Below are 57,136 nucleotides of genomic sequence, written 5' to 3' on the forward strand. Positions count from 1 at the left end.
TGGTGTTCACCGAACTGGCGATGCGCACCGCTCGCGAGGGGCGCTGGCGTGTGTGCCGACCGGACGTGTTCTCGGTGACGCGCGGCCTGCGGGCCGATCATCTCGCGCCCCGGGTCCACGAGATCAAGGTACGCCGCGCCGACTTGTTGAGCGAGCTGCGCGCCGACAAGACGGCCCGCTATCGAGAGCTGGCCGGTGAGTGCTATCTCGTGCTGGCCGAGGGCATCGCGGAACCGGAGGAGATTCCCACCGATTACGGCGTTGTCGTCTGGCGGGCGGAGCAGGGCTATACTCTGGCTCGGGCTGCACCGCGAACGCCGTGTCGCCTGGCCACCCGTCACTGGATGGCCATGGCACAGGCGACACCCGTCATCTGCGATGACGCCTCGCTACAGATGGACCTCTAAGGAGATACGCTTGATACGTCGCATGCGCCGGCCATGGTGACGCGCGCCTCGCGCTGGACACAGCGTCTGCTCGATTCCAACCACGGCCTCGCATGGCTCGGCGTGCTGTCGGCGATGGAGACGCTGATCCTGCCGGTTCCGATCGAACTGGTCATGGTGCCCTATATGCTCGCGCGTCCGGCACGGCTGTGGCTGATCGCGGCGGTCACCCTCGGCGGCTGCGTCGCCGGCTCGCTCATCGGTTACGGCATCGGTTTCTTCGTGTTCGATTCCATCGGCCAGTGGCTGCTGGACACGCTCGGCGCCGACGCCGCCTACGAGCGCTTCAGCCAGCGTTTCTCGAACAACGGTTTTCTGGCCATCGTCGCGATCGGTGTGACGCCGATTCCGTTTCAGGTCGCGCTGCTGGCCGCGGGGATCGCCGGCTATGCGCTACCGCTGTTTCTCGTCGCCGTGGGTCTGGCCCGTGGCCTGCGCTATTTCGGCCTGGCACTGCTGGTGTATCTGGTGGGCGAGCGCGCGCTCGCACTCTGGCGACGCCACGCCCTGCTGCTGGGCACGAGTCTGCTCCTGCTGATCGCGGGGGTGGTCGTCGGGATGCGGGTGCTGGGCGGTCCGTAAACCAGCCGATGCGCGGGCCGGGCGACTAGCGCTGCTCGGTCAGCAGTTCCTGGAGCACCACCGCGTTGTTGCAGTCGCGATCGCGTGCCGCGTACACGAGCGTCACCGGCGTTTCCAGCCGCTGCTCGTGCAGACGCTCGAGTTCGGCCCGCGCGGCGTCACTGCCCGCAAGCTCCTCGCGAAAACGGGCGCGAAAGGTATCGAAACGATCCGGATCATGGCCGAACCACTGGCGCAGCGACTTGCTCGGCGCGAGTTCGCGCGGCCACGCGTCGATCGCCGCGTCCGCCTTGCGCACACCGCGTGGCCACATGCCGTCCACGAGCACGCGGTGGCCGTCGCCATCGGCGGGCGGGTCGTAGGCACGCTTGATGTGAACGGGCGCGCGGCTCATGTCGGCATCCACGGGAAAAGGCCGGCTCGATCGATCACCGAGCCGGCCACTATCACGGCTAGTCAGCCTGCATCATCTTCTTCACGTTCTCCAGACCACCCGTGTAGACGCCGGTGATCACTTCCTGCGCCTTGGCGTCCTCGACGCCTTCGGCGGCATCGAAGTTGCCCGTCCAGACGATCCGCGAGGCGTTGCCGTGGGCCGCCTTCACGACGATCTCGGAGCGGTAGTTGCGCACGGGCAGCACGCCCTCGATGAGCCGATAGCTGTAGCTCATTCGGTCGTCGTCGCGGGCGACCAGTTCTTCGTCGATCGTGCCGCCGTCGCCGGCCAGCGTCAGATGCCGGCGGGCGCCCGGCTCGTTGTTCTCGCCCTCGACGATCTCCGCCGACTCGACGGCCGGGTGCCAGCGGTCGATGGCATCGAAGTCGCCGATGGCCTTCCATACCTTGGCCGGCGGCGCGTCGACGGTGATGCTTTCCTTGACGTCGATGCCGCCGGACGTCGCTTCGCTGCCGGTATCGTCCGCGGCGACCGCGGGGCCGCCGGCGAGCAGCAGGGCGGCGGCGAGTGTTGTAAGAAGACGATGGGTCATCATGGGTCCTCGTTATTATTGCTTGTGCCGTGGGCGCGTTCAGACCCCCGCCACGGCGGTACCGTCATGCCGTCGCCAACATCTCGGCGACATCGCGTATGGTACGCGGTATTCAAACGCTCAGCTTGTTCCGGCGAGGTTCGTCAAGTGCAGGAAAACCGCCTCATGTCGTCGCTTCATGCCGTGCGTGCCCGGCCCATGCTCGCCTGGCTGTCACTGGCGCTGCTGGTGCTGTCGGTTTCCGGCTGCGGCGTCAACAACATTCCCACCTACGACGAGCAGGTCAAGGCCGCGTGGGCGCAGGTGGAGAACCAGTATCAGCGCCGGGCGGACCTGGTGCCCAATCTGGTGGAGACGGTGAAGGGCTTCGCCGAGCAGGAGCGGGAGACGTTGACCGCGGTCACCGAGGCGCGCTCCAAGGCCACGTCCATTCAGGTCGACGAGAACGTGCTCGACAATCCCGAGCAGCTGCAGCGCTTCGAGCAGGCGCAGGGTGAACTCTCCAGCGCGCTCAGCCGGCTGATGGCCGTCTCGGAGCGCTACCCCGACCTCAAGTCCAACCAGAACTTTCTGGCGCTGCAGTCGCAGCTCGAGGGTACCGAGAACCGCATTTCGGTGGCGCGCCGCGATTTCATCCAGGCGGTGCAGAAATACAACACCGAACTGCGCACCTTCCCGGGCCGCCTCTGGCATACGCTGCTCTACAGCGACATGGAGCCGCACGCCACCTTCGAGGCCACCAGCGAGAACGCGGACCAGGCGCCCAGCGTCGACTTCTGATGCGCATGACGGCGACAACCCGATCCGGCGGGCGCATCGCGCTCCGGCCTCTGTGGGCGGCGATGCTCGTGCTGCTGTGTCTGAGCGCGACCGCCGCGGCGGCGCAGACCTTCCCCGAACTCACCGGGCGCGTGGTCGACAACGCCGACATGCTCGACGCGGCGACCGAGCGCGAGATCACCGACATGCTGGCCGCACACGAGCAGTCCAGCGGCGAGCAGGTGGTCGTAGCCACGCTGCCCGATCTGGGCGGCGAGACGATCGAGCAATACGGCTATCAGCTCGGCCGCGAATGGGGCATCGGCCAGGCCGACTCGGACAACGGCGCGCTGCTGCTCGTGGCGAAGGACGAACGCCGTGTGCGCATCGAGGTCGGCTACGGCCTGGAGGGGCGGCTCACCGATGCGCAGTCTTCGGTCATCATCGACCGCATCATCACGCCCGCGTTTCGCGAGGGCGACTTCGCTGGCGGCATCGAGCGCGGTACCGCGGCGATGGTGCAGGTGCTCGGCGGCGATCCGCTGGCCGAGGCGCAGCAGGGCGAATCCCGCGGCGAGGACGGCCCGTCGCTCGGCCGCGGCATCATGTTCTTCGTGCTCATGGTGATGATCATCGGCCTGTTCGGCGGCGGCGCCGGCGGTGGCCGCGGCCGTCGGCGGCGACGCGGCTTCGGCATTCTCCCGCTGCCCATCGGCGGCGGCTTCGGCGGCGGCGGTGGTTTTTCCGGTGGCGGCGGCTTCTCCGGCGGTGGCGGTGGTTTCGGTGGCGGCGGCGCCTCCGGCGGCTGGTAGGACGAGGACATGAGTCTGCTCAACGAGACCGAACGCAAACAGGTCGCCGACGCGATCACCGAAGTCGAGCGTCACACCGACGCGGAACTGGTCACGGTGCTCGCCGAACGTGCGGACGACTACCATTTCATCCCGCTGCTCTGGGCCGGCCTCGTGGCGCTGCTCGTACCCGGGGCGGCGCTGTTCTTCACCGGCGACCTGCACGCGCAAACGCTGCTGCTCATCCAGTGGGGCTGTTTCGTGATCCTGGGCGCCATCTTCCGCGTACCGCAGGTCGCCACGCGTCTGATCCCGCGCAGCATCCGTCACGGCCGTGCGGCCAACCTCGCGCGCCGGCAGTTTCTCGAACAGAACCTGCATCACACGGACGACGCCACGGGTATGCTGATCTTCGTCTCCGAAGCCGAGCGCTACGTGGAGATCATCGTCGACCGCGGCATATCCGAGCGCCTGGATGACGCCACCTGGTCGGCGATCGTCGACGACTTCACCGCCCATGTGAAGCGCGGCGAGACGCTGGCCGGCTTTCTCCACTGCATCGAGGCCTGCGGCACGCATCTGCAGGCGGCGGTACCGGCGACCCACGAACGTAACGAGCTGCCGAATCGGCTGATCATCCTCGATTAGGCTGGATCGGGTCGGCGGGGCGAGGCCGGAGCGGCGCCTGCCTCGATGGCGCCGAATCGCTGCAACCGCGGCGCGTGGGCTCGGCTCGCGTGTCGCGCGTCCTGATGGGGGCGGCCGCCCGCCGTCATCGAACGCGCGAACTTGGTACACTGCACGGCTTTTCTGTACCCGGGTGCAGGGGGCGATATGGCGGACGACAACCCGTTGGTGGGCGTGATCATGGGCAGCAAGTCCGACTGGGACACCATGTGCCATGCCCATGAAATGCTCGACACGTTCGGCGTGGCGCACGAATGCCGGGTGGTGTCGGCGCATCGCACGCCGGACGCCATGCGCGACTATGCGAACACGGCGGCCGATCGCGGCCTGGAGATCATCATCGCCGGCGCCGGCGGCGCGGCCCATCTGCCGGGCATGGTCGCCGCGCAGACGCTGCTGCCGGTGCTCGGTGTACCCGTGAAAAGCCGCGCCCTCAACGGCCTCGATTCGCTGCTGTCGATCGTGCAGATGCCGGGCGGCGTGCCCACGGCGACGTTCGCCATCGGCGACTCCGGCGCCCGCAATGCGGCGCTGTTCGCCGTGGCCATGCTGGCCGCGCACCGCAGCGAGCTGCGTGAATCGCTGGCGGACTTCCGGCAACGCCAGGCCGAGCAGGTCGGCGCGGACCGGCTGCCATGAGCCGGCCCATCCTCCCGGGCGCGACCGTCGGCGTGCTGGGCAGCGGCCAGCTGGGGCGGATGTTCGCGCTCGCCGCCCGCCGCATGGGCTATCGCGTGCACACCTTCTCGCCCGGCGACGACACGCCGATGGGGCAGGTCGCCGACCGCGAGGCGGTGGGCGACTACACCGACCTGGCGGCGGTCGCCGAGTTCGCCAGCCGCGTGGACGCGGTCACCTTCGAATTCGAGAACGTGCCGCACGAAGCCGCGGCCACGGCCGCCGAGCACGTCCCGGTGCGGCCCGCGGGACGCGTGCTGCACATCGCCCAGCACCGGCAGCGCGAGAAGGATTTTCTCGCCGGCGCCGGCTTTCCGACCGCGCCGTTCGAGCACGTCCCCGACCGCGCCACCCTCGACGGCGCGATCGCGCGGCTGGGCACGCCCTGCGTGCTCAAGACCGCGGGCTTCGGCTATGACGGCAAGGGTCAGGCGGTGATCGACACGCCGTCAGAGGCCGATGCGGCCTGGGCGGCCATCGGCGCCGGCGAAGCCGTGCTCGAGGGTTTCGTGGACTTCGAGCGCGAGATCTCCGTGGTCGCCGCGCGCGGCTGCGACGGCGCCTTCGCCCACTACGGGGTCACCGAAAACCGCCACCGCGATCATATTCTGGACGTCTCGATCCCGGATCCGGACATCGACCCGGCGATCGCCGACGAGGCCGTCGCCATCGCCCGCGGCGTGCTCGAGGCGCTGGACGTGGTCGGCGTGCTCTGCGTGGAATTCTTCCTCGGCCGGGACGGTACGCTGCGGGTCAACGAACTCGCACCGCGCCCGCACAATTCCGGCCATTTCAGTTTCGATGCCTGCGTGACCAGCCAGTTCGAACAGCAGCTGCGTGCGGTCTGTGCGTTGCCGCTGGGGGATCCGCGCCGACTGCGGCCCTCGGCCATGGTCAATCTGCTCGGCGATCTGTGGGCCGCCGGCACGCCGAAATGGTGGCATGCGCTCTCCGACCCCGCGGTCAAGCTGCACCTCTACGGCAAGGCCGAGCCCCGGCCCGGGCGCAAGATGGGTCATCTCGTGGCTTTCGGCGACAACGGCGAGGACGCCGCTCGTCGCGCGATCGCCGCCCGCGAGGCGCTCGCAGTCGACGCCGGAGACTGACCGTCCAGCCGCATGGCGGCCAGGCCTCCCGGTGGCGCGACACGGCCGAGCTCGCGGCCGCTCGGGTATGTCGCGGTGTCAGCGGCGACTTATGCCGCGCTCGCGCCGCGCTCTCCGGCGGTCCGAGCCGCCGGCCTCGATGAACGCCTCATCCGGCGGTTCGAGCACGTCGCGAGTCGCAGGCTTTGCGGGCCCCATGGGCCCGAATTCTGGACCGACGCACGAGGTCAATCGCACGTCCCAACCGAGAGTGACCGCGGGCCAAACGCCCAACCGAGCGGTCGCGAGATGCGCTGTCCTGTTTTCTAACCTTCACGGTCGGCGCGTTAGTTGGCGACGAGCGAACCTGCGCACAGGGCATTCCGCACTTACGAGGACGCCGCGACGCCCGCGAATGCCTGGCCTGGATACGTGCGCCGGTCGGGGCGCGACGGCCTCAGCCCGCAGGCCGCTAACGATACTCGGCGTTCAGAGCCCAGAGCCGTGCCAGGGTCTCCGGGTCCGGCCGGCCGTCATAGCGGGCCGGTCGGAAATGCATCTGGAAGGACGTGAGCACGGCGTGGGTACGCTGGTCGCGTTCGCCGGTCACCGGCAGATCGTAGCCGTAACGGGCCAGGGCGCGCTGGATGGTGCGCATGTCCGGCATACGCTGCCGAAAGCGGGCGCGGTAGGTCGCGACACGGCCCGGATCCGGCCAGGCGCCGATACCGGCCTCGTGCAGGCGTTGCCAGGGAAAGGCCGGACCGGGATCGATCTTGCGCCCCGGCGAGACATCGGCGTGACCGAGCACGTTCTGCGGCTGGATGTCGTAACGCGAGACGAGATCGCGCAGCAGCACGATCAGTGCATCGATCTGGGCCGCGCCGTAGCCGGCCCAGACCTGCCCGCGCGGGCTCTCGTAGCGTCCCCGGTTGACGATTTCGATGCCGATGGAGCTGTCGTTGATATGCGACCGGTCCGCCCAGCTGCTGGTGCCCGCGTGCCAAGCCCGCGCCCGCTCCGGCACCAGCTGCCGCACGATGGGGGCGCCGCCGCGCTCCGGCGGCGCGGGGGCCACCAGATAGTGGGAGCTGACCGCCGGCCCGGTCAGCACCTGCACCGCGCGGGCTTCGTCGCCGCCGGTATAGTGCAGCACGAGAAACCGCACGCGCTCGTTGTAAGCCCGGGCGGCGGTGCTCTGATCGGCCCAGTAGCCGGGGCGTTCGTGCAGCGTGTCCGGCGCCGCGCAGCCGGCGAGCACGAGTGCGGCGGCCAGCACGGCCCACCGGCAAAGGTGGCGTTGGATCATCATCGGCGGTCAGCGGTCCCCGGGCGAACGCCCGCATTCTGTCAGATCGCGACACGCCGCGCCGGTGCGCGGGACGCCCGGCAGCAGCCGGGCCGTAGGCTTTAAACTGGCGGCCGCAGTCCGGCACGCCACACGCCATGCCCCAAGGTGAACCGATCCCCGAATCCCGCCGCTCACACCCGACCGACGACGACGCCGCGACCGGCGCGAACCCGGAGACCCGGCTCGCCGGCGTGCGCACGCGCGACCGCCATCGTCTCGGGCGCCGACTCGCGCGCGCCCGGAGCGCAGAGGCCCGTGCCGCCGTGGCCGCGGAGATCGAGGCCAGCGCCGAGGCGGTTCGCACACGGCTCGATGCCCTGGGCACGATCACGCTGGCCGACGATCTGCCCGTCAGCGGCCGGGCCGAGGAGATCGCCGACGCCGTGGCCTCGCATCAGGTGGTCGTGGTCTGCGGCGAGACCGGCTCCGGCAAGACCACGCAGCTGCCCAAGATCCTGATGCAGGCCGGCATCGGCGCCCGCGGGCTGATCGGCCACACCCAGCCGCGGCGCCTGGCCGCGCGCAGCGTGGGCCAGCGCGTGGCCGAGGAGCTCGGCAGCGAGTTCGGCGGGCTCGTCGGCTTCCAGACGCGCTTCGAGAACCGCCTGTCGGATGCCACCCAGCTCAAGCTGATGACCGACGGCATCCTGCTCGCCGAGACCGCGCGCGACCGCTTCCTGAACGCCTACGAGGCGATCATCATCGACGAAGCGCACGAGCGCACGCTCAACGTCGATTTCCTGCTCGGCTATCTCAAGCGGCTGCTCGCACGACGCCCGGATCTCAAGCTCATCGTCACCTCGGCGACCATCGATCCCGAGCGCTTCGCCGCCTTCTTCGACGATGCCCCGATCATCAACGTGGCCGGTCGAGGCTATCCGGTCACGGTGCGCTATCGCCCGCCGGCCGAGGGTCAGGACATGCCGGAGGCGGTCGAGGCCGCGGCGCGCGAACTCTGGCGCGAAGGCCCCGGCGACATTCTCGTCTTCCTGCCGGGCGAGCGCGACATCCGCGACGCTGAACGCCATCTGACGCGCGCGCTCGCCGGGGAGAAATACAGTCCCGAGATCGTGCCGCTCTACGCCCGGTTGACGCGCTCGGCCCAGAACCGGATCTTCAGCGCCTCCAACGGCCGGCGCATCGTGCTGTCGACCAACGTCGCCGAGACCTCGCTGACCGTCCCGGGCATCCGCTACGTGATCGATACCGGGCTCGCGCGCATCAGCCGCTATTCCACCGCGGCGAAGGTCCAGCGGCTGCCCATCGAGCGCGTCTCCCAGGCCAGCTGCAATCAGCGCGCCGGCCGCTGTGGCCGCGTGGCACCGGGCATCTGCGTGCGGCTGTTCGACGAGGCCGATTATCACGACCGCCCCGAGTTCACCGATCCGGAGATCCGCCGCACGAACCTGGCCAACGTGCTGCTGACGATGGCCGACCTCAAACTCGGCGACATCGAGTCCTTTCCCTTCATCGATCCGCCCGAACGGCGCTACATCAACGACGGCCGCAATCTGCTGGTCCAGCTCGAAGCACTCGCCGACGAGCGCATCACGCCGCTCGGACGCAAGCTCGCGCGTCTGCCGCTGGACCCGCGCATCGGACGCATGCTCATCGCGGGAAGTCAGCACGGCGTGCCCGCGGCCCTGCGTGTGCTGGCCGCCGGTCTGACCATCCAGGATCCGCGCGAGCGCCCGCCGGAACAGCGTGAGGCCGCCGACAGCGCCCAGGCGGCGTTCGCGGACGTGCGCTCCGACTTCGTGGGGCTGCTCAAGCTCTGGGACGCCTTCGCCGCGGCCCGGCGCGAGCACTCGGGCAATCAGCTGCGGCGATGGTGCCGCGATCGCTTCATCAACTTCATGCGGATGCGGGAGTGGGAGGATCTGGCGCGCCAGCTGCGGCGCATCGGCGGCGATCTGGGCCTGGACAGCGGTCCCGCCCGCGGGCGTCTCGCCGAGGCCGACTTCGTGGCCCTGCACCGGGCGCTGCTCTCGGGGCTGCTCGATCACATCGGCATGCTGGAGGACAAGGGCGTCTATCAGGGCGCGCGCGGGCGCCGGTTCCATATCTTTCCCGGCTCGGTGCTTTCGAAGAAGGCGCCGAAATGGATCGTGGCCGGCGAGCTGATCGAGACCAGCCGCCTGTTCGGGCACACCGTCGCCGGCGTCGATCCGAAGTGGGTCGAGGACGCCGGCGCCCATCTGGTCACGCGCGAGCACTACGACCCGCACTGGGAGAAGCGCCGCGGCCAGGTGGCCGCACGCGAGCGCGTCAAGCTCTTCGGCCTGACCCTGTCGGACGGGCGCAAGGTCGACTTCGCCCGCATCGACGCGGCGATCGCCCGCGAGATCTTCATCCGCGACGGGCTGGTGGCCTTCGCCGTGGCCGACAAGCGCGGCCGTCTGCCGGCGTTTCTGGAACACAATCAGGCCATCGTGGCCGACATCGCCGCCCGCGAGGCCCGCTTTCGCCGGCGCGATCTGCTCGTCGACGAGTCGACCCAGGCGCGCTTCTACGACGAGCGCCTGCCCGAGAGTGTGCGCGACCGCAAGACGCTGCAGCAGTGGCTTGGCGATCACGACGACACGACGCTGCGCTTCGACGAGGAGACGCTGCTGCGTCATGCCGGCATCGAACTGCCCGAGGACGCCTATCCGGAGACGCTGCGTCTGGGGGATACGCCGATCGCGCTCGAATACGCCTTCGAGCCGGGCACGCTGGCTGACGGCGTGACCGCGCGGCTGCCGCTGGCCGCCCTCAACCAGATGTCGGCCGAGCGCGCGGCCTGGCTGGTGCCGGGGCTGCTCGAGGAGAAATATCGTGAATACCTCAAGGCGCTGCCCAAGAGTCTGCGGCGCGCGGTGGTGCCGGTCCCGGATTTCGCCCGCGCCGCCGCCGAGCGCGTGACCTTCGGCGAGGGCGACCCGATCGCCGCACTGCGCGAGGCCGTGCACGCGATGACCGGCACCGAGATCCCCGCCGAGGTCTGGGATGACTTCGAGCCCAGCACTCATCTGCGCATGCGCTTCGCCGTGATCGACGACGCCGGCGCCGAGATCGCCGCCGGGCGCGATCTCGCGGCCCTGCGCGGTGAACTCGGCGGCCGCGCCCGGGAGGCGGTCAGCCGCGCCTCCGACGACGACATCAGCGAGCAGGGGCTGACCGATTGGCCGGCCCGCGACCTGCCGGCACACGTGGATCTGTCGCACGCCGGCGTCAGACTGCAGGCACGGCCAGCGCTCATCGACCGCGGCACGCACGTCGATCTGGAACTCATCGACGACATGACACGCGCCGATGCACTCCACCGCCAGGGCGTGATCCGCCTGCTGCGGCTGGCGTGTGCGAAGCAGTGCCGGCTGGTCAAGCGCGATCTCGACGGCTTCAAGCAGGCCGCGGTGATGCCGCTGCCCGACGCGCCCGAGACGCTGGCGGTGGATCCGGTGGTCCATGCGGCGCTGGCGACCGACCCCGAGCCGGCGCTGCTCGCCGATCTGCTCAACGCGCTCACCGCGGCCCGCCTGGGCGAGGTCCCGCGCGAGCGCGCCGGCTTCGCGGCCGGCGTCGAGGCCGTGCGCACGCATCTCATGGCGGACGCGGTCGATCTCTGGGCACGGCTCAAGCCCGCGCTGTCGCGCGCCGCCGCACTGCGCAAGCGGCTGTCCAAGAACATCGGCCTGGACTGGATGCCCGCGGTCGACGACATCCGCGACCAGATGGCCCATCTGCTCTATGCCGGTTTCATCAGCGACTGCGCGCAGCCCGCCCGGATGGGCCGAGACCTTGAGCGTTATCTCGCGGCCATCGAGCAGCGCCTGGACAAGCTCGCGCGCGAGGGCGCCGACGCCGATCGCGCCCGCATGCACGAGGTCGCGCCGTTCTGGCAGGACTACAAGCAGCGTGCCGAGCGTGCGCTCGCCCGCGGCCGCTGGCCCGACGCCCTCACCACGCTGCGCTGGATGGTCGAGGAATATCGCGTCCAGGTCTTCGCCCAGCCGCTCGGCACGGCGATGAAGGTCTCGCGCAAGCGCCTGGCGGCGGTTCAGGCCGAATGCTGAGGCGTCCGCACTTGCGCCGGCTAGACGTGGTTGCGGGTAGGGCGAACACCGCGGCGACGATCGCCGCCGGCCGTGGATCTCCGGTCGTCACACCGCAGCGACCGGGAGACGCCTGAGCCCATGTGCGGGCGTTTCGGTCTGACCACCGACCCGGCCGTCTTCGCGCGGCTGCTCGGTATCGAGGCTCGGCCGCCGGACGACGTCACCGGCTACAACATCGCGCCGGGCGCGTCGATCGCCGCCATCCACCGGCCGCGACCGCAGGAGAGACCCTGTTACGACCGCCTGTTCTGGGGCTTCATTCCGAGCTGGGACAGCCGCGGCCGTGCGCGGATCAACGCGCGCCTGGACAAGCGCGCGACGCCGTTCTGGCGGCGAGCGTTCGGCCGGCGTCGCGGCGTGATCCCCGCGGACTGGTGGTACGAGTGGCAGCGTCTCGACACGCACCGGCAGCCGTTCGCGCTGCGCCCGGCCGACGGCCAGCCGTTCTTTCTGGCCGCCGTCTGGTCGCGACCGGCCGCGCTGGCCGCCGATCACCGGGCCGCCGGGCAACGCTGCGCGGCGATCGTCACGCGTCCGGCGGTGGGCGCGGCGGCCGAGATACACCACCGCATGCCTTTGGTACTGGACGCGGCCGGCGCTCGGGACTGGCTGGATGTCGACATCCCGGCGGCGGACGTCGCCACGGCGCAGGCGAACAGGGACCTCACCACGTGGGCGGTGGGCACGCGTCTCAACCGGGCCGGCGCGCACGACGACCCGGCGCTGATCGAACCGATCGATCCCGCCCGGTGAACCGGCGCCGGGCGAGCGCCGTGTCACGATCACGGCGTTGTCTAGTAAAGTAGTGGCGTCAACTACAGGGGATTCGAAACATGTCGCAGCGTCTTGTCCAGGGGTTCGCCGTCGCGATGCTCGCTTTCTCGGCAGCGTTCGCGCCGGGCGCCTTCGCCCAGCAGCAGCCGTCCAACGCCGAGAACGTGGATGTCGAGGAGTTCGAGGACTGGCAGGTCCGTTGCCCGGAGAACGGCGAGCAGCGCTGCGAGATGACCCAGCTCGTTAACAGCCCCGAGTCCGGCGAGCCCATTCTGCGTATCGTGATGGGCTATCCGCCCGAGATCGACAGTGCGGCGATGATCCTCATCCTGCCGCTGGGTACCCGCCTGTCGCCGGGTGTGCAGTTCTCGGTCGACGGTAGCGAGCCGGAGACGTTTCCCTTTCAGATATGCCTGCAGCAGGGCTGTCGTGCGGATTTTCCCGTGGACGATGCGCTGCGCAACCGCATGCGCAGCGGCAGCAACGCGAAAGTCAGTCTCATCGGCCCGCGCGGCGAGCAGATCGATCTGACGGTCTCGCTGCAGGGATTCACCGACGCCGACAACCGTATCCGTCGCTAACGCCATGGGCCTGATACGCGTGGACGGCCGCGGCGGCGGCCGACGATGAGTGCGGATGAGGCTGCTGCGCCGGAGGGCGACGAACGCGAGTTCTCCTACGAGACCTTCGGTCGGCGATTCTTCGAGTATGCGGTCACCACGGAACGCGTCGAGTCGGCGCTGGCGAGCATCGCCGGCGACCGCATCGACGTCGGCCCGCGCAGTATCGGCCCCGGCGGTGTGGCGAGCATTACCGCGAGCGGCCACGTGGTGGCGCCCAAGGTGACGCCGCGCGAGGGCGAGGTCATCGCCTTCGACGTGACCCTGCCGGTGCATCTCGCCCTTGAAGTGCGGCTGGCCGGCCAGTCGCATCGCTTCGACGCCGACCTGCACGCCGATCTGCGCCTGACCGCGCGGGCGCTCGCGCCGCTGCGGATATTCATCGACGTGGCCACGCCCGCGGAAGCGGACGTGCGCGTGGAGGTCGCGGCCCGCGGTTTCGGCGCCAACGTGCTCAACCGGCTGGCGGACGTCGAGGGCGAACTCCGTCGCCACGTCGCGCACTATATCGCCGAGCAGATCGACGCGCCGCGCATCCGCGCCCTGCGCGACATCGACGTCGCCGATCGTCTGGAGCGCAGCTGGGCCGGCTGACGACGGACGAGGCCTTCGGTTCGTTTCCTGTCTCGCGCTTTTCACGGCGCATGCCGCCGGCGTATCGCAACCGCACGGCCCGGCCGGCCCGAAATCGTATGCCGACCGCGTGCGGGCCCCCGCGTACCGGTAACGCTCGGCGACTGGAACCGCCCTCAGCGCTCGGCCGGGCGCGCCGGCCTCCAGACGCTCTCGTTCGCGCCGGCCGCCGCGAAGGCATCCAGGTCGGCCAGAATATCGGGCAGCCGCGCGTCGAAAGCCGGCCGCTCGGCCAGCATCGCGGGCAGGGCGTCGGCCACCGGGCTGGCCCGCGCCAGTCGTGAGGCGACGGAGTCCAGCGCCCGTTGAATGCCGCTCGGATCGGCATAGCCGGCCAGCGTGGCGGCCAGTCCCCGCATTCGTGAGGCGGGCAGGGGCGCGGTCTGCGGCCACTCGGCGATCACCCGGCGCTGCGCGCGCTGTGCAAAGGCCACGAGACTGCCGTGCATGGCGGCCGGCCAGGCCCGCGCCAGGCTGTAGTCGAAGCCGATGTCCACGAGTATGCCGGCATAGCGGCGCAGCGGCGGCGGGAAACGGCGACGCATCGCGCGGTGCGCCTCGTGATCGTCGCTCACCCGGTCGATGCCGCGGTGCAGACGGATGCCGCGCTCGACGGCCGCGCCGTGACGCCCGTCGAGCCGTCCCTTGACCATGTCGCCGAGAATCTGGCCGGCGGCGGACGTGCCCGTGCGTTCGGCCAGATACAGGTGCACGAGCAGATTCACGGACGACGCCGGCGGGTCGGGCCACAGGGCCGGGTTCGGGGCGCATTCGCTCGGGATTCGTTCATTCGGGTGCCGTCATCGGGGTCGGTACGTGGGCGTCGCGCCGCGACCCCCGGTGATTTTTGTGCGACAGTACCGAGCTGGCACGAACACCGGGAGATAGAAGAATATGTCAGAAAACTGGTCTCAGGTGGATCCGGACGGACTGCTCGAATACTCCGTGGTCTACACCGACCGCGCCCTCAATCACATGTCGGCGCGCTTCCAGGATGTGCTGACCGACGTCTCGACGCTGCTCAAGGAGGCCTACGCGGCCCACTCGGCCGTGGTCGTTCCGGGCAGCGGCACTTTCGGCATGGAGGCGGTCGCGCGTCAGTTCGCCGGCGATCGGCGATGCCTGGTCATCCGCAACGGCTGGTTCAGCTATCGCTGGACGCAGATCCTCGAGATGGGCGACATCCCCGCGTCCCACGATGCGATTCAGGCGCGGCGCACGCATGACGATCTGCAGGCGCCGTTCGCGCCCGCACCGATCGACGAGGTGGTCGAGCGTATCCGAGCCGAAACGCCGGACGTCGTGTTCGCGCCGCACGTGGAGACCTCGGCGGGCATGGTTCTGCCGGACGACTATCTCAGGGCGGTCGCGGACGCCGTGCACGAGGTCGGCGGGCTGTTCGTGCTCGACTGCATCGCCTCGGGCGTGCACTGGGTCGACATGGCCGACACCGGCGTGGACGTGCTCGTGAGCGCACCGCAGAAGGGCTGGAGTTCATCGCCCTGTGCCGGCCTGGTGATGCTCGGCGAACGCGCGCGCGAACGCATCGAGCACACCACCAGCACGAGCTACGCCTGCGATCTGCGCAAGTGGCTCGAGATCATGGAAACCTACGAGAAGGGCGGGCACGCCTATCACGCCACGATGCCCACCGACGGCCTGACGCGTCTGCGCGAGATGATGCACGAGACGCGCGATTTCGGCCTCGCCGAGGCCGAGGCACGCCAGAAGGAGCTGGGGCGCCGGGTTCGCGCACTGCTCGAGAGCAGCGGCTTTCCCAGCGTGGCGGCCGAGGGCTACCAGGCATCCGGCGTCGTGGTCAGCTATACCGACGACCCGGACATTCGCTCGGGCAAGCGGTTCAAGGACGTCGGCATGCAGGTCGCCGCCGGCGTACCGCTGATGTGCGATGAAGGCGACGGCTTCAGCACGTTTCGCATCGGCCTGTTCGGGCTGGACAAGCTGACCGACGTCGATCGCACCGTGGCGCGTCTGGAAGCCGTGGTCGAGCAGATCGCCGCGCCCGTCGGCTGACGGCCGCGCCGCATTACGCCGATGTACGGCCCGCCCTCGCTGAAGACGACGGCGGGCCGTTTTGATTCCGGCCACCGCATCCGTGATCGCGCGAACGCGGACGAGGTGGATCGCGTGTCGCGTCCAAAACGCGCTCCGCCCGTAGCGCGCCCGAGGAGCCGAAACCGCCGCGGTCGATTCCGAAACGACGCGACACGCGGCAGCGCCCATGGGGAGCGCCATGGCGCACCCCATTCGGTCGACGAGCCCGGCAGGCGTTTCGTATCACCCGCCGTACGGCGTTCAATCCGGAATGGCGTCGCCATCGGCCGCGACGACACCGAACAGGTCGGCGATGCCGGCGAGACTGGCCTCGTGCAGCGCCTGCGCCGGCACCGTATGGTCGCCCAGTGGCAGCGCCCGCGTGGCGGTCGCGGCGGCGACCACGGTCGGCGCATAGCCGAGGTTGAAGGCACCGCGGGCGGTGGAGTTGACGCACATATGGGTCATGAATCCGGCGATGATCAGGTCGCTCCGGCCGTAACGCTGGAGCACGTCTTGCAGATCGGTGTGCACGAACGCGTTCGGATGGGTCTTGGTGATGAGCGTCTCGCCCTCGGCCGGCGCCACCTCTTCGGCAATCCGGCCCGCGTGGGTATCCAGATCGTAGGGCGATCCCGCGCCGGCGTCGTGGCGCACATGCACGATCGGCGTACCGGCCGCGCGGGCGCGCTCGAGAAGCCGACGCGCCTCGACCAGTGCGGGCTCGACGCCCTCCAGCTGCATCACCCCCTCGCGATAGGTGTTCTGGCAGTCGATGAGAATCAGCACCGCATCGGACAGGGCGGCGGGCGTGTCCGGCAGTCCGGAGACGGCGCGGAGTGTGGGGTTCGCAGTCATGGCTCGTCGTTCTCCTCGTTGAAAGCTGGAACGGCTTCCGGACGGCCGTTCGCGCGGCGCGGCGCGCCGGGGCCACTATACCGGAATGATTCGATCGGGCCAGGACATCGCGGCGATGGACGCCGTCCGCCGATCGCGAACGGCCGTCGCCGATAACCACTTCCGGTCACGCGAGCGACGAGAGGCTTGGCCCGGGATCGAGCGGTCTCGATATTCTCGCGGCGTCCACGCTCCACACGGGCCGCCGGTGGACCTTGAACACGACCCGCCAATATCGAGGCGGCACCGGCAACTACCCGCGCCCGGCGAGGGCGGCCGGACGAGCCCCGACCCGTCGCACGACCGCGATCTACCGCCCGCGCCGGTACGCCCCGCGAGTCGTCGGCACGCTACGGACAGCCGAGCCGATCGGCTAGATCCGTCAGGTTCCTCGCATGCAGGGTGTTGGCCGCATCGCCGGCGACCGGCTTCGGCGCGTCGGCGCCGAATTCCTCCGGACGTTCGATGTAGGCGGTCTGCAGGCCGCAGTCGCGCGCGGCGTCCAGATCGTCCTGGTGCGCGGCCACGAGCATCACCTGCCCGGGCTCGACGTCGAAGGTCTCGGCCACGCCGAGATAGGTGCGGGGGTCGGGCTTGTAGGCGCCGAAGGTTTCGGCCGAGAGGATGCAGTCCCAGGGCAGGCCGGCGCGTTTGGCCATGTCGGCCAGCAGGCCGATGTTGCCGTTGGACAGCGTGCACAGCATGAAGCGCGATCGCAGTCGTGCCAGTCCGGCCACCGCGTCGGGCCAGGGCGCCAGACGATGCCAGACGCGGTTGAGTTCGACACGGCTGGCCTCGTCCATGGCCGCGAGGCCGAAATCGGGCAGCACCGCATCGAGGATCATGCGGTTCAGCTCGTCGATACGCATCCAGCCGAGTTCGCCGGCGCGAACGCGCGCCATGGCCGGCTGATATCCCGCCCGCCAGGCGCGCGCGAACGCCGCGGCATCGATGTCCGGCGCGCGTGCGGCGATCTCGCGCATGACCGAACCGTGCCAGTCGACGACCGTACCGAAGACGTCGCAGGCGAGAATCCGCGGGATCGAAGCACCGGTGCGGGGCGCTGACGCGGTCATCGCTCAATCATCCTCTTGCCGCGCGGCCCGGCGTCGGCCGATGACCGCGTTGTTGCCGACGCGTGACAAGGGCACACGGACAACGGCCCGGATGTGCGGGCCGATCCTCGGGCGATGAATCGCGGCGGGCAGCGCATCAGGCGCTGCGTGGCGGCAAGCGCCGTCGGCTTGCGGACGCGATTACGGCCGATCCCGGTGGCGTGGCGCCGGGCCGTGATGCCGCCGACCGGCCGAGCCGACCGCGATCGGTGAACGCGAATGCGCCAGCCGGAGATCGCCGCGATGTCACGCCAGCCCGCCGGTCGGCAGCGCCGCGCGCTCATGCGACGAAGGCGGCCAGGGCCGTCACGCGGCGCCGTCGAAGAACGCGACTTCGCCCGTCTCCACGGCGTATTCGGCGCCGACCACCTTCAGGCCGTCGTTCTCGATGAGATCCTCCAGGATGGCCGAGCCGCGCCGTAGCTGGCGCACCGACTTGTCGACGTTGGCGCGTACCGCGGCGGCGACCAGCGCTGCGTGATCGTGGCGAAGATCGGTGTTGAGCAAAGGCGCGACCGACGGCCGCACGCGCTTGACGATCGAAGCCAGATTCGGGGACTGATTCTCGGTCGGCTGCTGCAGTTCGTTGAGCGTAGCCTGGATCGCGCCGCACTGGCTGTGACCGAGCACGACCACCAGCCGCGTGCCGAACATGGCGGCCGCGAACTCGATGCTGCCGATCTGCGACGGCGCCACGATGTTGCCGGCGACCCGGATCACGAACAGATCGCCCAGCCCCTGGTTGAACACCAGCTCCGCCGGCACGCGGGCATCCGAGCAGCCCAGCACGATGGCGAACGGCTCCTGCTGCTGCACCAGCTCGGCCTGGGAGCCGGCCAATGTATCGGCGCTGCGGAGTCGAGTGACGAAATCGCGGTTGCCTCGCTTGAGCCGTTCGAGGGCTTCGTCGGCGGATATCATCCGGCATTCATCCTGTGTGATGGGCTTTCAAGCAAAGGATGCGCAATAATTCGCGCGATCACAAACCGGCTCCGCGCGATCCGGGCGACGGCCGAGGCGAGCGGGCGATACGGCGCGCGAGTCGTGCGCCTCCGAATCCTGTGACCGACGTGCCGACCCGCCGACGCGACACAGCGTATCGGCCGCGAACCCGCGCGTCGTCCGTCGTTGTCGCCGTTGCCGACTCGTGCCACGACGGCGGCCGAGCCGCAGAGCCGACGTATCGTGGTCCGAAACAAGGCGCGAGCGGCAGTCCGTCTGGCCGGGACAGTCGGGAGATAAGCCCCTGCCGGCCGTGCATGGATGCTGCGGCGCAGCTGTCGCCGCCGGCACGGGCCTTGTTCGGCGCTATTCGAGCGCGACGTAGCACGCCGGCGTGAATCGAGGCGAGCAGATTGCGTAGAACACCAGATCGGTGTCGCCGATGTTCTCGATGCGCTGGGCGACGCCGGCCGGAATGCGCACCACGTCGCCGGCGGCGACGTCGGCCGGGGGGCGCTCACCGATCTCGGCTCGCCCGAGTCCGCTGACGATGAGATAGCGTTCGTGGATGTCGATCAGGTGATGCCATGCGGTCGTCACGCCCGGCCGAACCCGGGCCCGCGCGATCGACACCGCGCCGTCTTCGGCGTCGTTGGCCACCTCCAGGATAGAGCAGCGTTCCTCGGTCTCGAATTCCGTCACCGCATCGGCGCGCCGTATACCGGAGCGCACGGCGGACGGGCCGCGGTCCGGGTCATCCTTAGGCATCGCGAATCCACGACCGGGCAGCGTCACGCTCGTTGAAGGCGAAGGACCGGATATCGAGGCCGGGCACCAGCCGGCCCGCGGCCGAGGCGACCTTCTGGGCCCAGGCCGTGTCGGTGACGATCGCCTCGCGCTCGAGCAGGTTCCAGTGCTTGACCGCCGCCTTCAGGTCCCCGAGCAGTGCATCGGCCGACAGGCCGCCGAAATCGTGCAGTTCGAGATAGATGCGCAGACGATCGTGAACCGCGAGCTTCTTCTCGATCGTGGACAGCACAGGAGTCAGATCCTCGGCGGTGGTCTTGCCGTCGACGTGCAGGGCGACGACGCGATCGTCATCGAATGGGAGAATACGGATCATCGGGGACTCCGGAAACAGTGTGATGCCGGAAGGCTAGCAGATACCGCCTTCGGCGCAGATGGCGGCACCGAGGCGGCCCGTTTCGGGTTCGAGCGGTAACGACCAAGTGCGAGCGGCATCGCGTCGAGGCGCTCGCGCGGTGGCGTGGGCGGCACGAACCGTGCAGAAGCCTTGATTCGGTCGCTGAACAGGCCATGTTCGGTCACACGCGGCGTGTGCCATACGTCGCATCACGCCATGACGAGGTCCGCATGAAGACAATCGCTGTTCTCGGCGGCGGCATCACCGGTGTCACCACGGCCTATGCGCTGGTGCGGCGCGGGTTCGACGTCACGCTCTACGAGCGCAACCGCTATCCGGCCATGGAGACTTCGTTCGCCAACGGCGCGCAGCTGTCGGCCTGCAATGCCGAAGCATGGAACCACTGGCCCACCATCCTCAAGGGACTGAAGTGGATGTTCCGTGGCGACGCGCCGTTGCTCGTCAACCCCAAGCCGTCCTGGCACAAGATCTCCTGGTTCGCCGAATTCATGGCCGCGATTCCGCAGTACGGGCCGAACACGACCGAAAGCGTACGGTTGGCGATCGCCGCCCGCGAACACCTGTTCGGCTGGGCCGAGACCGAGGGCATCGACTTCGACGCCAAACACACGGGCCTGATGCACGTCTATCGGAACAAGGCGGATTTCGACCACGCCGCGGCGGTTAACCCGCTGCTGGAAGCCGGCGGCCTGGAGCGACGCGCGGTCACGCCGGAGGAGATGCGCGCGCTCGAGCCGACACTGGTCGCGGACTACTACGGCGGCTTCTATACCGAAAGCGACGCCACTGGCGATATCCATATGTACACCCACGGTCTGGCGCGCGCCGCCGAACGGCGCGGCGCGGCGCTGCGCTATCGGCACGCCGTGCGCCGCGTGCACAGCGACGGCCGTCGCGTGACGATCACCGCGGAGCACGGGGGCCAGGAAACCCGGGCGGTTCACGATGCCGTGGTGGTCTGCGCGGGCAACACCAGCCGCGACTTCGCCGCCCAGCTGGGCGACCGCGTCAACGTCTATCCGGTCAAGGGCTACTCGATCACCGTCAACCTGGGCGATGACGCATCGCGGGCCGCCGCCCCCGAGGTCAGCCTGCTCGACGACGCGGTCAAGCTCGTCAGCAGTCGGTTGGGGACGGATCGCCTGCGGGTCGCCGGCAGCGCCGAGTTCAACGGCTTCAACCACGATATCCGCGCCGACCGGATCGAGCCGCTGACGCGCTGGGTCGAGACCTATTTCCCGGATGTGAACACCCGTGACGTCGTGCCCTGGGCCGGTCTGCGCCCGATGATGCCGAACATGTTGCCGCGTGTCGGTCGCGGCCGGCGATCGTCGAACGTGTTCTACAACACCGGCCACGGCCATCTCGGCTGGACGCTGTCGGCGGCCACGGCGGACACCATCGCGGGCATCGTCGAGTCGAGCGCCGCGACGCCGTCGGCCTGAGTTCGGGCGACGAGTGCGATGGCGCGACCATCGTGCGGGCGAGATCGAGCCGTCGATCAGCGTGAGTGCGATGGCTCCCGGTCGGCCATGACCCACGCCGGACCCGCCGCGGCCGCTGCGCCGCCGCTGGGGCGCACTCGACCAACAGCAACGCATCGGCCCGGCCGGCGCGAGGCGTCGCCGGTCTGACGCAGTAAGGCGACGCCGCACGTACGCAGGATAGGGTTCGGGCCCAGCCGAACGACGCTGCATGACTCGGCGCGAACGGCCCGCGGAGGCACGATTGGCCGCGTTCCGTGCCTGCCGAGCATGGCGGTGCGGCCGCGTTGACGGCATGCCTCTCGAACGGCCGGGGCGCCGGCGGGCGTGTGCCCGCGCGGGCCGGCCAACCGTGGCCGACGGATTCGGGCCGCCGTCGGCGCGAACGGCACGCGGCTGATCACGCGCCACGCGGACGATCTCTCATTCGCGCGCCTCCGCTGCGATCCGGCGTGGCGCCCATCGTCTATCGCCGATCACCGTTCGCCCGCACGGACGGTCGGAGGGCCGGAGGGCCGGGTCCTGCCGTCGAGCGCCGGGCGCAGACTCGGGTCACAACGCCCGCAGCGTTCGCCGCCGATGAATGCGGTCCGGAATCGCACCAATCAGTCTGGCGCAATGCACCCGTCCGGCGCATTGGAGAGCTCGGCCGGCTCGTCCAAGGCGTGCACTGCACGATACAAGTGCACGGTCTGCGTCACGATGATGCAACACCGCGACGCGCCGGCCGCTCATGACGCCGGTCGGCATGTAACGCCTACGGTCTACGGTATCGGGCGCGTCACGGCCTTTGATCGGGCGCGCGGATCGTCGCCTCCGGGGCTGGCAGGCAACTTGCATTCCGCCGTGAGCTTCGCCCCCGTCGATAGACAGCACGCGACCAAGGGATGATCGCCGAATGCGCCGGGGCGGCGTAGTTTCGAAGAAGTCCCGGGCTGCGGTCAGCCGCCGCAGCCCCCGTTGCCAACCGGAGGTCCGGATGACGAGCCGTTATCGCCACACGCTCGGTACCACCACCTACCATTTCGACAGCCTCGCGGAGGTCATGGCCAAGGCCAGTCCCGCGCGCTCGGGGGATCGGCTGGCCGGCGTCATCGCCGAATCCGCCGAGGAACGCGTGGTCGCACAGATGGTGCTGGCCGAACTGCCGCTCAAGGTCTTTCTAGAAGAGGCGCTGGTGCCCTACGAGGACGACGAGATCACCCGTCTGATCCTCGACGAGCACGACCCCGCCGCGTTCGAGCCGGTGTCGCATCTCACGGTCGGGGATTTCCGCAACTGGCTGCTCGGCGACGAGGCCACGCCCGACGCGCTGGCCCGCCTGCGGCCGGGGCTGACGCCGGAAATGGTCGCGGCGGTCAGCAAGATCATGCGCAATCAGGATCTGATCCTCGTTGCGAAGAAGTGCCACGTGGTGACCGCGTTCCGCAACACCATCGGCCAGCCGGGGCATCTGTCCACCCGGCTGCAGCCCAACCACCCGACCGACGACGCCACCGGCATCGCGGCCAGCATCCTCGACGGGCTGCTCTACGGCAACGGCGACGCGGTGATCGGCATCAACCCGGCGACCGACAACGTGACCCAGTCGGTCAAGCTCATGCGGATGCTCGACGAGGTGATCCGCAAGTACGAGATTCCGACCCAGTCCTGCGTGCTGACCCATGTTACGAACACGCTCGAGGCGATCGAATCCGGCGCGCCGGTCGATCTGGTGTTCCAGTCGATCGGCGGCACCGAGGCCACCAATCGCAGCTTCGGCTTCGGCCTCTCGGATCTGGCCGAGGCCCGCGACGCCGCCCTGGGCCTCAAGCGCGGCACGGTCGGCGACAACGTCATGTACTTCGAGACCGGGCAGGGCAGTTCGCTGTCCGCCGACGCGCACCACGGGCTCGACCAGCAGACCTGCGAGGCCCGCGCCTATGCGGTCGCACGCAAGTTCGAGCCGTTGCTGGTGAACACCGTCGTCGGCTTCATCGGCCCGGAGTATCTGTTCGACGGCAAGGAGATCATCCGCGCCGGCCTCGAGGACCACTGCTGCGGCAAGCTGCTCGGCGTGCCGATGGGCTGCGACGTCTGCTACACGAACCACGCCGAGGCGGACCAGAACGACATGGACAACCTGCTCACGCTGCTGGGGGTGGCCGGCTGCAACTTCGTGATGGGCATTCCCGGCTCCGACGACATCATGCTCAATTACCAGACGACCTCGTTCCACGACGCGCTCTATGCGCGCCGCGCACTCGGTCTGCGGCCGGCGCCGGAGTTCGAGCGCTGGCTCGACCACATGGGCGTGTTCGAAGACGTCACCGCAATGCGCCCGAGCCGCGAAGTGCCCGCGGCCTTCGCGCCCTCGCTGGACCGGATCTCCACGGAGGCACGTGATGGCTGACGAGACCGACCCCGCGGAAACGACCGAGACCGCGGTCGTGCGCAACCCCTGGCGGCGGCTGCGCAGCTTCACCGATGCCCGCATCGGTCTGGGGCGGGCGGGCATCAGTCTGCCCACCAGCCGGCTGCTCGAATTCCAGCTCGCCCATGCCCAGGCGCGGGACGCCGTGCATTGGCCTCTCGACGTGCCCGCGCTGTGCGAACAACTCGCCGACTGCGGGAAACCGGTGCCGGCCGGGGAGCCGATCGCACTGCATACCCGCGCCGAGCACCGCACCATGTATCTGCAGCGCCCGGACCTCGGCCGCCGATTGGACGAGGCATCAATCGAGCGCCTGTCGCAGACCGGCGATGACCACGGCGCGGCCTTCGACCTGGCGCTGGTGGTCGTCGACGGGCTTTCAGCGCGGGCGGTTCAGGAGCACGCCGCGCCCTTCATCTCGGCCCTGGCCGAGGCGCTGGGCGAAGACGACGCGACGTGGCGCATCGCGCCGCTGACCGTCGTGGAGCAGGGCCGTGTGGCCATCGGCGACGAGATCGGCGAACGGCTCAACGCCCGGGCCGTGGTCGTGCTGGTCGGCGAGCGGCCCGGGCTGAGCTCGCCGGACAGCCTTGGCCTGTATCTCACCTGGGGCCCACGGGTCGGCGTGACCGACGCCGACCGCAACTGCATCTCCAATGTACGACCGGCCGGCCTGGCACTGACCGAGGCGGCCCGGCGACTGCGTTATCTGCTGCGCGAGGCGCGCGAACGCGAACTCTCCGGGGTGGCGCTCAAGGACCGCAGCGAGGACGACGTGATCGAACACGCCGGCGAGCCCGGCAATTTCCTGACCGACTGAGAATCAAAGGATATCCACCGATGAGCGCATCCGATATCGACGACGACTATCTGGCCAAGCGACAGCTACAGCGCGGCACGGCCGGCTGGGTGCTGCTCGCCGGTCTGGGCGTGTCGTACGTCATCTCCGGCGATTTCGCCGGCTGGAACTTCGGCATCGGCGAGGCCGGCTGGGGCGGCTTCGCGATCGCCGCGGTACTCATGGGCATCATGTATTTCACGCTCGTGCTGTCGCTGGCCGAAATGTCCGCGGCGATCCCGGCGGCGGGCGGCGGTTACAGTTTCGCCCGCCAGGCCATGGGCCCGACCGGCGGCTATCTCACCGGCCTGGCGGTGCTCATCGAATACGCGCTGGCGCCGGCGGCGATCGTGGTCTTCATCGGCGCCGCGGTGGGGGAGTTGATCGGCCTGAACGGCCCGATCGTCTATGCCGCGTTCTACCTGGTGTTCATCGGCATACACCTAGCCGGCGTGGGCGAAGCGCTCAAGGTCATGATGGCGATCAGCGGCCTCGCGGTGTTCGCGATTCTGGCCACCGCCGTGGCGCTGATCGGCGATTTCCAGGTCAGCAACCTGTTCGACATCGCGCCCACGGACGCCTTCGGCGCATCGAGCTTCATGCCGATGGGCTGGTACGGCATCTGGGCCGCGCTGCCCTTCGGCATGTGGCTGTTCCTGGCGGTCGAGGGTGTGCCGCTCGGCGCGGAAGAGGCCAAGGATCCGGCCCGCGACGTGCCCAAGGGCATCATCGGCGCGATGCTGTTCCTGCTGGTGACCGCGGTGCTGGTGGTGTTTCTGCTCGCCGGTGCGGCCGGCGCCGAGGCGATCGGCGAGAGCGGCGTGCCGCTGGTCACCGCGCTCCAGGATACCGGCAGCACGACGCTGGCCACGGTCGTCAACGTGCTCGGCATGGCCGGCCTGATCGCGTCGTTCTTCTCTATCATCTACGGCTACAGCCGGCTCGTGTTCGCGCTGTCGCGCGCCGGCTATCTGCCGAAGTTCCTGTCGCTGACCAGCGCCCGCAAGGCACCGACCTGGGCGCTGATCGTGCCCGGCGTACTCGGTTTCATCGCCTCGCTGAGCGGCGCCGGTGATCTGATTCTGGGCATGGCCGTGGTCGGGGCCACGCTGTCCTACGCGTTGATGGCGGGCAGCCACATCCTGCTGCGCGTCAATCAGCCGAACCTGAATCGGCCGTACCACACGCCCGGCGGCATCGTGACGTCCGGCATCGCGCTCGTGCTCTCGCTGATCGCGCTGACCGGCGTGTATGCCTTCGATCCCGGGGCCTTCGGCTACACCTTGGTACTGTTCGCGGTCGGCGCCGTCTACTTCTTCGCCTACAGTCGGCACCATCTCGTGGCCAAGACGGCGGCCGAGGAGTTCGACCTGCTGGCCCGTGCGGAGTCCGATCTGGACGCACCCGATACCGAGGACGCATCACGCGGCAACACTTGAGCGGTCATCACGGTGCCGCCGCTTCGATCCGGCGGCCGGGCGATCGGCGACCGGCAGGGTCGCCCGGCCGTTTACGGGGCCCGAAAGAGCCCCGTGCATTCGCGCCGCCCCGACGCGCCACGGCGCGCGTCGGGGCATGACGTGGCGCCTCGCGATCGTTAGGATGCCGTGTCGTCGGCGGGCGATGCCCACTACAGTGGCGTTGCCGGTCGGCGCCGAGCCAATGGGAGCGGCCAATCGCCAGTGAGACACGCATGAACGATTCCGCAAACAAGGACACGGGCAACACCCATATCGACATCGGCGGCGTCGCGCTGCCCAGGGCGACCCTGGCCGAAGTGCTGCCGGACATCGCCCGATTCGAACAGCATCTGCCCGACGCCCTGGCCGTGGACGCCGACATGAAGGCGGGGGACGGTTCGATCCCCGACTATGTGAGCGAGTGGCCGCAGGCGCGCATCGAAGCCGTGGTCGCCACGCTCAAGGAGCTGGGGAGTCTGCGTGAGCAGGCCAGCGCAGAGCTCGGCCAGGGCGCGGACCGCAAACGCGGACAGGACTGATGCGTCTCTCGCGCGGGCGCTGACGCGGGACGCCGTGCGCGCGCAGACGGCGGCTCTTCTCGAGCGGCCACGAGTCGCACGGTCGCACCGGGTATCGAATATCAAGACCCACGTTGTACGGTTGTCAATGATCGTGACGATGCGACGGGAGACGGTCTTGAGGCGCGAGGGCAGACCGACACCGGCACTGGCACCGGCACCGGCACCGGCACCGGAAAGGCTGGGGCAGGGGCCGCGTCCGCGTACGAGGCGTCGCCCGGCCGGAGCCGTCCGGGCGTGAGCGACAAACGCCACGACGGTTCGGGTTCGGTTGCGTTCGCCGCGGACCGAATCGACGGCCGGCTGCTGGACAGCCTCCTGCTGCTGGAAGGTGTCTTCCGGGACATGCTCGACGCCGTGCTGCTTGCCGACGCACGACAACGGATCGTCGGCGCGAATCCGGCGGCGCTGGCGCTGTTCGAATATGACGCCGACACGCTCATCGGCCAGCCGCTCGCCATGCTCGACGCCGATACCCCCGCGCGCGATCGGCCCGGGCACGATCGCATCGACGCCGCGAATCGCGTGACACCGCCCCATCAACCCCACATCCGCGCCTACCGGAGTGCCCGCGGTCGCCTGTTCGACGGCGAGACGCGGCGCGGCATTCTCGGGGACGACACGGCGGATCAACCGCTGACCCTGATGATCGTGCGCGACGTATCCGAGCGTATCGCCATCGATCGCGCCACCGCGCGCCTGCACGACGTGGCATCGAGCCAGCATATGGGCTTCGACGAGCGGGTGCACGAAATGCTGCGCATCGGCTGTGATCTGTTCGAGCTCCCGATCGGCGTGCTCAGCCACATCAAAGGCGAGACCTACGAGATCGTCGACGTCATCCATCCCGACGATGGGCTGGCCGCGGGGAGCCTGTTCGACCTCCGCGACACCTATTGTGCGAGCACCCTCGCGGCGGGCGGACCGATCGCCTACCACGATGTCAGCCGCCACGAAATCCGGCACCAGTCCTGCTACGCGACCTTCGGCCTGGAGTCCTACATCGGCAGCCCCGTGTGGGTCGATGCCGAGCTCTACGGCACCCTGTGTTTCTCCAGCACCACGCCGCGACGGCCGTTCCCGGCCCAGCATCTGCAGTTCGCCGGCCTCATCGCCCAATGGCTCGGTCATGAGCTGGCCCGTCGGGCCGATTACCTCGCGCTCTGCGAGACGCGTGACCGGCTTCGAGTGGCCGCGACCACCGACGACCTCACGGGTCTGGCGAACCGGCGCCGGCTCGGCCAGCTTCTCGACGAGGAACGCGGCCGCACGCGACGCTACGGCGCGCCGTTCTCCGTGCTGCTGATCGATTTCGATCACTTCAAGGCGATCAACGATCGCCACGGCCACGGCGTCGGCGACGAGGCGCTGCAGCTGTTCGCGCGGGTCGCCACCGAGGCGCTTCGCACAACCGATACCGTGGGGCGCTGGGGCGGTGAGGAATTCCTCGTGGTCCTGCCGAACACCGATGCCGACGGGGCCCGGCGTCTGGCCGAGCGCGTCGCCGATCGCATCCGTTCGACCCCGCTGCCGACGGCGGACGCCGAGCTGGCCCTGACGGTCAGTATCGGAATCGTCGCCTTCGACGGCGCGGAGAAGATCGACGCACTGGTCTCCCGGGCCGACCGCGCGCTCTACCAGGCCAAGGCCTCCGGCCGTGACCGTGTGGCCATGGGCTGAATCAAGCGAGTAGAGGCCCAACCGCTTCAGTGCATTACGCTGGCAACCGGTTCCGGGAACAAAATCGAATGGGTGTGGCGATGACACATACATCGTGTACAACGGCGCCATCTTCGTTCAAATAACATCTAGAGCACGGCGACCATTGTTTTCTGACACCGAGCGCATGACTGGCTATCCATTCAATGATTTTTGTCCTGTCGATAGCGCCAGATGAGGTGAATACTAGCCAGAGGGCAATCACTTAGAAGTGGCTGCTGGACATATGCATCGTCGATCAATGCACGCCGTCACGTCTGGACGTCATGCAGCCGAGATTAGGTTGATCTGTGGTCGTAACGGTCTCCCGTTACGTAGATAAACTGCGTCTGAAAGCCGAAACCTAAATGCTCGACCGACGCTGAATGAATGACCAGCATCTCTTGCCCATTATTCCAGCGCTTTTCGACAGTTTAGTGGCCAACCATCATGTGACGCACATAGAGGCTATAGAACAGCCACATCGTACCGCCAACCATCACCACCATAATCAGCAAAGAGAACAGGATGGAGATCGTGTTCCAGCGCTGCTCGGTCGACATGTCCAGATGCAGGAACCAGCGCAGGTGCACGCCGAGCTGCAGAACCGCGGTCACGGCAATCACGATGAGCGCCGCCCCCTGCGACAGCGACCCGAAGGCCACGAAGCCAAATGGAATCAGGGTAAGCACGAGTGCCAGCACGAAACCGGTGATATAGCCCCGTGCGGTGGGCGCATGGCCGGGCGTGACATCGGTGGAATGGCTCATGCCGCAACTCCTTGCAGGACGCCGGGCAGATACACGGTCGAGAACACGCATATCCACACGAGATCGAGAAAATGCCAGAACAGGCTCAAACGCGCGAGCCGGGAGGCGACCGGCGGCGTCAGCCCGCGCAGCTTGATCTGTACGACCATCACCACGATCCAGACCAGGCCGAAGAACACATGCGCACCGTGGGTGCCGACCAGCCCGAAGAACGCGGATAGAAAGCCGCTCCGGGTGAACGAGGCGCCTTCATGGATGAGGTGGGCGAACTCGCTGAGCTCGTGGCCGAGGAAGAACGCGCCGAGCACGAACGTCACCCCGAGCCAGATCACGACCCGCTCCTTCTGGCCCTGATGCAGGTTCACCATCGCCATGCCGAAAGTCAGGCTCGATAGCAGCAGCGCCATGGTCTCGAGAAAGACGCCGCGCAGCTCGAACACATCGGCCGCGGTCGGCCCGCCCGCATAGCGCTGGGACAGATCGACATACACCAGAAAGAGCATCGAGAAGATGATCACGTCGCTCATCAGATAGATCCAGAAACCGAAGTTGACTTCCGTATCGGCTCTGGCGGCGGCGCGAATGCTGTTCAGATCGTGGGCGTTAGACGACATGGACACGGCCCCGGCTGTGCATGCATTTCATTTTCATAGCGGCTTTTCCGATTGGGTCCCGGTCGTGGACGGTTCCGGCGTGGCGGCATATGCGGAACGCTCGTCGCCGAACGACTCGATATGCTTCATGCGCTCGAGTGCACCGTCCTGGGCGACCTTGTCGTGGAACGCATTCTCGGTACGTTCGACTTCCCCTGCCGGGATCACATACTCCGGCTCCGGGTTGAAGCTGCGCGCGATCACCGCGCCAATCACGCCGAGCAGGCATAGCCCGGCCAGCCACCAGATATGCCAGACATAGGCAAAGCCGAACACGAACGCCAGGCCAGCGATGACGATCGCGATCGGCGTGGATTTGGGCATATGAATGTCTTCATAGCGCTCGGGCCGCTGATAGGCGGTGTTGTGCACCTTCATGTACATGAACGCGTCGCGATCGTGGACTTCGGGAATGATCGCGAAGTTGTACTCGGGCGGCGGCGAGGCGATCGACCACTCCAGCGTACGTCCGCCCCAGGGATCGCCGGAGAGATCGCGGTTCTTCTCGCGATCGCGATAGCTCACGTAAATCTGCATGAACATCGCGAAGATGCCGTACGCCACGATGAGCGCGCCGATGGCCGCGATCACCAGCCAGAAATGCCAGACCGGGTTCTCATAGCTGGCCATGCGCCGCGGCATGCCCATCATGCCGAGCATGTACAGCGGCACGAAGGCCACATAGAAACCCACGAGCCAGCCGAAGAATGAATGCCGGCCCCACTTCTCGTCGAGCTTGAAACCGAAGGCCTTCGGGAACCAGTAATAGAAGCCGGCCAACAGGCCGAACATCGTTCCGGGAATCAGCACGTTATGAAAATGCGCGACGAGGAACAGGCTGTTGTGCATCTTGTAGTCGGCGCCGGGAATCGCGAGCAGCACGCCGCTCATGCCACCCATCGTGAAGGTGATGATGAAGCCCAGCGTCCACAGCATCGGCAGCTTGAACTCGATACGCCCCCGGAACATCGTCCAGATCCAGTCGTAGATCTTCACGCCGGTGGGAATGGCGATGACCATGGTGGCGATACCGAAGGCGGCATTGCGCAGCGGATCCTGGCCCATCGTGAAGAAGTGATGGACCCAGACCGTGAACGACAGGAAGGCGATGGCCATGGTCGCCCACACCATCGACTTGTAGCCGAACAGGCGCTTGTTGCAGTAGGTCGTGACGACTTCGGAGAAAACGCCGAATACCGGCAGCACCAGAATATAGACTTCCGGATGGCCCCAGATCCAGAACATGTTGATGTACATCATCTGGTCGCCGCCCATCGTTCCCGTGAAGAAATGGGTTCCGGCCGAACGGTCCAGCGCCAGCAGCGCGAGCGCCACGGTCAACGCCGGGAAAGACAGCACGATCAGGATCGTGGTGCACAGCGACGTCCAGGTGAACATCGGCATGCGCATGAAGTTCATGCCGGGCGCGCGTTTCTTGAGAATCGTCACCAGGAAATTGACGCCGGTCAGCGTGGTACTGATGCCGGATATCTGTAACGCCCAGATCCAGTAGTCGACGCCCACGCTGGGGCTATGATCGAGCCCCGAGAACGGCGTATAACCCGACCAGCCCGCTTCCGAAAACTGGCCGATCAGCAGCGAGATCATCACCAGCGCGCCAGCCGCGGCCGTCAGCCACAGGCTGATCGCATTGAGAAGCGGATAGGACACGTCGCGCGCGCCGATCTGCAGCGGAATGGCGATATTCATCAGACCGACGATGAACGGCATGGCCATGAAGAAGATCATCATCGTGCCGTGGCCGGTGAACAACTCGGCGAAGTGATGCGCCTCCAGATACCCTTCCATGCCCGGCCCGGCGGTCGCCTGCTGGGCGCGCACCATCGCGGCATCGATAAAACCGCGCAGCAAGAAGATCAGCGCGATGAAGATATACATCACCCCGATCTTCTTGTGATCCACAGTCGTGAACCACTCGCGATATAGATAGCCCCACTTGCGGAAATACGTGAGCAGGCCGATGACCAGCAAACCGGTGCCGACCATGATCACGTTCGCGAAAACGATGATCAGGCTCGAATGAGTGAAGGCGTCTAGAGTGAGTTTTCCGAACATCGTGTCCTCGATGCGCTGAAGCTAGCGATCCGTCAGGCGATCGGGCGGCGGAACCGAACCGTCGCCTTCCTGAAAGCGCTTGATGACATAGTCGAACAGGCCGTCGCGCACCGATGAATAGTAGATCGGATCGACATTCTTGCTGGGCTTGACCAACTCGCGATAAGCGGCGATATCCAGCGGTTTAGACGCCGCCCGGGCCTGCTCGATCCACTGATCGAAGGCGTCCGGTTTCACCGCATGCACCTGGAAATTCATGCCAGCGAAGCCGTCGCCGCTGTATTGATAGTTCTTGCCGAAGTACTCGCCTTTCTCGGTGGCCATCAGGTGCAAGCGAGTGCGCATGCCCGACATCGCCATGATCTGGCTGCCCAGCCGAGGGATCATGAAAGCGTTCATCACGGACGCCGAGGTCAGGTCGATCTGCAGCGGCGTATCGACAGGCAGGGCGATTTCATTGACCACCGCGATGTTGTAGTCCGGGTAGATGAACAACCATTTCCAGTCCATGGCGATAGCCTGAACTTCAATGGTCGGGTTCTCAGACTCCAACGGCTTGTAAGGATCGAGATCGAAGGTGCTCACCCAGGTGAGCACGGCCAGGATCACGATGATCACGGTCGGGCCACCCCAGAGAAAGGCTTCCAGCAGACCCGAGTGATACCAGTTGGCGGTATAGGTGTTGTGGCGGTTCGATGCGCGATAGTGCCACGCGAACCAGAGCGTGAAGCCGACCACCGGCACCAGCACGAACAGCATCACCGTAAAGGTGAACAGCATCACGTTGCGCTGATAGGCCGCCACGGGCCCGGCCGTGAAGAACGTCACCAGCTCGTTGAGATAGAACGTATCGACGAACCACTGTGCACTGCAGCCGGCGAGCATGAGCGTCAGCAGCACGATCAGCGGCAGGCGGAGGCGGCGGATTGTATTTCCAGACGTTTGGATAGACATCACATGCATTCCAAAGGGTGACTAGGCCCTGCATATCGAGCCATCGCTCTCGCTAAAATGCCTGATGTATCGATTCCACCATGATTTTTGCAGGTTATTAGCGAGACAACGGTCATTTTGACTATATACAAAGTTCAGTCTGTTTGAAGCGATACTCCGGCCATGGAACGGTTGTGGCCGCGGCGCCCGCCAGCCGGGTCAGGATAGATCGGAGGTTATAACGCCGGTTGAAGCGGTACTGGAAGTCGGCGAGATAGAGAGCGGCGTACTTGGCAAACTTGAACGCGTGGTAGGTGCCGTTGATTGAGGTCTTGAGATTGCCCAGCATGATGTTGACCCAGCGGAACTCGGGATGCCCGGCCGACGCCGGGCTGGATCCGGTGACGATCGCAAGATGACTCGCGACCTCCGCACGCAGCGCGCGAAACGCCGGCAGGCCGTCCGACACCGCATCGGTGTCCGCCGACAGCGACTCGTTGGCCCAGTCGGCCACGGCGTCTGACGTAAAGGGCATACAGCGCAGCACCACTTGATGCGGCTTGTGATCGTCGAGCGTGGACACCGCCATGACCAACGTGATCTTGTTGGGCGATCCTCGGCCACGTTGGCCGGGCTTGCCTGCGCGTTCGCCGCCGAGATAGGCATCGTCGATCTCGACCCGGTCCGACAATTGCCGAAGCGACTCACCCTCGGCTATGACTGTCATGAACTTGTGCTTAATCCGCCGGGCGGTGCGCCATCTCAGGCCGAGTTGGCGTCGAACGTCCAGAGCCGAGACGTTGTTCTTGGCCTGGGTCCGGAAGTGCATGGCCAGAAACCAGGCCGTCAGGGGCAGCTGACTCGCCTCGAAGATCGTGCCTGCGGTCATCGTGGTCTGATACCGACAGCGTTGGCACTGCAAGCAATTCCGACCGGCCTGCTCGAACGTGGGGTGCAAGCAGCAATGGCAGACGGCGCAGACACAACCGCCCGGCCAGCGCGCGGCCGCCACGGCCTGTGTGCATTGCGCTTGGCTACCATGTTCCTGCATGAACTCCACCAGCGATTGGCTAGGTCGCATCTGGACCTGATCGATTGCCATGATGAATCTCCACGCGTGTCACGGCTCGATTTTCCGCAGCGGGTGGGTCATATCACGATCTGGCTAAACTTGGTACATGATCAAGAGAATTTTTAGCGGACCGACCGGGCCATTAGTGACACTCAAGCTGGGCCGATGCGAGCGTCTACCTTTTACGGTTGGCCCGTCAACGCCGGATTCACGGCGCATCGGCGAGCGGAAGAATGGGGCGCCGCTTCGGATGACGCGTTGCACAATCTAGCCGCCGCCGGTCCGACTGTCAATGTCGTTGCGTAATACAGCTAATGGCCGCGTCGCCATCCGCACGGCGTCGGGCGTCCCGGCGAAGCCATCCAGTGCCCTCGGCGCACGATAAGTCGATGCGAACGGGAGCCGAGCCGCACCGCGTGCCTGCGCGCTCGATATAAAAAAGCCCCGCCGAGGCGGGGCTTTATCACCAACCGTTGACGTTCGTTATCAGGCCGCGGTGGCCAGCTGACGCAGCACGTAGTGCAGAATGCCGCCGTTCTGGTAGTAGTCCCATTCCTTGGGCGTGTCGATACGGACACGGGCTTCGAATTCGGTGGTCTCGCCACTCTCCTTCGTCGCCTTGACCGTTACGCTCTTGGCGCCCGCCGACAGACCTTCGATATCGAAGGTCTCGGTGCCATCCAGGCCCAGGGCATCGGCGCTTTCGCCTTCGGCGAACTGGAGCGGCAACACGCCCATGCCGACCAGATTCGAGCGGTGGATACGCTCGAAGGACTGCGCGATCACGGTCTTCACGCCCAGCAGCAGCGTGCCCTTGGCCGCCCAGTCGCGCGAGGAGCCGGTGCCGTATTCCTTGCCGGCGAGCACGACCAGCGGGGTGCCTTCGTCCTTGTACTGCATCGCGGCGTCGTAGATGAACATCTCGTCGCCGGAGGGCTGGTGCCGGGTCCAGCCGCCCTCCGTGCCGGGCGCCAGCAGGTTGCGCAGCCGCACGTTGGCGAAGGTGCCGCGCATCATCACTTCGTGATTGCCGCGGCGCGAGCCGTAGCTGTTGAAGTCCGACGGCTTGACGCCTTTCTCCTGGAGATACTGCCCGGCGGGCGAGTCCCGGGTGATCGCGCCGGCCGGCGAGATATGATCGGTCGTGATCGAGTCACCCAGCAGGGCGAGACAGCGCGCGCCCTGGATGGTCGGAATCTCGTCCACGTCGACCGACATGCCGTCGAAGTAGGGCGGGTTCTGCACGTAGGTGCTGGTGTCGTCCCAGTCGAAGATCTCGCCCTCGGGTACGTCCAGGCCCTTCCAGCGGGAGTCGCCTGCGAACACGTCGCCGTAGCTGTCCTTGAACATCTCCGAGTTCAGAGAAGTGCCGATAGTGTCGTAGATCTCCTTCTGCGACGGCCAGAGATCCTTGAGATAGACATCGTTGCCGTTGGCGTCCTGGCCGATCGGATCGCTGGTCAGATCGATATCGATCGTGCCGGCGAGCGCATAGGCCACGACCAGCGGTGGGCTGGCCAGGAAGTTCATGCGCACGTCGCCGTGCACGCGGCCTTCGAAGTTGCGATTGCCCGACAATACCGAGGCGACGTTGAGGTCGTGCTCGCGCACGGCCTGGCCGATCGGCTCCGGCAGCGGGCCGGAGTTGCCGATGCAGGTCGTGCAACCGTAGCCGACGAGCTGGAAGCCGAGCTTGTCCAGGTCGTCGTCGAGACCGGCCTTCTCGAGATACTCGGTGACGACCTTGGAGCCGGGCGCCAGCGAGGTCTTCACCCACGGCTTGACCTGCAGGCCTTTCTCGATCGCGTTGCGCGCAAGCAGGCCGGCGCCGATCATCACTGCCGGGTTGGAGGTGTTGGTGCAGGAGGTGATCGCGGCGATCACGACCGAGCCGTCGTGCAGATCGAACTCGGCCTCCTTGTAGGACACCGGCGCGTGCGTCGCCCCGCCGATGGAGTCGGAGGCCAGGCCGGCTTCGCTCTGCTGCTTGGCCTCGGCCATGCTCTTGTCTTGCGGGTCGGCCTTCTCCGCGCGCGCCTTCATGAAGGGCTCGACTTCGCGGCGATAGGTCTTCTGCATGTCGGTGAGCAGGACACGGTCCTGCGGGCGTTTCGGCCCGGCGAGCGACGGCTGCACGGTGGACAGGTCCAGTTCCAGCACGTCGGTGTAGTCCGCCTCGGGCTCGCCTTCCTCGCGCCACAGGCCCTGAGCCTTGGCATAGGCCTCGACCAGCTCGAGCTGCTCGGCCGGGCGGCCGGTGAGTTCCATGTAGCGGATGGTCTCGCCGTCGACCGGGAAGATGCCGCAGGTCGCGCCGTATTCCGGCGCCATGTTGGCGATGGTCGCGCGATCGGCCAGCGGGAGGTCGGCCAGGCCGTCGCCGAAGAACTCCACGAACTTGCCGACCACGCCCTTGGCGCGCAGCATTTCGGTCACGGTGAGCACCAGATCGGTGGCGGTGCAGCCCTCGGCCAGCTTGCCGGTGAGCTTGAAGCCCACGACCTGCGGAATGAGCATGGTGATCGGCTGGCCGAGCATCGCCGCTTCAGCCTCGATGCCGCCCACGCCCCAGCCGAGCACGCCCACACCGTTGATCATGGTGGTGTGGCTGTCGGTGCCGACCAGCGTGTCCGGATAGGCCAGATTGGTGTCTTCATTGCCGAAGACCACGCGGGCCAGATATTCCAGGTTGACCTGATGGACGATGCCGGTATCCGGCGGCACGACCTTGAAGTTGTCGAACGCGCCCTGACCCCAGCGCAGGAACGCATAGCGCTCCTTGTTGCGGTTGAATTCGAGCTTGGCGTTCAGATCGAAGGCCTTGTCGCTGCCGTACTCGTCGACCATCACGGAGTGGTCGATGACCAGTTCCGCGGGCGAGAGCGGGTTGATCTTGTCCGCGCTGCCGCCGAGGTTGGCCATCGCATCACGCATGGCGGCCAGATCGACGATCGCCGGTACGCCGGTGAAGTCCTGCAGCACGACCCGGGCCGGGGTGAAGGCGATCTCGGTGTCCGGCTCGGCCTTGGCGTCCCAGTTGGCCATCGCCTTGATGTCGTCGGCGGTGACGTTGGACCCGTCCTCGTGGCGCAGCAGATTCTCCAGCAGGATCTTCTGCGCGTAGGGCAGCTTCGCGACGCTCGGGTACTGTTCCTCGAGCTTTTTCAGGCTGAAGTAGTCAAAACTGCGGTCGCCTGCGGTGAACTGCGAGCGTGTACTGAAACTGTCCGTCATACGTTTTGTTCTCCTGAAAGACACTCGGTGAAAGCCGGCGTGGCGGCGACCGCCACATGCTGAAAACGCCGCGTAGTATAGCTTTTTGCCGCATCGCCTGCAGGGTGAGGCAGGCGTGCACAATCGTGTCAGCGGGCAACGTCCTGCGGCCCGATCCGCTCGAGCGCGGCCAGCAGAGCCTTGCGACGGAAGAACAGGCTGAGAAAGCCGCCACCGCACTGTCGCCACAAAATCGCACAGCGCACCGCGGCCAGCAGCTGCGTGCGGGCCCGCGCCTGGATGGCATCGTTGCCCAGATAGGTCGGATGACCGTGCAGCATGATGCGCGGTTTGGTCGGGCTGACGCTGTCGCGGTAGGCGTCATCCAGAATCGCGGGGACGTCTGCGGGCTCGGCGAGACGCGCGCGGTCGATGGCACCCCGGATGCGCGACATCGCCGCCTCGTCCTTCATCAGATTGCCGGACAGACGCAGCAGCTGGCCGATGTAGCGCGCGATCGTCGCGGCCTGCTGATCCGGCTTGCCGCCGGAGAGCTGGGTGCGCAGATAGGCAATGCCGTCGCCAAGGTTCGACAGGTCGCCGAACACGTCCATCGTCGTGTCCGGATCGGTGCAGAAGATCGCGCGCTTGGCCCGCTCGAGGCGCTCCGGTGCGTCACGACCTTCGGCGCCGAGCTCGTGCGCATAGCGGGCGAACTGAGCCACACCGGCCAGGGCCAGGGCCTGGTCGCGCAGCGGATGGTCGGCGGATGCATTCATGCGGTCGCGCTCTGCAGCGGCGCCGGCGCGCCGGCGGTGACGATCTCCGCACTGCCCAGACAGTGATCGCCGTCGTAGAAGACAGCGTACTGGCCGGGCGCTATGGCACGGGGCGGATGGTCGAATTGTACGGCCAGTCCGCTATCTTGTGCAGTCACGCGGCAGGCGATCGCCCGCTGGCGATAGCGCACCTGGGCGGCGCAGCGCAGCGGCAGTGCGGGCGCGGGACCGAGCCAGTGCGGAGCGGCGGTCGTCAGCCGGGTCTCCATCAGGGCGGGATGCGCCGCATCCTGGGTAACCCAGAGCGTGTCGCTGTCGAGATCCTTGTCGGCGACGTACCAGGGCGCCTGGGCTGCGCCGGGGACCCCGCCGAGGCCGAGGCCGCGACGCTGACCGATGGTGTAGTAGATCAGCCCGGCGTGCTCGCCGATGACACGACCGGCCAGCGGGCCGCCCGCGACGCGCACCGGACCGGCGCGCCCGGACAGATACTGGCGCAGAAAGCCCTCGAAATCGCGTTCGCCGATGAAACACACGCCGGTGCTGTCGGGCTTGTCGTGCACCGGCAGCCCGGCGCGCCGGGCCATGGCCCGCACATCGGTCTTGGGGAGATCGCCGAGCGGGAACAGCGTGCGTTCCAGCGCGGCCATGGGCACGGCCGCCAGGAAATAGGACTGATCCTTGGCCGGGTCGGCGCCGCGCAGCAGTCGCGTGCCGCGCTCGTCGTGCACCAGCCGCGCGTAGTGGCCTGTGGCGATCCAGTCGGCTCCCAGCCGCCGGGCGTGGTGCAGAAATGCGTCGAACTTGATCTCGCGGTTGCAGAGGACGTCCGGATTGGGGGTCCGCCCGGCGGCGTAGCTGTCCAGGAAATACCGGAACACCCGCGTCTTGTACTCGCGCGAGAAATCCGCGCGGTGCAGCGGAATATCCAGCACGTCGCAGACGGCCGCCGCATCGTCGAAGTCGTCCGCCGCCTGACAGCGGCCGGCCTCGTCCTCGCTCCAGTTGAACATGAACAGGCCTTCAACCTGATAGCCGGCCTCGACCAGGCGCAGCGCGGTCACCGCCGAATCCACACCGCCGGACAGACCGACCACGACCCGCGTGTCGGCCACATCGCCCTCGACGCAGGCGGTCATGCGTCGGCCCGAATATGGCGCACGCGTTCGAGCGGCAGCGGCGGCTGGCTGCCGAAGTCCTCGATCGCCCGCAGCACGAGGGGGCTGCGGAGGTTCTCGCGGGCGGCGAGATCGCTCGCTGACAGCCAATGAGCGGCGACGATGCCCTCATCCAGCGGCTGCTCCGGCGCATGATCGCCGACCGTGCCGCAGAAGGCGAAACGAAGCGTTGTGCGGCCGTCTTCGTGGGGCCAGTAATACATGCCGACGAGACCGGTCGGGGTGAAGCCCCAGGCCGTTTCCTCGCGGGTTTCGCGGATGACGGCGTCGACGATGGTCTCGCCCGGCTCGACGTGGCCGGCCGGCTGGTTGATCACGCGTGCGCCGCGGGCGTACTCCTCGACCACGAGATAACGTTCGTCGCGCACGACGACCGCCGCCACGGTGAGTTCGGCGTGGACCACATCGGCCTCCACAAGGCGAGACAATCGCGGTGAAGTCTAGCAAAGCGCCTTTTCACGTGGCCAAGGCGACAGCGGGTGGGTATGATGCCGGCTTCGTTTGCTGATGACGGTTTGTATGTCGCGTTTTGCGATGCTGTTTCCGGGCCAGGGCGCCCAATCGGTCGGCATGCTCGCCCAGCTGGCCGAGCATCATCCGGTCGTGGGCGACACCTTCGCCGAAGCCAGCGACGTGCTGGGCTACGACATGGCCGCCCTCATCAACGAGGGTCCGGCGGACAGGCTGGACCAGACCGAGTACACCCAGCCGGCGCTGGTCGCCGCGGGCGTGGCGACCTGGCGCGCCTGGCGCGAGAGCGGCGGCGCGACCCCGGAGTTTCTCGCCGGACACAGCCTCGGCGAGTACGCCGCGCTGGTGGCCGCCCAGGCGCTGGACTTCAGCGACGCGCTGCGCCTGACCCGCCTGCGCGGCCAGGCGATGCAGAGCGCCGTCGGCCCCGACGAGGGCGCCATGGCCGCGATCATCGGCCTCGAGGACGACGCGGTGCGACAGGCCTGCGCCGAGGCCGAGGCCGAACACGCCGCGGACGGCCTTACCGCCGCGGCGGCCAACTTCAACGCCCCGCTGCAGGTGGTCATCGCCGGCGACGCCGAGGCAATCGCCACCGCCGGCCGCATCGCCAAGGACAAGGGCGCGAAGATGGTCAAGCCATTGACCGTGAGCGTGCCGTCGCACTGCGCGCTGATGAAGCCGGCGGCCGAACGGCTGCAATCGCATCTGCTGGAGACGCCGCTGCGCGAGCCGAAGCTGACCGTGCTGCACAACGTCGATGCGCAACCGCGCGAGGACGTCGACGGCATCCGCAAGGCGCTGGTCGCGCAGCTGGCCCAGTCCGTGCTCTGGACCGACACGATCCGTGCGATGCGCAACGCCCGCTGCGCGCTGTTTCTCGAATGCGGCCCGGGCCGCGTGCTCACCGGCCTGAACAAGCGCATCGACAAGACGGCCCAGACGCTGCCATTGTCGGATATCGACAGCTTCCGGCAGGCGCTCGACGCCACCGCCGGCGAAGACGACGAATAACGAACAAGATCCAGCAGCACCGCGAGAACGAACTGACATGACCATGCACAGCCTCTCCGGCCAGGTGGCCCTGGTCACGGGCGCCTCGCGCGGCATCGGCGCGGCCATCGCCGACCGGCTCGCCGCGGCCGGCGCCATCGTCATCGGCACGGCCACCAGCGACGACGGCGCGGCGCGCATCGACGAGCGCCTGAAACAGAACGCCGCCGGCGGGGCGGGGCGCCGACTCGACGTCACCGACGGTGACGAGGTCACGGCCGTGATCAAGGCGATCGGCAGCGAGTTCGGCGCGCCGACGATCGTGGTCAACAACGCCGCGATCACGCGCGACACGCTGCTCATGCGCATGGGCGAGGCCGACTGGCAGGACGTGATCGACGCGAACCTGACCGGCGTGTTCCGGGTGTCCAAGGCGGTCCTGCGCGGCATGATGAAGGCCAAGGGCGGACGTATCGTCAACGTGGCCTCGGTCGTGGGTCTGATGGGCAACGCCGGACAGACCAATTACAGCGCCGCGAAGGCCGGGCTGTTGGGCTTCACCCGCTCGCTGGCACGCGAGGTCGGGTCACGCCGGATCACGGTCAACGCCATCGCCCCCGGTTTCATCGAGACCGACATGACCCGCGAGCTCGACGACAACACCCGCAGCGCGATGCTGGAGCAGATTCCGCTGCAGCGGCTGGGCGGCGTCGACGACATCGCCGAGAGCGTGGCCTTTCTCGTATCGCCCGCCGCAGCGTATATTACCGGCGAAACGCTGTCGGTGAACGGCGGGCTGTACATGGGGGCCTGAGTTTCTGGCGACATCCACCCTTTTTCCCTAGAATGGCGCGCGCCTCGCTAGGCGAATGCGCGCTCGATTCGCGTAAACCATATTCAACAGGAGAGAACCCGATGAGTAGCGTCGAAGAACGAGTACAGAAGATCATTGCCGAACAGCTGTCCGTCAGCGAAGATCAGGTGACCTCGGAGGCGTCGTTCGTCGATGATCTGGGCGCGGATTCGCTGGACACCGTCGAGCTCGTGATGGCCCTCGAAGAGGAATTCGAGATCGACATCCCGGACGAGGAAGCCGAGAAGATCGTCAACGTCAAGGACGCGGTCGACTACATCAAGTCGCACGCCGAGGGCTGAGTCTTTCCACGCTGTCGGCCACCGTCGAGGTCGGCCAGCAGATCCCGCCGCGAACAGCGGCGACTGCAGCAATAGGGGGCGCCGTTGAGACAGCGTCGCGTAGTGGTGACCGGACTGGGAATGATTTCTCCACTGGGGCTCGATGTCGCATCGACCTGGGAGGGCATTCTCGCCGGACGCAGCGGTATCACCGACATCGACACCTTCGACGTGTCGGGTTATCCGACCCGCTTCGGCGGGCCGATCCGGAATTTCGACGTCACCCGGTACATGTCGGCCAAGGAAGCCAAGCGCTTCGATCCCTTCGTGCACTACGGCGTGGCGGCGGCGGTCCAGGCCACGCTCGACAGCGGTTACGAGCTCGATGACGAGGTCAACGACCGGGTCGGCGTGGCCGTCGGCTCCGGTATCGGCGGCATCGGGACGATCCTGAAGACCTGTGTCGGCTTCCACGAGGCCGACTACAACCCGAAGAAGGTCTCGCCCTTCTTCATTCCGAGCAGCATCGCCAACATGGCGGCGGGGCAGATCTCGATCCAGCTCCGCCTCAACGGCCCGAACATCGCGGCCGTGTCGGCGTGCACGACCGGTGTGCACAACATCGGCCTGGCCGGTCGCATGATTGCGGCGGGCGACGCCGACGCGATGGTCGCGGGCGGCTGCGAGATGGCCGTCAATCCGGTGGGCCTCGCCGGTTTCTGTTCGGCCCGGGCACTGTCGACGCGCAACGACGATCCGGCGGCAGCGAGCCGCCCCTGGGACGTCGATCGGGACGGCTTCGTTCTCTCCGACGGCGCGGGCGTCGTGTTCCTCGAGGAATACGAGTCGGCGCGGGCGCGGGGCGCGACGATCTACGGCGAGCTCGCCGGTTTCGGCATGTCGGGCGACGCCCATCACATCACCATGCCCAGCGGTCATGGCGCCCGCCAGTGCATGAGCAATGCGCTGGCCGACGCCGAGATGAACCCGGACGAGATCCAGTACGTCAACGCCCACGGCACCTCGACGCAGGCCGGCGACGTCTCCGAGAGTCAGGCCATCGAGTCGGTTCTCGGGCCGGCGGCGAAGAAAGCGGCCGTGAGTTCGACCAAGTCGATGACCGGCCACATGCTTGGCGCCGCGGGTTCCGCGGAGGCCATCTTCACCCTTCTGGCGATCCGTGACCAGGTGGCGCCGCCGACAATCAATCTCGACACACCGGACGAGGGCTGCTCGCTCGACTACGTGCCCCACGAGGCGCGTTCGATGCCGATCTCCGCGGTCCTGTCCAATTCGTTCGGCTTCGGTGGCACCAACGGCTCGCTGATCTTCAAGCGCGTCGATTGAGCGGGGCGTCGCACGGCAGCGCCGGCGACGGCCCCGTGGACACGACGACCGCGGCCACGCTCCACCATCGGATCCGCTCCGCGGATGCGGCCTGCGATCTGCTCGCGCTGGCCGCGGCCCGACCGTCACGCTATCCCTTTCTGCTGGAGAGCAGCGCCGGCGCGGCCGCTCAGAGCCGCTTCGACCTGCTGCTCGCCTTTCCCGGCGAGACGATCGCGGCCGATGACGGCGACGGCGATTTCTTCGCGGCTCTCGACGTCGCCCTGGCGGCAGAGCACAGCGACGGCGTGCCGGGCCTGCCGTTCATCGGGGGCTGGTTCGTGTATCTCGGCTACGAGGCTGCCGCAGCGGTGGAACCGCGGTTGTCGCTGCCGCCCGGCCCGGCGTCCGCGCTGCCGGACGCCTTCGCGGTGCGCTGCCCGGCGGCGATCCTGCGCGATCGTCGCGATGACCGCCTGCATCTGCTGGCCGAGCCCGGACACGGCAACTGCATTGCGGCCATGCAGGCCGATCTGGATGCGGCCGCCGACCGGCCGGCACCGGCGGCCGACACCCTCGCGGCCGACTGGCAGGAAGCCGATCCCACAGCCTATATCGCCCAGGTCGCGGCTGCGCGCGACTACATCCATGCCGGCGACATCTTTCAGGCCAATCTGTCGCGGGCCTGGCACGGCCGGCTGAGACAGCCGACCGCGCCGGCGACCGTCCAGGCGGCGCTGCGGGCCGCGAACCCGGCGCCGTTCTCGGGACTGATCCAGTGGCGGGGCGAAGCGCTGGCGTGCTCCTCGCCCGAGCGCCTGCTGCTTGTCGACGACGGCGTCGCCCAGACGCGACCGATCGCGGGGACGCGGCCGCGGACGCCCGGCAGCGACGCCCTCATGACCCGCGAGCTGCTGGATCATCCCAAGGAGCGGGCGGAGCACGTCATGCTCATCGACCTGGAGCGCAACGATCTCGGCCGCGTCTGCGAGCCGGGCTCGATCCGGGTCGACGAGCTCATGGTCGCCGAGTCCTACGCCCACGTGCACCATATCGTGTCGAACATCCGCGGTCGCATGCGTGCCGGCGTCGGTCCGGGCGCGGTGCTGCGGGCCGTGTTCCCCGGCGGCACCATCACCGGCTGCCCGAAGGTGCGCTGCATGGAGATCATCGCCGAACTGGAAGGCGAGGGGCGGGGCGCATACACCGGCGCCTTCGGCTACCTCAGCCGCTGTGGCCGGCTCGACACGAACATCGTGATCCGCTCGCTGTCGATGCGCGAACGCGAGCTGACCCTGCGCACGGGGGCCGGCATCGTGGCCGACTCGGTCCCCGAGCAGGAGCTCGAGGAAACGCGCATCAAAGCGCGTGGCGTGCTGCGCAGCTTTCGCGACGCCGATGGGATGCCGTATGGATGACGCCTGCCTCGTCGACGGCACGCCGGACGCGATGTTGCCGACCGACGATCGCGGTCTGGCGTACGGCGACGGTATCTTCCGCACCCTGCGCGTCGAATCCGGCGCCATCGTCGCCTGGCAGGCGCACATGAGCCGGCTCACGTACGACTGCGATGCGCTCGAACTCGATCGCCCGGACCCACGCACGCTGCGGGCCGACGCCGCGCGGCTGTTCGTCGACGGCGGCAGCGGCGTTCTCAAGATCGTGATCACGCGCGGCAGCGGCGGGCGCGGCTATGCGCCGCCGGACCGCGGCAGCCGGCGCATCGTCTCGCGTCACGCGTTGCCGCCGCATGCCGGCGACACACCGGCGCCGCTCGAGCTCGAACGCGCGGACCTGGTGCTGGGCGAGCAGCCGCGACTGGGCGGCGTCAAGCATCTCAACCGGCTCGAACAGGTGCTCGCCCGGGCCGAATGCGCGCGACGCGGGCTGGCCGACGCCTACCTGTGCACGGCCGACGGTTCGATCGTGGCGACCACCATGCGCAATCTGCTCTTTCGCGACGAGACCGGCCGCTGGCTCACCCCGCGGCTGAGCCGTGCGGGCGTGGCCGGGGCGACCCGCGCGCGACTGATGCATGCCCTGCAAATCGCGGGCACGCCGGTGATCGAGACCGAGATCGGCATGGATGACATGGCAGGCGTGCACGCGGTCATCGCCTGCAACAGCGTCGGCGGGGTGGTGGCGGTCACACGGATGGGCGACCTGCAGCCGCGTGACAGCACCTCCGCGGCGGCGGATTGTCGTAGGCTCATCGAGACGGACGAAAAGCCGGTGCCCCTGACCGGCGACAGTACGGGCGAATGACGGTGTTCAAGCGAATGGTCGGGCTGGCGATGCTGCTTCTGCTGGTGGGCGCGATCGCGCTCGCAGTCGATGCCGCGCGCTTCTTCTTCAACCCGCTGCCGAACGAGCAGGGCAAACTCATCGCGGTGGATCCGGGCATGAGCTTTCGCGCGATCGCTGGTCGGCTCGCCGACGAGGGCGTGATCGCCAAACCGCGCGACGTGCGCTATCTGTCGCTCTATGCCCGCGCCACCGACCAGGCCCACCGCATCAAGAGCGGCGAATACGTGGTGCCGGCCGGGCAGACGCCGGCCCATGTCGTGGCACTGCTGGTCTCCGGCAACACGCGCCAGTACCGCCTGACACTGGTGGAGGGGCGCCGCTTTTCGGATATCCGCCGGCGCCTGGCCGACAATGATGCGCTGGAGCACACGCTCGCCGACAAGTCCGATGCCGAGATCATGGCGGCGCTCGGCCATCCGGACGAGGCGCCCGAAGGCCGTTTCATGCCCGATACCTATCTGTTCCCGCGCGGGATGACCGACCTCGCGTTTCTCGAGCGCGCCTACGCGGCGATGGCCACCTTTCTCGAACAGGCCTGGGCCGAGCGTGCCGACGATGCCATGGTCGACACGCCCTATGAAGCGCTGATCCTGGCCTCGATCATCGAAAAGGAGACCGCCGTCCCGGCGGAGCGACGCCGCATCGCGGGCGTATTCTCGCGTCGCCTCGAAAAGGGCATGCGCCTGCAGACCGATCCCACGGTGATCTACGGCATCGAGGACTACGACGGCAACATACGCCGCTCGGACCTTCGGCGCGACACCCCCTACAACACCTACACCCGCAGCGGCCTGCCGCCGACACCCATCGCCACGCCGTCGCGCGCCGCGATCCGGGCGGCACTGAATCCGGCGGAGGGGTCGTCGCTGTACTTCGTCTCGCGCGGCGACGGCAGCCACGTGTTCTCGGATACGCTCGCCGAGCATAATCGAGCGGTACAGAAGTATCAGCGCGGCTCATGAGTGATGGGACACGGTCACCGGGGCGTTTCGTGACGCTCGAGGGCGGCGAGGGCGCCGGCAAGAGCAGCCAGATCACACACGTGGCCGAGGCGCTGCGCGCGCGCGGCCGCGAAGTGGTGGTCTCCCGCGAGCCCGGCGGCACGGCGCTGGGCGAGGCCGTGCGCGGCGTGCTGATGAACGAATATGACGTGCCGATGCCGGCGATGAGCGAACTGCTGCTGATGTTCGCGGCCCGCGCGGCCCACCTCGAACAGGTCATCGAGCCGGCCCTGGCGCGCGGCGCCTGGGTCGTCTGCGATCGCTTCACCGACGCCAGCTACGCCTATCAGGGCGCGGCGCGGCAGCTCGGAAACGCCGCCGTGGCCACCCTCGAGCAGCTCGTCCAGAACGATCGCCGCCCCGACCATGTGCTTTTGTTCGATCTGCCCGTGACCGAAGGGCTGGCCCGCGCCGGGCGACGCGGCGAGGGCAATCGCTTCGACCGCGAGACGATGGTCTTCCACGAACGTGTCCGGGCCGCCTATCGGGCGCGGGCCGCCGCCGATCCGACACGCTATCACGTGATCGACGCCGCACAGCCGCCGGCGGCCGTCCGTGCCCGGATCGACGCCGCCGTCGCGGCCTGGCCAGCATGACGACGGCCCGGGAAGCGCTGCCCTGGCAGGCGGGCCTGTGGGCCCACATGAGCCGCGCCATCGCCGACGGCCATGTCGGCCACGGATTGCTTTTCTGCGGCCCGCCGGGCGTGGGCAAGCGGGCGTTCGCCGAACGCACCGTGCGCGCGCTGCTGTGTCGCGACCGCACCGCCGATGGCGATGCCTGCGGCCGCTGCGGCGCCTGTCACCAATACACGGCCGGCACCCATCCCGACCTGTCGCAACTCATGCCCGAGGAGACGGGCCGCCTGATCAAGGTCGAGGCGGTGCGCGCCTTCGCCGAGCGGCTGCAGCTGACCTCGCAGTACGATACCGGCCGCCTGGGCTGGATCGAGCCCGCCGAAGCCCTGTCGGCCAGCGCCGCCAACAGCCTGCTCAAGACGCTGGAGGAGCCACCCGCCGGCTGCCACATCGTGCTGATCACCGATCGCGTGTCGGCGGTCATGCCCACGATCCGGAGCCGCTGCCAGCTCTGGCGTGTGCCGCCACCGGCACCGGCCGATGCCCAGACCTGGCTGAGCGCCCAGGGCATCGACGCGGAGGGTCTGGACAGCGACAGTCTGCGGACGCCGCTGGCCGTGCACGCTCGCCAATCGCGGGATTACGACCGCCTCGCGGCGGCCTGGGATACGGATCTGGCCGAACTGCTCACCTCGCGCGCCGACGCGGTCGAGGTCGCCGAGCGCGCCGCGGCCGATCCCGCCGATCTCTGGCTCGACTGGCTCTATCGCCGCGCCGGCGCGCTGCTCACCGCGTCGCTCGGCCAGGGCGCGGCCACCGAACTGCCGGCGCCGTTGGCCCGCGCCGGGGCGCGACTCGACCCCGCGGCGCTGCAACGCTGGTGCGCCCGGGTCGCCGAAACCGCACGGCTGGCGCATACCAACGCGGACTGGCGTCTGGTGATAGAGTCGTTGCTGTTGCACCTGAGCGAGGCCGTCCGCCGCACTCGATGATGATGAGCGAACCCACCGTCGCCAACCAGTCCGGCATCGTGCGCCTCGACGTCCCGGACAGGGCGGCGCTGTATGCCGCCTACATGCCCTTTGTCAGCAACGGCGGGTTGTTCGTGTCGGCCCAGGCGCTGGGCAACACCCGCTACGATCTGGGCAGCGATGTCTTCCTCTTGCTGCATCTCATGGAGCACAACGAACGGCTGCCCATCGCCGGCCGGGTGATCTGGCTCACCCCGAGTGGCGGCGGCATGCAGCGTCCGCCGGGTGTCGGCATCCAGTTCTCGAATCAGGACAACGGCGCAAACCAGCGTCGAATAGAGACACTGCTCGCGGGCATGCTCGAGTCCGACCGGCCGACGCACACACTCTGAGCCGGCGCCCAGCGGCGCGCGTTCGCTAGCCGATCGCGGAGAGCTTCAGGCCCTGCTCACCGTCGCGGAGCTGCCCGGCGAGCACCGATTCGCTGGCGATCGCACGCCAGAGCATGCCGAAAAGCACGGGCGCCCGGTCGGCCAGCGGGCGCTTGCGGCCGCGCATCAACCACATCGCCACCGCACGATTGGCCACGCCCCAGATGAAGTCCGAGATCTCGACCTCGTCGACTTCGTCGGTGAGGATGCCACGCTCGCGACCCTCGCGAATCACGCCCAGAAATACCGACATGAGCGCAGGCTGCCGGAAGGTGTCGTCGTCGCGCCAGGTATTGAGATAGACCGAACTGAGTATGATCTGCGCGACCTTCGGATTGCGCTCGAAGTAGTCGAGCAGCACCCAGAACACCTTGCGCAGCCGGTCCTGAAAATTCTCGATGCCCTTGAGGTGATCGATCATCCGGCCGGCCAGATCACCCAGCCAGGTATCCAGACTGGCGAACAGCACGGTCTCCTTGCTGCCGTAGTACTTGTACAGCGTCTGCAGGCTGATACGCGCATCGCGCGCGATGTTTATGAGCTTGACGCGGTGGAACTCGCGCTCGGAGAACAGCTCCAGCGCCGCGGCCTCGATACGTCCGCGCGTCGCCGGGTCCAGCTGGGCGAGCGCGCGCTCGCGTTCCTCGGTCGTTCTCGGGTACCGGTCGATCAACAGTAACCTCCATTACCGCGCCATGCATCGGTAACTTTAGCAACCTGCCGTCCCCGGCCCAAGTTTCGGTAATCCTTCCGACAAATTGCGCACAATCCGAGTCGTGCGCGCGTCGTGCCATATTCCAGCGACGCCATCCTCGTTTTTGATAATCGAAAATACCTTTGTCGCCGTCAATACGGCGGCGTATAGTCAGAGGCCTCGTCAACTGAGTCGACGGACGCGCGATGCGATATTTGATCGCCGCGATCGCCGAGCTCAGCCCGCCAGCAACCGGAGTCGACATGTTTGCCACGCTTTTGAAAAAGATCAACGACGCCCGTCTCCTGCCGAAGATTTCGGACACGGAGCGGCACGCGCTCGAGGCCGGTTCGGTCTGGGTCGACGGCGAGTTCTTCAGCGGTAATCCGGATTTTTCGGCCATGATGGCCGCGGATTACCCGAGCCTGCCCGCCGAAGAGCAGGCGTTTCTCGACGGCCCCGTGGAGGAGCTGCTGCATCGCGTGGACGCCTGGCAGCTGCACGAGACCCGGCGGATTCCCGAGGAGATCTGGTCGTTCCTGCGCGAGCAGGGCTTTTTCGGGCTGATCATTCCGAAGGCGTACGGTGGTTCCGGCTTCTCCGTACTGGGACGCAGCGCGGTGATGATGAAGACCTCCGGCCTGGGACCGGTGGGCACGCTCATCGTCATTCCCAATACCCTCGGCGCGGCGGAACTGCTGATCGCCTACGGCACCGAGGCGCAGAAGAATCACTACCTGCCGGGCCTGGCGCGGGGCGAATACGTGCCCTGTTTCGGCCTCACCGAACCCACTGCGGGATCGGACGCGGCCTCGATCCGCGCCGAGGGCGTGGTCTTCGCCGGCGCGGACGGCGAGCCCCAGATCCGGCTGAACTTCGCCAAGCGCTACATCACGCTCGCACCGGTGGCCAATCTGGTCAGCCTGGCGTTCAACCTGCACGATCCTGACAACCTGCTCGGCAAGGGCGAGCATCCCGGCATCAGCGTCATCCTGCTGGAAAAGGGCATGAAGGGCCTCACGCTCGGCGATCATCACCTGCCGATCTCGGCCTTCGACAACGGCCCGATCATCGGCACGGACGTGGTCGCGCCGGCCAGCGCCATCATCGGCGGGCCCGACAACGCGGGCCAGGGCTGGCGCATGCTCATGGAGCAGTTGTCGGGCGGCCGCGCGGTGTCGCTGCCGGCCAGCGGCGTGGCTTCGGCCAAGCTGAGCGCGGCCGCGACCGGCCCCTACAGCATGGTTCGGGAGCAGTTCGGGATTCCGGTCGGCCGCATGGAAGGCGTCGAAGCCCGGGTGGCGCGTCTCTCCGCGCTGGCCTACACCATGGAGTCGGCGCGCGTGTACGTGTGTGCGGGCGTCGATGCCGGTCATCATCCGCCCGTGATCTCGGCCATCCTCAAGCAGCAGACGACCGAGATCGGACAGCAGCTGGCCATCGACGGCATGGACGTGATGGCCGGTGCCGGCGTCATGCAGGGGCCGAACAACATCCTCGGCGGGGCCTACACAGGCGCGCCGGTGAGCATCACCGTGGAAGGCGCGAACATCCTGACCCGGACGCTGATCATTTTCGGGCAGGGGGCGGTGCGCTGCCACCCCTATGCGCTGAAGACGCTCAACGCGATCGAGGCCGACGATGTCAGCGCCTTCCGCAGCGCCATCGTTGGCTGGCTGGGCCATTCCACGGCCAATTTCTTCCGCGGCCTCGTGCGCGGCCTCACCCGCGGACGCACGGTCAAGAGCCCGGTGGCCGGCGAGACCGCACAGTACTTTCGCAAGCTCGGCTGGGCCGCGTCGCGGTTCGCCTTCCTGACCGATCTGGCCATGTTCCTCATCGGCGGCAAGCTCAAGCAGCGCGGCAAGCTCTCCGGGCGTTTCGCCGACGCGCTGTCGTGGATGCTGTTCGGCCTGACCACGCTGCGTCGCTTCGAAGCCGAAGGCACGAGAAAGGAGGACCTGCCGATCGTGCACTGGGCGCTGCACTACAGTCTGCATCAGGTGCAGCAGGCCTTCGAGGGCATCTATGCCAACTTCGACGTGCCGGTGCTGGGCTGGCTGATGCGGTATCCGGGCCGGTTCTGGCTGCGCATCAACCCGTTGTCCACCGGCCCGAGCGACCGCATGGACCGCGCCGCGGCCGCCGCCATCCAGACCCCGGGCGAGCAGTACGAGCGCGTAGCACTCGCCGGACTCGGCCGGCCGCGGGCCGACGAACCCGGCATGGGTCGCCTGCTGCACGCCTGGAAGTGCGTCAGTGAAGCCCAGGAGCCGACGTTCAAGGTCCGCAAGGCCCTGCACAAGCGCCGGATCGAGGCGGCCGGACTCGTCGAGGCACTCGAGCCCGCGGTCGAGGCCGGCATCATCACCGCCGACGAAGCCGAACAAGTGCGCGCCGCGGAGGCCGCCCGCGCAGAGGCCATCCAGGTCGACGTGTTCCCGGCCGAGGACTACTACCGCGATACACAGGGCGGAGAGGAGACGCAGGCGCCGATGCCCCGGGCCGCGAACGAGTAGCGCCGAGGCGGCACGCCGGCGCCGTCCTCGGGCGGCGCCGGCGTATCTGCGGGCCACCGGCCCGCCTCGAGCGTCGTGACCGGGCGCCGCCAGCGTCCGCGTGGGCAAGCCAGAACGGCCGGTCGGTGCCTGCCGGTTCGGGCGTCGCGATCGGCCGAGCGCACGCGCGCCACAGGCGCGTCGCGGACGGGCGGCAGTGCGATGGCTGCCATGGCAGAATGCGCGCCATGAACAGCGTCGCAGAACCGCCGCGCGTCAACAGCAGCGGCTACACCCTCGGCGAGGAGATCGCCAACGCCATCACCTCGGGCATCGGTACCGCGCTGTCGGTGACCGGGCTGGTGCTGATGGTGGTCTACGCCGCGCTCCACGGCGATGTCTGGCATGTGGTCAGCGTCAGCATATTCGGCGCCACCCTCATCCTCAGCCATCTCAGCTCCACGCTCTATCACGCCATCGCGCCGCCCGGGCCCAAACGAGTACTCAAGGTGTTCGACCATCTGGCGATCTATTTTCTGATCGCCGGAACCTACACGCCGTTCACGCTGGTCAATCTGCGCGGCCCCTGGGGCTGGGGTCTGTTCGTGGCGATCTGGGCGCTGGCCATCGGCGGGGTGCTGATCAAGCTCACGCGGCTCAACGAGATCAAGTACCTGTCCACGGCCTTCTATGTGGCGATGGGCTGGACGGTGGTGCTCGTCATCAAGCCGGTCATCGACAGCGTGGCCTCGGGCGGGCTCTGGCTGCTGGTGGCCGGCGGGCTGTCCTACACGGTGGGCGTGGCCTTCTATGCCTGGGATCGGCTGCCGTACAACCACGCCATCTGGCATCTGTTCGTCATCGGCGGCAGCGTCTGCCACTTCTTCGCCGTGCTGTTCTACGTCATCCCGCTGGCGCCCTCGGCCGCCGCGCTCGTGCAGTAGGCCCGGTGGACGCGACAACGCCGCAATCCGTTCTCGAGTCGGTCTTCGGCTTCGACGTCTTCCGCGGGCGCCAGGCCGAGATCATCGATCACATCTGCGCCGGTCACGACGCGCTGGTGCTCATGCCCACGGGCGGCGGCAAGTCGCTGTGCTACCAGATTCCGGCCCTGGTGCGCGACGGCGTGGCAGTGATCGTCTCGCCGCTGATCGCACTCATGTCCGACCAGGTGGCCGCGCTCGAACAGCTCGGCGTGCGCGCGGCCTTTCTCAACTCGACCCTGGAACCGGGCGCGCAGGCCGAGATCGAGCAGGGCATGCGCACCGGCGCGCTGGACCTCGTCTACATCGCCCCGGAACGGCTGATGCAGCCGCGCACGCTCGAGCTGATCGGCGAGTGCCGGATCGCCCTGTTCGCCATCGACGAAGCCCACTGCGTATCCCAGTGGGGCCACGACTTCCGGCCCGAGTACCGACAGCTGGCCGCGCTGGCCGAGCGCTTCCCGAACGTGCCGCGGGTGGCACTCACGGCCACCGCCGATCTGCCTACGCGGGACGAGATCATCGAACGCCTGCGGCTGGAGAACGCGCCGGTCTTCCTGCACAGCTTCGATCGGCCCAACATCCAGTACCGCGTGGCCGAGCGCGGCAGCGCAAGACAACAGCTGCTCGACTTCATCGAGCGCGAGCATTCCGACGACGCCGGCATCGTCTACTGTCTCTCCCGCCGCAAGGTCGAGGAGACCGCGGAATGGCTGACCGCGCGCGGCAAGACGGCACTGGCCTATCACGCGGGTCTGCCGGCCACGTTGCGCCAGACCCATCAGGCCCGTTTTCTGCGGGAGGAGGGCGTGATCATCTGCGCGACGGTCGCCTTCGGCATGGGCATCGACAAGCCGGACGTGCGCTTCGTCGCGCATATGGATCTGCCCGCGAGCATGGAAGCCTATTATCAGGAGACCGGCCGCGCGGGCCGCGACGGCGAACCGGCCGACGCCTGGATGCTCTACGGCCTGAACGACGTCATCCAGCGCCGCCGGATGATCGAACAGGGCGCGGCCGCCGAAGAGCGCAAGCGCGTCGAGCGACACAAGCTCGACGGCATGCTCGCCTACTGTGAGCTGGCGAGCTGCCGCCGGGTGCACCTGCTGGCCTATTTCGGCGAGGAGACCGACACCGCCTGCGGCAACTGCGACACCTGCCTCAACCCGCCCGAAACCTACGACGCGACCCGCTACGCGCGGATGGCCCTGTCGGCGGTCTATCGCACCGGCCAGCGTTTCGGCACCGGCTATATCGTCGATCATCTGCGCGGCGCGGCCAGCGAACGGGCGACCGAACTCGGCCACGACCGACTCTCGACCTTCGGCGTGGGCACCGATCTGGAGACCAAGACCTGGCGCTCGATCCTGCGCCAGCTCATCGCCCTGGGCTATCTGCGTGTGGATCAGGGCTACGGCGGACTGGCACTGGGCGCGGGCTGCCGGCCGCTGCTCAAGGGCGAGGAGGAACTCGCCCTGCGGGTCGATCGCAGCGCGGCCCGAACCCGGACCCGTCTCAAGAAGGAGCTCCCGCCGATCGAGCTCGAGGACGAACCGCTGTGGGAGGCGCTGCGCAGCCTGCGCATGGAACTGGCGCGTGAACAGGACGTCCCGCCCTACGTCATATTCCACGATGCCACGCTGCGGGAGATGCTCGCGCGGCGGCCCACCGACGTGCGCCAGCTGGCCGACGTGCCGGGCATCGGCGAGAAGAAGCGCGATGCCTACGGGCGCGCGTTCGTGGACGTGATCGCCGAACACACGGGGTGAGCGCGCCGGACCTCAGCGCCCGCGCAGCCAGAGGCCGATACATCGAGGAACGGTGACCTTGGCCGCCCCACGGGCGCTCTCGGCGATCGGCTAGGGCAGCGTGCCCCAACGGAACGTCGGCCGGGTCGCACCGTAGATCGCGTGCGGCGCGTCGCGCGTCCAGGCCCAGAGCTGGTCGCCGTAGTCGTAGTGCCACCACTCGCTCGGCAGATTGACGAAGCCGGCATCGATCATGGCGTGATAGAGCAGGCGTCGGTTGGCGCGGACGTTGCGCTGGCGGGCGTCAGCCGGCCGAGCCTCTTCGAAGGCCCGGGTGTGCGAGGCTTCGGTCATGGTGTCGAAGTCGGTGCCCATGTCGAGCAGGCGGCCGTGCGCGTCCGCGACCGAAAGATCCACGGCGCCGCCGGTCAGGTGATACGGCGGGCTGGCCTGGCTGTCCGCCATCGGCCGCGACACGAACGACTCCGCCCGGCCCCGGGGCGCGTCGGCCTGTTCGCACTCGTCGACGAAGCGCTCGAACAGCCAGCGCTGCAGATCGGCCGGCCGCCAGGTGTCGAACAGAACGAGCCGATACCCGCGCGGCAACGCTTCGGCGGCAGCCAGGAGCCGCGTCCAGACGCCCGTTCGCACGAAACACTCCGGGAGCGCACCCGGCAACCCCTCGAGGTGATAGCGCGGCCGCGCCAGAATCCGATCCGGCGCCAGGCTGGCGGGCACCAGCGGCTCACCGTTGTCCTCGATGGCGAGCGTGCGTATTCGCGGCGTGTCCGGCAGCGGCTGCGATGGAATGGGGCGATCGATCGACATGAATTAAGAAGTTTTCCCTGAAGCCGGTTTCGACCCGACAGGATAATCGAGCCGACCCGCCAAGCGGTTGAGATTCGAGTACAAATGATAGCCGCTCGCAAAAAGAATGATCCGCATTCCCGGGGTTGCGCTTCGCGCACGACACGGTACATTTGGGCTATACAAGCAATTGGGGGCTGCCGCACATGAAGATCACCGTCAACGGGTCGTCACACGAGATCGACGCGCCGGACGACATGCCACTGCTCTGGGCGATCCGCGATCGACTCAAGCTGACCGGCACGAAGTACGGCTGCGGCGTCGCCCAGTGCGGCGCCTGCACGGTCATGGTCGACGGTCAGCCCAAGCGTTCCTGCGTCACACCGCTCAAGTTCGCGGCCGGACACGACATCACCACGATCGAAGGCATGGACGGCGCCGAGTTCGAGGCGATCCAGACGGCCTGGCGGGCGATCGACGTGCCGCAGTGCGGTTTCTGCCAGTCCGGCCAGGTGATGACCGCGACCGCGCTGCTCAAGGAAAAGCCCGCGCCCAGCGATACCGACATCGACAACGCTCTGGCCGGCAACATCTGCCGCTGTGCCACCTATGTGCGCATCCGCCAGGCCGTGCGCGACGCCGCCGACACACTGGAGGCGTAAGTCATGAGCGTGACAACGACATCCCTGAGTCGGCGCGATTTCCTGCGCAGCGCGGCGTGGGGCAGCGCCGGGCTGGTCATCGCCATGGCGCTGCCGGGCCGCGGGCGCGCCGCGACCATGGACACGCAGGCGGCGAATTCCTCTTTGATCGCCTCGGACGCTGCCGGCTTCGCGCCCAATGCGTTCGTGCGCATCGCCCCCGACGACACCGTGACCGTTCTCATCAAGCACATCGAGTTCGGCCAGGGCCCGTTCACCGGCCTGTCCACGCTGGTCGCCGAGGAGCTCGACGCCGACTGGTCGCAGATGCGCGCGGCCAGCGCGCCGGCCAACGCCGAGCTCTACAAGAACTTCGCCTTCGGCATGCAGGGCACGGGCGGCTCGACCGCGATCGCCAACTCCTACATGCAGATGCGCAAGGCGGGCGCGACCGCGCGGGTCATGCTCGTACAGGCCGCCGCCGAGCAGTGGTCGGTCCCGGTCGGCGAGATCAGCGTCGACAAGGGCCGGATCAGCCATGCCGGCAGTGACAAGTCCGCCGGCTTCGGCGAGTTCGCGGAAGCCGCGGCCAAGCTCGATCCGCCGGAGGATGTGGCCCTCAAGAAAGCCGGCGACTTCCGGCTGATCGGCACCGACGTGCCGAAGCTCGACACGAACATCAAGACCAACGGCGAAGCGCTGTTCACGCAGGATCTGCACCACGACGACATGCTCACGGTCGTGGTCGCGCATCCGCCGCAGTTCGGTGCGACGATGAAGTCGGTCGATGCGAGCGCGGCGAAATCCACCCCGGGGGTTGTCGATGTGCAGCCGATTCCGACCGGCATCGCCGTCTACGCACAGGACACCTGGTCGGCCCTGCAGGGTCGGCGCGCGTTGAAGGTGAGCTGGGACACGGCCAGGGCCGAAACCCGCTCGACCCGCGAAATCACCGACGCGTATCGCCAGCGCGCGCAACAACCCGGCAGGAAGGCCGCGAGCCGCGGCAAGCCCGAGCAGGGCGGCGACGGCTTGGCCAAAACGCTGACAGCGGAATACAGCTTTCCCTATCTCGCCCATGCGCCGATGGAAACGCTGGACTGCGTCATCCATGCGAAGGACGGCGCGGTCGAAAGCTGGTTCGGCTCGCAGCTGCAGACCGGCGACCAGGGCACGATGGCGGAAATCCTCGGGGTGAAACCCGCGCAGGTCAGCATCCATACCATGTATGCCGGCGGCAGCTTCGGCCGTCGCGCCCAACCCGGCAGCCCCTTCGCCGCCGAGGCCGCCCATGTCGCAAAAGCACATGCCAAGTCCCGGCCGCTCAAGCTCGTCTGGACGCGGGAGGATGATATCCAGGGCGGCTGGTACCGGCCGCTGAACGTGCACCGGCTGTCCGGCGGCGTCGACGCCGACGGCAACGTCGCGCTCTGGGACCAGACCATCGTCGGCCAGTCCATATTCAGCGGCAGCGCCTTCGCCGCGATGATCAAGGACGGCATCGACCCGTCGTCGGTGGAGGGCGCGGAGGATCTGCCCTACGGCATCCCGAACTTCCGCGTCACCCTGCACGACGGCGAGGCCGGCGTGCCCATCCTCTGGTGGCGCTCGGTCGGCCATACGCATACCGCTTACTCCACCGAGACCTTCGTCGACGAACTGCTGGAGATGGCCGGCAAGGGTCCGGTCGAGGGCCGGCTGGCCCTGCTCGGCGAGCATCCGCGCCACGCCGGCGTGCTGAA

General features: G+C 67.8%; 52 protein-coding genes and 1 pseudogene (1 of these 53 cut by a window edge). 33 read left to right on the forward strand and 20 right to left on the reverse strand.

Annotation, left to right across the window (positions count from 1 at the left end; translation table 11 throughout):
• Both SAHL_RS17730 and SAHL_RS03005 read left to right on the forward strand, forming a co-directional pair.
• Positions 1 to 407, forward strand: a pseudogene (locus SAHL_RS17730) (hypothetical protein); the annotation flags it as partial.
• Positions 408 to 440: 33 nt separating this feature from the next.
• Complete coding sequence (locus tag SAHL_RS03005; protein WP_245968364.1) at positions 441 to 1,028, forward strand: YqaA family protein; 588 nt, start codon at positions 441 to 443, stop codon at positions 1,026 to 1,028.
• Between the two features lie 25 nt (positions 1,029 to 1,053).
• Here the strand turns inward: SAHL_RS03005 and SAHL_RS03010 are convergent, their stop codons facing one another.
• Both SAHL_RS03010 and SAHL_RS03015 read right to left on the reverse strand, forming a co-directional pair.
• Entirely contained in the window at positions 1,054 to 1,422 is a 369-nt protein-coding gene (locus SAHL_RS03010; RefSeq protein ID WP_123589976.1) for a DUF488 domain-containing protein, read from the reverse strand.
• 58 nt (positions 1,423 to 1,480) lie between these two features.
• A complete protein-coding gene (locus SAHL_RS03015) occupies positions 1,481 to 2,017 on the reverse strand; it encodes an SRPBCC family protein (RefSeq protein WP_123589977.1) in 537 nt (178 codons plus the stop codon).
• 198 nt (positions 2,018 to 2,215) lie between these two features.
• Between SAHL_RS03015 and SAHL_RS03020 the strand changes: the two genes are divergently transcribed.
• From SAHL_RS03020 to SAHL_RS03040, 5 genes are all read left to right on the forward strand, one after another.
• On the forward strand, positions 2,216 to 2,797 hold the full coding sequence (locus SAHL_RS03020) for a LemA family protein (RefSeq protein WP_123589978.1): 582 nt from the start codon (positions 2,216 to 2,218) through the stop codon (positions 2,795 to 2,797).
• A gap of 5 nt (positions 2,798 to 2,802) precedes the next feature.
• Positions 2,803 to 3,588 carry a TPM domain-containing protein gene (locus SAHL_RS03025; protein WP_123589979.1) on the forward strand — a complete coding sequence of 262 codons (786 nt, stop codon included), beginning with the start codon at positions 2,803 to 2,805 and terminating at the stop codon, positions 3,586 to 3,588.
• A gap of 9 nt (positions 3,589 to 3,597) precedes the next feature.
• Positions 3,598 to 4,215, forward strand: a complete 618-nt coding sequence (locus tag SAHL_RS03030; protein WP_123589930.1) for a TPM domain-containing protein — start codon at positions 3,598 to 3,600, stop codon at positions 4,213 to 4,215.
• A 186-nt stretch (positions 4,216 to 4,401) separates the two neighbouring features.
• Entirely contained in the window at positions 4,402 to 4,893 is a 492-nt protein-coding gene (purE, locus tag SAHL_RS03035) for a 5-(carboxyamino)imidazole ribonucleotide mutase (protein WP_123589931.1), read from the forward strand.
• Positions 4,890 to 6,038: a 5-(carboxyamino)imidazole ribonucleotide synthase gene (locus SAHL_RS03040; protein WP_123589932.1), complete on the forward strand. Its 1,149-nt coding sequence runs from the start codon at positions 4,890 to 4,892 to the stop codon at positions 6,036 to 6,038. The genes purE and SAHL_RS03040 overlap by 4 nt, the downstream gene beginning before the upstream one ends.
• Before the next feature lie 451 nt (positions 6,039 to 6,489).
• Here SAHL_RS03040 and SAHL_RS03045 read toward each other — a convergent pair whose 3' ends face one another.
• The gene (locus SAHL_RS03045) at positions 6,490 to 7,326 is read right to left on the reverse strand and encodes an N-acetylmuramoyl-L-alanine amidase (protein WP_123589980.1); all 837 of its coding nucleotides are present in this window, start codon (positions 7,324 to 7,326) and stop codon (positions 6,490 to 6,492) included.
• A 137-nt stretch (positions 7,327 to 7,463) separates the two neighbouring features.
• Between SAHL_RS03045 and hrpA the strand changes: the two genes are divergently transcribed.
• The 4 genes from hrpA to SAHL_RS03065 all read left to right on the forward strand — a co-directional run bounded on the left by hrpA (position 7,464) and on the right by SAHL_RS03065 (position 13,453).
• Positions 7,464 to 11,423 (forward strand): ATP-dependent RNA helicase HrpA, encoded by a 3,960-nt coding sequence (gene hrpA / locus SAHL_RS03050; protein WP_123589933.1) that lies wholly within the window; start codon positions 7,464 to 7,466, stop codon positions 11,421 to 11,423.
• Between the two features lie 120 nt (positions 11,424 to 11,543).
• Entirely contained in the window at positions 11,544 to 12,218 is a 675-nt protein-coding gene (locus SAHL_RS03055; protein ID WP_123589934.1) for an SOS response-associated peptidase, read from the forward strand.
• Between the two features lie 80 nt (positions 12,219 to 12,298).
• Entirely contained in the window at positions 12,299 to 12,820 is a 522-nt protein-coding gene (locus SAHL_RS03060; protein ID WP_245968365.1) for an invasion associated locus B family protein, read from the forward strand.
• 45 nt (positions 12,821 to 12,865) lie between these two features.
• Complete coding sequence (locus SAHL_RS03065) at positions 12,866 to 13,453, forward strand: hypothetical protein (RefSeq protein ID WP_123589935.1); 588 nt, start codon at positions 12,866 to 12,868, stop codon at positions 13,451 to 13,453.
• Between the two features lie 155 nt (positions 13,454 to 13,608).
• On the opposite strand, the gene SAHL_RS03070 is transcribed toward SAHL_RS03065, so the two are convergent.
• Positions 13,609 to 14,217 (reverse strand): ACP phosphodiesterase, encoded by a 609-nt coding sequence (locus tag SAHL_RS03070; protein WP_123589936.1) that lies wholly within the window; start codon positions 14,215 to 14,217, stop codon positions 13,609 to 13,611.
• A gap of 169 nt (positions 14,218 to 14,386) precedes the next feature.
• Between SAHL_RS03070 and SAHL_RS03075 the strand changes: the two genes are divergently transcribed.
• Positions 14,387 to 15,526, forward strand: coding sequence for an aminotransferase class V-fold PLP-dependent enzyme (locus SAHL_RS03075; protein WP_123589937.1), 1,140 nt, complete (start codon positions 14,387 to 14,389; stop codon positions 15,524 to 15,526).
• A 282-nt stretch (positions 15,527 to 15,808) separates the two neighbouring features.
• Here SAHL_RS03075 and SAHL_RS03080 read toward each other — a convergent pair whose 3' ends face one another.
• The 5 genes from SAHL_RS03080 to SAHL_RS03100 all read right to left on the reverse strand — a co-directional run bounded on the left by SAHL_RS03080 (position 15,809) and on the right by SAHL_RS03100 (position 19,624).
• The gene (locus SAHL_RS03080) at positions 15,809 to 16,405 is read right to left on the reverse strand and encodes a cysteine hydrolase family protein (protein WP_123589938.1); all 597 of its coding nucleotides are present in this window, start codon (positions 16,403 to 16,405) and stop codon (positions 15,809 to 15,811) included.
• 389 nt (positions 16,406 to 16,794) lie between these two features.
• Positions 16,795 to 17,520 (reverse strand): haloacid dehalogenase type II, encoded by a 726-nt coding sequence (locus SAHL_RS03085; protein WP_123589939.1) that lies wholly within the window; start codon positions 17,518 to 17,520, stop codon positions 16,795 to 16,797.
• A gap of 345 nt (positions 17,521 to 17,865) precedes the next feature.
• A complete protein-coding gene (locus SAHL_RS03090; protein ID WP_123589940.1) occupies positions 17,866 to 18,480 on the reverse strand; it encodes a carbonic anhydrase in 615 nt (204 codons plus the stop codon).
• 387 nt (positions 18,481 to 18,867) lie between these two features.
• Entirely contained in the window at positions 18,868 to 19,269 is a 402-nt protein-coding gene (locus tag SAHL_RS03095) for a cupin domain-containing protein (RefSeq protein WP_123589941.1), read from the reverse strand.
• Entirely contained in the window at positions 19,262 to 19,624 is a 363-nt protein-coding gene (locus SAHL_RS03100) for a SpoIIAA family protein (protein WP_123589942.1), read from the reverse strand. The genes SAHL_RS03095 and SAHL_RS03100 overlap by 8 nt, the downstream gene beginning before the upstream one ends.
• Before the next feature lie 251 nt (positions 19,625 to 19,875).
• Here SAHL_RS03100 and SAHL_RS03105 point away from each other — a divergent pair, with 251 nt between their 5' ends.
• The 6 genes from SAHL_RS03105 (at position 19,876) to SAHL_RS03130 (ending at position 28,119) form a co-directional block, all read left to right on the forward strand.
• The gene (locus tag SAHL_RS03105) at positions 19,876 to 21,111 is read left to right on the forward strand and encodes a D-amino acid dehydrogenase (RefSeq protein ID WP_123589943.1); all 1,236 of its coding nucleotides are present in this window, start codon (positions 19,876 to 19,878) and stop codon (positions 21,109 to 21,111) included.
• A 1,018-nt stretch (positions 21,112 to 22,129) separates the two neighbouring features.
• Entirely contained in the window at positions 22,130 to 23,542 is a 1,413-nt protein-coding gene (locus tag SAHL_RS03110) for an ethanolamine ammonia-lyase subunit EutB (protein ID WP_123589944.1), read from the forward strand.
• Entirely contained in the window at positions 23,535 to 24,383 is an 849-nt protein-coding gene (gene eutC / locus SAHL_RS03115; RefSeq protein WP_123589982.1) for an ethanolamine ammonia-lyase subunit EutC, read from the forward strand. Before SAHL_RS03110 ends, eutC begins: the two co-directional genes overlap by 8 nt.
• 20 nt (positions 24,384 to 24,403) lie before the next feature.
• Complete coding sequence (gene eat / locus SAHL_RS03120) at positions 24,404 to 25,840, forward strand: ethanolamine permease (RefSeq protein WP_123589945.1); 1,437 nt, start codon at positions 24,404 to 24,406, stop codon at positions 25,838 to 25,840.
• Positions 25,841 to 26,094: 254 nt separating this feature from the next.
• Complete coding sequence (locus SAHL_RS03125) at positions 26,095 to 26,400, forward strand: hypothetical protein (RefSeq protein ID WP_123589946.1); 306 nt, start codon at positions 26,095 to 26,097, stop codon at positions 26,398 to 26,400.
• Between the two features lie 276 nt (positions 26,401 to 26,676).
• Positions 26,677 to 28,119: a sensor domain-containing diguanylate cyclase gene (locus tag SAHL_RS03130; RefSeq protein WP_123589947.1), complete on the forward strand. Its 1,443-nt coding sequence runs from the start codon at positions 26,677 to 26,679 to the stop codon at positions 28,117 to 28,119.
• A gap of 452 nt (positions 28,120 to 28,571) precedes the next feature.
• On the opposite strand, the gene cyoD is transcribed toward SAHL_RS03130, so the two are convergent.
• The 9 genes from cyoD to SAHL_RS03175 form a co-directional block, all read right to left on the reverse strand.
• Positions 28,572 to 28,907, reverse strand: coding sequence for a cytochrome o ubiquinol oxidase subunit IV (cyoD, locus tag SAHL_RS03135; protein ID WP_123589948.1), 336 nt, complete (start codon positions 28,905 to 28,907; stop codon positions 28,572 to 28,574).
• On the reverse strand, positions 28,904 to 29,521 hold the full coding sequence (gene cyoC / locus SAHL_RS03140; protein WP_123589949.1) for a cytochrome o ubiquinol oxidase subunit III: 618 nt from the start codon (positions 29,519 to 29,521) through the stop codon (positions 28,904 to 28,906). The genes cyoD and cyoC overlap by 4 nt, the downstream gene beginning before the upstream one ends.
• Positions 29,522 to 29,554: 33 nt before the next feature.
• A complete protein-coding gene (locus SAHL_RS03145; protein WP_123589950.1) occupies positions 29,555 to 31,636 on the reverse strand; it encodes a cbb3-type cytochrome c oxidase subunit I in 2,082 nt (693 codons plus the stop codon).
• A 21-nt stretch (positions 31,637 to 31,657) separates the two neighbouring features.
• Complete coding sequence (gene cyoA / locus SAHL_RS03150; RefSeq protein WP_245968366.1) at positions 31,658 to 32,590, reverse strand: ubiquinol oxidase subunit II; 933 nt, start codon at positions 32,588 to 32,590, stop codon at positions 31,658 to 31,660.
• A 121-nt stretch (positions 32,591 to 32,711) separates the two neighbouring features.
• Positions 32,712 to 33,671, reverse strand: coding sequence for an IS1595 family transposase (locus SAHL_RS03155; protein ID WP_123589951.1), 960 nt, complete (start codon positions 33,669 to 33,671; stop codon positions 32,712 to 32,714).
• A gap of 456 nt (positions 33,672 to 34,127) precedes the next feature.
• Complete coding sequence (gene acnA, locus SAHL_RS03160) at positions 34,128 to 36,875, reverse strand: aconitate hydratase AcnA (protein WP_123589952.1); 2,748 nt, start codon at positions 36,873 to 36,875, stop codon at positions 34,128 to 34,130.
• Positions 36,876 to 37,003: 128 nt separating this feature from the next.
• Positions 37,004 to 37,633 carry a lysogenization protein HflD gene (locus SAHL_RS03165; protein WP_123589953.1) on the reverse strand — a complete coding sequence of 210 codons (630 nt, stop codon included), beginning with the start codon at positions 37,631 to 37,633 and terminating at the stop codon, positions 37,004 to 37,006.
• The gene (mnmA, locus tag SAHL_RS03170; protein WP_123589954.1) at positions 37,630 to 38,772 is read right to left on the reverse strand and encodes a tRNA 2-thiouridine(34) synthase MnmA; all 1,143 of its coding nucleotides are present in this window, start codon (positions 38,770 to 38,772) and stop codon (positions 37,630 to 37,632) included. Before mnmA ends, SAHL_RS03165 begins: the two co-directional genes overlap by 4 nt.
• Positions 38,769 to 39,215 carry an NUDIX hydrolase gene (locus tag SAHL_RS03175; RefSeq protein WP_184947261.1) on the reverse strand — a complete coding sequence of 149 codons (447 nt, stop codon included), beginning with the start codon at positions 39,213 to 39,215 and terminating at the stop codon, positions 38,769 to 38,771. Before SAHL_RS03175 ends, mnmA begins: the two co-directional genes overlap by 4 nt.
• A gap of 115 nt (positions 39,216 to 39,330) precedes the next feature.
• Between SAHL_RS03175 and fabD the strand changes: the two genes are divergently transcribed.
• From fabD to SAHL_RS03225, 10 genes are all read left to right on the forward strand, one after another.
• Positions 39,331 to 40,296: an ACP S-malonyltransferase gene (gene fabD, locus SAHL_RS03180; RefSeq protein ID WP_123589956.1), complete on the forward strand. Its 966-nt coding sequence runs from the start codon at positions 39,331 to 39,333 to the stop codon at positions 40,294 to 40,296.
• Between the two features lie 37 nt (positions 40,297 to 40,333).
• Entirely contained in the window at positions 40,334 to 41,089 is a 756-nt protein-coding gene (fabG, locus tag SAHL_RS03185; RefSeq protein WP_123589957.1) for a 3-oxoacyl-ACP reductase FabG, read from the forward strand.
• 101 nt (positions 41,090 to 41,190) lie between these two features.
• On the forward strand, positions 41,191 to 41,430 hold the full coding sequence (gene acpP / locus SAHL_RS03190; RefSeq protein ID WP_006912784.1) for an acyl carrier protein: 240 nt from the start codon (positions 41,191 to 41,193) through the stop codon (positions 41,428 to 41,430).
• A gap of 84 nt (positions 41,431 to 41,514) precedes the next feature.
• A complete protein-coding gene (gene fabF, locus SAHL_RS03195) occupies positions 41,515 to 42,756 on the forward strand; it encodes a beta-ketoacyl-ACP synthase II (RefSeq protein WP_123589958.1) in 1,242 nt (413 codons plus the stop codon).
• A gap of 35 nt (positions 42,757 to 42,791) precedes the next feature.
• A complete protein-coding gene (locus SAHL_RS03200; RefSeq protein WP_221177805.1) occupies positions 42,792 to 44,153 on the forward strand; it encodes an aminodeoxychorismate synthase component I in 1,362 nt (453 codons plus the stop codon).
• Positions 44,146 to 45,000 (forward strand): aminodeoxychorismate lyase, encoded by an 855-nt coding sequence (pabC, locus tag SAHL_RS03205; protein WP_184947265.1) that lies wholly within the window; start codon positions 44,146 to 44,148, stop codon positions 44,998 to 45,000. Before SAHL_RS03200 ends, pabC begins: the two co-directional genes overlap by 8 nt.
• On the forward strand, positions 44,997 to 46,004 hold the full coding sequence (gene mltG / locus SAHL_RS03210; protein ID WP_245968367.1) for an endolytic transglycosylase MltG: 1,008 nt from the start codon (positions 44,997 to 44,999) through the stop codon (positions 46,002 to 46,004). The genes pabC and mltG overlap by 4 nt, the downstream gene beginning before the upstream one ends.
• Positions 46,001 to 46,639 (forward strand): dTMP kinase, encoded by a 639-nt coding sequence (tmk, locus tag SAHL_RS03215; RefSeq protein ID WP_123589960.1) that lies wholly within the window; start codon positions 46,001 to 46,003, stop codon positions 46,637 to 46,639. The genes mltG and tmk overlap by 4 nt, the downstream gene beginning before the upstream one ends.
• Positions 46,636 to 47,613, forward strand: a complete 978-nt coding sequence (holB, locus tag SAHL_RS03220; protein WP_123589961.1) for a DNA polymerase III subunit delta' — start codon at positions 46,636 to 46,638, stop codon at positions 47,611 to 47,613. The genes tmk and holB overlap by 4 nt, the downstream gene beginning before the upstream one ends.
• A 2-nt stretch (positions 47,614 to 47,615) precedes the next feature.
• Entirely contained in the window at positions 47,616 to 47,984 is a 369-nt protein-coding gene (locus SAHL_RS03225; protein ID WP_123589986.1) for a PilZ domain-containing protein, read from the forward strand.
• A 25-nt stretch (positions 47,985 to 48,009) separates the two neighbouring features.
• Here SAHL_RS03225 and SAHL_RS03230 read toward each other — a convergent pair whose 3' ends face one another.
• Positions 48,010 to 48,696, reverse strand: coding sequence for a TetR/AcrR family transcriptional regulator (locus tag SAHL_RS03230; protein WP_123589962.1), 687 nt, complete (start codon positions 48,694 to 48,696; stop codon positions 48,010 to 48,012).
• Positions 48,697 to 48,980: 284 nt separating this feature from the next.
• On the opposite strand from SAHL_RS03230, the gene SAHL_RS03235 reads away from it, so the two are divergent.
• From SAHL_RS03235 to recQ, 3 genes are all read left to right on the forward strand, one after another.
• Positions 48,981 to 51,236, forward strand: a complete 2,256-nt coding sequence (locus tag SAHL_RS03235) for an acyl-CoA dehydrogenase (protein WP_123589987.1) — start codon at positions 48,981 to 48,983, stop codon at positions 51,234 to 51,236.
• 227 nt (positions 51,237 to 51,463) lie between these two features.
• On the forward strand, positions 51,464 to 52,159 hold the full coding sequence (gene trhA, locus SAHL_RS03240) for a PAQR family membrane homeostasis protein TrhA (RefSeq protein WP_245965448.1): 696 nt from the start codon (positions 51,464 to 51,466) through the stop codon (positions 52,157 to 52,159).
• A 5-nt stretch (positions 52,160 to 52,164) separates the two neighbouring features.
• Positions 52,165 to 53,967, forward strand: coding sequence for a DNA helicase RecQ (gene recQ, locus SAHL_RS03245; protein WP_123589964.1), 1,803 nt, complete (start codon positions 52,165 to 52,167; stop codon positions 53,965 to 53,967).
• A gap of 90 nt (positions 53,968 to 54,057) precedes the next feature.
• Here the strand turns inward: recQ and SAHL_RS03250 are convergent, their stop codons facing one another.
• Positions 54,058 to 54,774: a M15 family metallopeptidase gene (locus tag SAHL_RS03250; protein ID WP_123589965.1), complete on the reverse strand. Its 717-nt coding sequence runs from the start codon at positions 54,772 to 54,774 to the stop codon at positions 54,058 to 54,060.
• Positions 54,775 to 54,959: 185 nt separating this feature from the next.
• Here SAHL_RS03250 and SAHL_RS03255 point away from each other — a divergent pair, with 185 nt between their 5' ends.
• Complete coding sequence (locus tag SAHL_RS03255) at positions 54,960 to 55,415, forward strand: (2Fe-2S)-binding protein (protein ID WP_123589966.1); 456 nt, start codon at positions 54,960 to 54,962, stop codon at positions 55,413 to 55,415.
• Positions 55,416 to 55,418: 3 nt separating this feature from the next.
• On the forward strand, positions 55,419 to 57,136 hold the 5' portion of the coding sequence (locus tag SAHL_RS03260) for a xanthine dehydrogenase family protein molybdopterin-binding subunit (protein ID WP_123589967.1). Its footprint extends 478 nt past the window's final position; only the first 1,718 of its 2,196 coding nucleotides appear in the window; its start codon is at positions 55,419 to 55,421; the stop codon falls past the right edge of the window.

The sequence above is a fragment of the Salinisphaera orenii subsp. halophila YIM 95161 genome, assembly GCF_003732545.1.
Lineage (GTDB): Bacteria > Pseudomonadota > Gammaproteobacteria > Nevskiales > Salinisphaeraceae > Salinisphaera > Salinisphaera orenii_A.

Bases quoted from the DNA above. Each gene is read 5' to 3' on its own strand.
- mltG (WP_245968367.1), top strand. From the start codon at position 44,997: ATGACGGTGTTCAAGCGAATGGTCGGGCTGGCGATGCTGCTTCTGCTG.
- cyoC (WP_123589949.1), bottom strand. From the start codon at position 29,521: ATGTCGTCTAACGCCCACGATCTGAACAGCATTCGCGCCGCCGCCAGA.
- fabG (WP_123589957.1), top strand. From the start codon at position 40,334: ATGACCATGCACAGCCTCTCCGGCCAGGTGGCCCTGGTCACGGGCGCC.
- SAHL_RS03255 (WP_123589966.1), top strand. From the start codon at position 54,960: ATGAAGATCACCGTCAACGGGTCGTCACACGAGATCGACGCGCCGGAC.
- holB (WP_123589961.1), top strand. From the start codon at position 46,636: ATGACGACGGCCCGGGAAGCGCTGCCCTGGCAGGCGGGCCTGTGGGCC.
- cyoA (WP_245968366.1), bottom strand. From the start codon at position 32,590: ATGTCTATCCAAACGTCTGGAAATACAATCCGCCGCCTCCGCCTGCCG.
- tmk (WP_123589960.1), top strand. From the start codon at position 46,001: ATGAGTGATGGGACACGGTCACCGGGGCGTTTCGTGACGCTCGAGGGC.
- hrpA (WP_123589933.1), top strand. From the start codon at position 7,464: ATGCCCCAAGGTGAACCGATCCCCGAATCCCGCCGCTCACACCCGACC.
- SAHL_RS03075 (WP_123589937.1), top strand. From the start codon at position 14,387: ATGTCAGAAAACTGGTCTCAGGTGGATCCGGACGGACTGCTCGAATAC.
- SAHL_RS03090 (WP_123589940.1), bottom strand. From the start codon at position 18,480: ATGATATCCGCCGACGAAGCCCTCGAACGGCTCAAGCGAGGCAACCGC.
- SAHL_RS03040 (WP_123589932.1), top strand. From the start codon at position 4,890: ATGAGCCGGCCCATCCTCCCGGGCGCGACCGTCGGCGTGCTGGGCAGC.
- SAHL_RS03025 (WP_123589979.1), top strand. From the start codon at position 2,803: ATGACGGCGACAACCCGATCCGGCGGGCGCATCGCGCTCCGGCCTCTG.
- SAHL_RS03235 (WP_123589987.1), top strand. From the start codon at position 48,981: ATGTTTGCCACGCTTTTGAAAAAGATCAACGACGCCCGTCTCCTGCCG.
- eat (WP_123589945.1), top strand. From the start codon at position 24,404: ATGAGCGCATCCGATATCGACGACGACTATCTGGCCAAGCGACAGCTA.
- SAHL_RS03005 (WP_245968364.1), top strand. From the start codon at position 441: ATGGTGACGCGCGCCTCGCGCTGGACACAGCGTCTGCTCGATTCCAAC.
- eutC (WP_123589982.1), top strand. From the start codon at position 23,535: ATGGCTGACGAGACCGACCCCGCGGAAACGACCGAGACCGCGGTCGTG.
- fabD (WP_123589956.1), top strand. From the start codon at position 39,331: ATGTCGCGTTTTGCGATGCTGTTTCCGGGCCAGGGCGCCCAATCGGTC.
- SAHL_RS03165 (WP_123589953.1), bottom strand. From the start codon at position 37,633: ATGAATGCATCCGCCGACCATCCGCTGCGCGACCAGGCCCTGGCCCTG.
- SAHL_RS03085 (WP_123589939.1), bottom strand. From the start codon at position 17,520: ATGACCGCGTCAGCGCCCCGCACCGGTGCTTCGATCCCGCGGATTCTC.
- SAHL_RS03155 (WP_123589951.1), bottom strand. From the start codon at position 33,671: ATGGCAATCGATCAGGTCCAGATGCGACCTAGCCAATCGCTGGTGGAG.
- SAHL_RS03110 (WP_123589944.1), top strand. From the start codon at position 22,130: ATGACGAGCCGTTATCGCCACACGCTCGGTACCACCACCTACCATTTC.
- SAHL_RS03015 (WP_123589977.1), bottom strand. From the start codon at position 2,017: ATGACCCATCGTCTTCTTACAACACTCGCCGCCGCCCTGCTGCTCGCC.
- SAHL_RS03060 (WP_245968365.1), top strand. From the start codon at position 12,299: ATGTCGCAGCGTCTTGTCCAGGGGTTCGCCGTCGCGATGCTCGCTTTC.
- SAHL_RS03030 (WP_123589930.1), top strand. From the start codon at position 3,598: ATGAGTCTGCTCAACGAGACCGAACGCAAACAGGTCGCCGACGCGATC.
- acpP (WP_006912784.1), top strand. From the start codon at position 41,191: ATGAGTAGCGTCGAAGAACGAGTACAGAAGATCATTGCCGAACAGCTG.
- SAHL_RS03080 (WP_123589938.1), bottom strand. From the start codon at position 16,405: ATGACTGCGAACCCCACACTCCGCGCCGTCTCCGGACTGCCGGACACG.
- SAHL_RS03065 (WP_123589935.1), top strand. From the start codon at position 12,866: ATGAGTGCGGATGAGGCTGCTGCGCCGGAGGGCGACGAACGCGAGTTC.
- acnA (WP_123589952.1), bottom strand. From the start codon at position 36,875: ATGACGGACAGTTTCAGTACACGCTCGCAGTTCACCGCAGGCGACCGC.
- SAHL_RS03125 (WP_123589946.1), top strand. From the start codon at position 26,095: ATGAACGATTCCGCAAACAAGGACACGGGCAACACCCATATCGACATC.
- SAHL_RS03020 (WP_123589978.1), top strand. From the start codon at position 2,216: ATGCTCGCCTGGCTGTCACTGGCGCTGCTGGTGCTGTCGGTTTCCGGC.
- SAHL_RS03225 (WP_123589986.1), top strand. From the start codon at position 47,616: ATGAGCGAACCCACCGTCGCCAACCAGTCCGGCATCGTGCGCCTCGAC.
- SAHL_RS03045 (WP_123589980.1), bottom strand. From the start codon at position 7,326: ATGATCCAACGCCACCTTTGCCGGTGGGCCGTGCTGGCCGCCGCACTC.
- SAHL_RS03105 (WP_123589943.1), top strand. From the start codon at position 19,876: ATGAAGACAATCGCTGTTCTCGGCGGCGGCATCACCGGTGTCACCACG.
- mnmA (WP_123589954.1), bottom strand. From the start codon at position 38,772: ATGACCGCCTGCGTCGAGGGCGATGTGGCCGACACGCGGGTCGTGGTC.
- trhA (WP_245965448.1), top strand. From the start codon at position 51,464: ATGAACAGCGTCGCAGAACCGCCGCGCGTCAACAGCAGCGGCTACACC.
- SAHL_RS03250 (WP_123589965.1), bottom strand. From the start codon at position 54,774: ATGTCGATCGATCGCCCCATTCCATCGCAGCCGCTGCCGGACACGCCG.
- cyoD (WP_123589948.1), bottom strand. From the start codon at position 28,907: ATGAGCCATTCCACCGATGTCACGCCCGGCCATGCGCCCACCGCACGG.
- SAHL_RS03055 (WP_123589934.1), top strand. From the start codon at position 11,544: ATGTGCGGGCGTTTCGGTCTGACCACCGACCCGGCCGTCTTCGCGCGG.
- SAHL_RS03145 (WP_123589950.1), bottom strand. From the start codon at position 31,636: ATGTTCGGAAAACTCACTCTAGACGCCTTCACTCATTCGAGCCTGATC.
- SAHL_RS03100 (WP_123589942.1), bottom strand. From the start codon at position 19,624: ATGATCCGTATTCTCCCATTCGATGACGATCGCGTCGTCGCCCTGCAC.
- SAHL_RS03095 (WP_123589941.1), bottom strand. From the start codon at position 19,269: ATGCCTAAGGATGACCCGGACCGCGGCCCGTCCGCCGTGCGCTCCGGT.
- SAHL_RS03010 (WP_123589976.1), bottom strand. From the start codon at position 1,422: ATGAGCCGCGCGCCCGTTCACATCAAGCGTGCCTACGACCCGCCCGCC.
- purE (WP_123589931.1), top strand. From the start codon at position 4,402: ATGGCGGACGACAACCCGTTGGTGGGCGTGATCATGGGCAGCAAGTCC.
- pabC (WP_184947265.1), top strand. From the start codon at position 44,146: ATGGATGACGCCTGCCTCGTCGACGGCACGCCGGACGCGATGTTGCCG.